Genomic DNA, 55778 nt, shown 5'->3' on the forward strand with positions numbered 1-55778 from the left:
ATCGCCAACACAATGCGATTTTGTTTCAACATGAAAATGGGAGACACCTACGCTTCTGCATATCAGGCATCATTGTAGCGGACGGATCGAACGCAGGACAGCCCCCAGTTGTTTCATTCGCTCATCACAGAGGATTGCCTCAACCGGGAGCGCATACTTACGGGTCCAGTTCGGATGGCTGTCGACCGTCCCGGGAAGATTGGTTTGCGACAGTTCGCCCAAGCCGTCCTCCAGATTCGCCAGCACGAGACAGGACTGTGTGCGAGCCAAATAGCAATGAATCGCTCGGCAGAGATCCGCCGTCATGACTGGCGCGGTGGCCAGGTCTTCCGTCACGCCCTGAGGCAGAAGGCCTTCCCGATCGAGGGCACGGAGCATGCCGACCTTATCGCGCTGCCGCTCCTCCCAAGCCAAATGGCGCGCCGCGTCATCGGCAAAGGCGCCCAACCCCGCCCGTACTCGCAGATCCTCGCCGGACCAAAATCCGGCAAGCGTCGGCAAATCATGCGTCGTGGCCACAGCCAACGACTGAGCCGGATAGTCGCCAGGCTGCTTCCAGGCTCCGTCCCAGCCACGCTCGAAGTAAAACACGCGATAGGAGAGCACGCGCGCCTTCGCCAACTGTTCCCTGACCCAATCTGGCACGGTGCCGAGGTCTTCGCCGATCACCAAAGTTTTAGATCTCACGCTCTCCAATGCCACGATCGCCAACAGGTCATCGAAGGGGTACTGCACATAGGTACCCTCCGATGCAGGCCTCCCGCGCGGAATCCAGAAGAGACGACAGAAGGCCATCACATGGTCCAGTCGAATAGCCCCGCCTAACCGAAAGTTATGGCGCAGCAACTGGATTAATAATTCATAGCCGCTGGCACGCAGTGCCTGAGGATTGATCGGAGGCAGACCCCAGTTCTGCCCCTCTGGCGCAAAGGGGTCAGGGGGCGCGCCGCAGTCCGCTCCAAAGGCCAGCACCGATTGATAGATCCAGGCCTCGGCCCCATTCCGATCGGCCCCAAGCGCCAGGTCATGATACAGCCCGATCGGCATGGCCAGCCGCTCAGCCGCCCGCTGAATATCGGCCAACTGTTCGCTCGCGACCCACTGGATATATTGAAAGAAACGAATGCGCGTCCGATGTTGCGCCGCATAATCACGAACCGGCTGGCCCAGCGTCGCAAACTCTGCTGGCCAATCGTGCCAGGTAGCCGACTTGGACTGAATCAGCCGACGGTCTTCCTCCAGGGACTGGAAGATGGCATACGACTCAAGTGGCTGCCCCTCAGCCTGGATGAACCGCTCCAACAGCCTGGCTCGTTCTATGCTCGGCTGGAGATTCGGCTCCTCGCCACTATAGGCCTCTTTCAAAAACTCGCGATAGGCCAATTCGAGCATGGCCCGTTTGGCGGTCGCGATGGCGTCGTAATCCACACGCCGACTCTCTCGTAACGCCTGGAGCGTGGCCTGAAACGCTGGAGCGAGGAACTGCCGCTGCACCTCCTCCGACCGATGGAATTCAGGCAACAACTCAAGATCGATATAGAGTTCATTCAGATAGAGCCGGCTGGAGGGCGCATAGGGGCTGATGTGATAGGGCGTGGTATTCCGCAGCGCATGGAGCGGATTCAATCCGATCACTCCTGCGCCGAGTTCCTTTCCCGCCCATTCCACAATCCGTCCAAGGTCCGTGAAGTCGCCGCAGCCCCAATTCCGATCGGAAGATAACGAATAGAGCTGCAAGGCTAGCCCCCACAACCGCTGGTTCATCTCGATCGAGGGCGGAACATAGCACTGGCGGGGTGCCACGATAATGCGCGTCGTTCCCTCCGTCCCACCGACCAACCCCTCGGCCCGTACCAGCAACCGGTAGTACCCGAGCGAAAGACCGGACGGAGCAGGAATCTCAAGACGCACATGCCTGCGGCCATCGAGAACACGGACCTCCACAGCGGAAAGCCCAGGCCCTGCCTGACCTTCCCGCACCACCCCATTCGCTTCGTCGAAGATCTGCCACTCCAGCACGACCGATTGTTCGTTCCCCTCTTCGCGCGCCAAGCAATAAGACAGAGGAGCGCCCGCCTCACCCTCACGTAAAACCAGGACAGGATCACAAAGACGGCGCCACGGAGCCTCGTCCCATGTTTGCAATGCCTCTGTTAGCGAGGTGATCGAATCGACCGTAAAGCCCATGGCAGCCAGAAGGGCTCGCCTAGTATCATCAGACGTGCAATGGAGCGTCCCTGAGATATCGTGGTAGTCAGCAACGATGCCGACACGTGCAGCGAGGGTGGCAAGAAGCGTCTGTTCGGTCTGATCCTGCATGAAAGAGAGTCTGAGCGAAGGCCTTCAGCCTGTCAAGCTATCCCGTTGTTCTTACAGATGAATTCGCGATAACCCCCTCCATGTCGCCAGCAACATGGACCTATACTGGCTCGGCATCAGCACCTACGAAGGATTCCTGTAACGATGAACCGACGATTTGGCGTATCACACGAAGAGGAAAAGAAGGGAGGGAGAAGCTACTGGATGCCGGCTTGGCGCTGGAGCCACCGGACATATTTCACGATCTGATCGACGTCTTCAGGAGTGACGCCTTCGACTTTCGGCATGTTGCCGAATTCCCAATGGTGCGCCTTCACTCCGTTGGCCGCGGCCCGTTGGAACGCGGGATCGCCATGATGGTTCGGCTCATAGATCTTATGCACCAACGGGGGGCCATGGTCGGTTCCTGCCGCCTGGTTTCCGTGGCAAGCCGCGCAGTTGGCGGTGAATTTCGTTTCACCAGCTTGGAGCTCGGCTGGCGCAGGACCGCCTCCAGCCGCTTGTTTCGGCTGTGAGGAATCGCAAGCCACGAAGAGGCCCACCACCAACAACCATATGCCGATCTGAGATCGTGAGGTCATGACAGGTACCATAGAATCACAGCCGCTGATCCGGCCCCTTCTGCTGCCCGAACTGATCGCGCAACATCTGCTGCGTACGCCGGAGTGTGGTCCGGCGATAGAGACGGGCGCCGATCGGCACAAGCACGATCAGGCCGATCGTGAGATACATGAAGAATTCTTCCGGCGACATGAGACAATCCCCTTGCTGACAGTGAACGTGTTACGTCTCACGTGTCACGGGTTATAGCGCATACGAGACAGGATCTACAACCCCGACCTTCGCAAACCCCTCCCGCCGGATCACGCAACTGTCGCAGCGCCCGCAAGCCTGCTCCTCCACGGGGTCGTAACAACTATGGGTCAGATGAAACGGCACGTGGAGTTCGATCCCTCGCCGGATGATGTCCGCTTTCGTCAACATCAGCAAGGGAGCTTTCACACGTAGCGGAATCCCTTCTGTGCCGGCTTTCGTGCCTTCCTTCACCGCTGCTTCAAAAGCACGAATGAACTCAGGCCGGCAGTCCGGATAGCCGGAATAGTCGAGCACGTTCGCGCCAAAGTAGATGAACGACGCCCCCACCACCTCCGCATGAGCCGCCGCAATCGAAAGGAAGATGAGATTCCGTCCCGGCACATAGGTGATTGGAATGCCCTGGCTCCGCTCATGGCCCGCTCGATCTTTAGGCACGGCCGCCGACCCGGTCAGCGCAGATCCGCCGATGGCGCGAAGGTCCAACTCCATCACCAGATGATTCACGACGCCGAGGGCCGCGGCAACCTGCTTGGCCCGCTCCACCTCCACAGCATGGCGCTGTCCATAGGCCATCGTGAGGAAGAAGAGCTCACAGCCCTCCTCCTTGGCAATAGCCGCCGTGACGGTGGAATCCAGTCCTCCGCTTGCCAAGATGACGGCTCGATTACTGGCTGGCTTCATCACACCCATTCCTAGAAACGACGCAGGATAGCCAGCGAGGTCGCAACACGCGAGCCTCGCCTCACAAGGATAAAGGATGGATCATGATTGACGGATACGGACCACGGAAGGCGGGAGATCACCGATCGCGAGGGACACCACTAATCGCGATCTTCTTCTCGCTCGATTTTTTCCAGCAACTCTTCTTTCGACTGGCACTCGACGCAGAGCTTCGCAAAAGGCACGGCTTCCAGCCTCCGCTCGCTGATCTCGACGCCGCATTCCGCGCAAATGCCGTAGGTGCCCTCGGTAAGCCTCGTCAACGCCTCATCGATGGCCTGCCGACGACGATTGCGCATTTCCATCAAGGAAATACCCAACTCGCGATCGAGATCCATGAGGGCTTGATCGCCGACATCGCGCGCGGATTCAAGGCGGCGCTGTTTATCCTCGATGAGGGATTGGCCCAGGCTTCCTTCGATCTCTTTGATAATTTCCTGACGCTTGCGCATCAGCATCTGCTGAAGGACTTCGCGTCGATGCTCCCGATCCTCGCGCTCTTTCGCCGACTCTTTGGGTCTGGCGGCCAAGGGAGACACGGCCATACTGATGGGCCTTTCAACCACGACGGCTGCGGCAGGCTTCGGCTTGCTCACTGGCTTAGCTGTCTTTGTTGTCTTTACGGCCTTTGCTGGCGCCTTGGCCTTCGCCACTGGTTTCTTCTTGGCGGGGGTTTTTGTTGCCATGGCGGATCCTACTCCTGTGATGAACGTCGAATAGCCGAAAAAAGTTCGGCATTCATAGCACGGCGCATGGTCTTTGACAAGAGGTTGGAACGGAGGGACCAGAAGCCCCTAGGGGTAGAAGATGGTCGAGTGAACGGGGTAGCCGGCCAGTTTGTCGCGCCCCTTCAGGCCCTGAAGTTCTACCAGGAAATCGAGTCCGACGATCTCGCCACCCACCTGGCGAACGAGGGACACAGTCGCAGCTGCCGTGCCCCCTGTAGCCAGCAAATCATCCACGATCAAGACCCGTTCCCCCTCGGCAATCGCATCGCGGTGGATGGCCAGGGAATTCGATCCATATTCAAGGCTATATTTGACTTCAAAACAGTCAGCGGGCAACTTGCCTGGCTTCCGGACCGGAACAAACCCGGCATTCAACCGGTTCGCCAGCATCCCTCCGAAAATAAACCCGCGGGATTCAATGCCGATGACTTTGGCGATCCGCTGTCCCTCATAGTAGGCGGTCAACTCATCGGCAATCGACGACAAGGCTCGGGCGTCCTTGAGCAACGTCGTGATGTCGTAGAAAAGAATACCCGGTTTGGGGAAATCGGGCACTTCGCGAATGAGGGACTGATAGTTCACGGTGGTCATCGATCAGAGCAAGTCGGACTGTTTCATGGTTCTACGTTCAATCGTATGGCGCAAGCGAGCTAAGGCGGCCATTTCAATCTGCCGGACCCGCTCACGGGTCAGCCCCATCTCCCGGCCGATCTCTTCCAACGTCTGCGACTCACTTCCATCGAGCCCAAACCGCGCCACAATAACAGTTTGTTCTTTCTCCGGCAACTCCGTGACCCAAGTCATCATCTCTTCCCGCCGCATCACCCCCTCGGCCGTATCGGCAGGAGAGATACAGGCAGGATCCTCGATCACATCGCGCAAGAAGGTATCGGCGCCATCATTAATCGGACTGTCCAGCGAACAAGTCGTCCGGACCACTTGCCTGAGATCCAAGACCTCTTCGTCCGTCGTCTTCATCTTGACCGCCACTTCCGAAGCGGTCGGCTCCCGTCCGAGTTCCTGGACCAGCTGCTCCACTTTCCCAAGATAGCGATTCAGCCGCTCCACCACATGCACCGGCAACCGCACGAGCTTGCCCTGATTGATAATCGCCCGTTCGATGTACTGCCTGATCCACCAGGAGGCGTAGGTACTGAAACGAAATCCTCGCTTATAATTGAATTTCTCAACGGCCTTGATCAGCCCGAGATTGCCCTCTTCGATGACATCGGAAAAGGGGAACCCGCGATGCATGTAGCGCTTCCCGATGCTGATCACCAGGCGGAGATTCGATTCGATCATCTCCTGGCGCGCCTGCTCGTCGCCCGCCATGATCCGCTTGCCCAGCTGCTGCTCTTGTTTAAACGTCAGCAAGGTCGAGTGACGAATCTCGCGCAAGTAGCACTTGAGGGGATCCAATCCTTCAGAGCGTTGGCTCGACTTCTCCTCGCCGGCAGACGACTCGTCCCCGCCCGACGATTCGGACGTATCCTCGTCGTCGCGGTCGACGGTCTGTCGGCGCGCTTCGCCCCGATCCTGTAACTCCTCGCCCCCTCGCGCCATGCGTGCCGTCGCTCCTGCCTTATTTGCTCAGTACCAGACTTGAAAGTTCGAATATCGCCCTGTCGCCTGGCTCCACTCTACGTCAACCGATGCCACTCGCGAGGCCGGCGGCCCGACCTGTAAATCTTCAATCAGAGTTAGAACCAGGTCTTTGAGACCTTCAACCTCAAGTTCGACCCGGCCATCATCGAGATTCCTGACTCCCCCGCAGAGGCCTCGTTGCGTAGCGACGCGAGCCGCAAAGGCTCGATACCCGACGCCCTGGACTTTCCCCGTTACCAGCAGTCTCGCGCGGACGCCTGCTTGCTCAATCGAATCGGACATACACCAGATGGACAGTCGGTTACGAAGATGCCTATCCAACGAACGAATACTCTCACACCTCCGCAAAGGCGTCACGCGTTTTGCGATTCCACGCGCGAGAACTTCGCACAACGGTTCTGAAAAGAAAAGGATGGAAACGAAACGGCGCCTCGACCGGCTCCACCAAGAGAACCGCGCAGAACATGATTGGGATGGAAAAACTAAAAGGGAAACGCCGGAGGGACTCTCCGCCAGCCGGAGGGACTCGGCTGGCGGCACGAAGAAGCTCTGTTTGGTCGGGGCGACAGGATTCGAACCTGCGACCCCTGCGTCCCGAACGCAGTGCGCTACCGGGCTGCGCTACGCCCCGACAAAATCAACAGAACCACGAAGCGAAGAGGGATTGTCTTACATCAGAGGGTCAAAACGCAAGCCATGGGCATCGGCCACCCCGCGACAGGTAATTTTGCCGCCAGCCAGATTCACCCCTTTCGCCAGCCCCGCGTCTGCGCGAACAGCCGGCTCCACCCCCTGCGAGGCCAGGAGCAGAAGATAGGGCAGCGTCGCATTGGTCAAGGCAACTGTCGAGGTGCGGGAAACAATCCCCGGCATGTTGGCCACACAATAATGCAGCACCCCGTCCACCAGATAGACCGGGTCCGAATGGGTCGTGGGCTTCGTCGTCTCGAAACAGCCCCCTTGATCGACCGCCACGTCCACCACCACAGATCCTGGCTTCATCCGCGCCACCAGTCCACGCGAGACCAGCTTGGGCGCGCGGGCTCCCGGGACAAGCACCGCCCCGATGACAAGGTCCGCGGCGATCACCGACTCCTCGATCGCAGCCTCCGTGGAGGCGCGGGTGACGATCCGTCCGCGATACAAATCGTCGAGCGACCTGAGCCGTTCAAGGTCAAGATTGACCACTGTTACCTGAGCCCCCATGCCGACGGCAATTCTCGTCGCTGCGCTCCCCACGACCCCGGCCCCCAACACCACGACCCTCCCCGGCTCGACGCCCGGCACACCGGCCAGGAGCAACCCGCGTCCCCCTTGCGTCTTTTCCAAATAACGCGCGCCAACCTGCACCGACATCCGCCCGGCGATTTCGCTCATCGGCTTGAGCATCGGCAAGGTGCCGTCTTTCGCCTCGATCGTCTCATAGGCGATCGCCGTGATCTTAGTCTCCATGAGGGCCTTGGTAAGCTCAGGCAAAGAGGCCAAATGCAGATAGGTAAAGAGGGTCTGGTCTGGACGGAAGAGGTGGCACTCGGAAAGCAGCGGCTCCTTCACCTTTACAATGAGCGTCGACTGCTGAAACACCTGCTCTTTTGATTGCGCGATGCTGGCGCCGGCGGCCCGATAGTCCTCATCTGAGTACCCGCTGCCCACCCCGGCCGATGGTTCGACCCAGACCTCATGGCCTGCTTGACGCAACGACCGCACCCCATCGGGGGTGACACTGACACGATACTCATGATCCTTGATCTCTTTCGGTACCCCGACGACCATGATTCTTCCTCCTTGCGCGATCAATCTAAAAACTCTTCGCCCATTATATACAACAGGGGTGAAAATGCACGGCGGGACCAGCGGCAACGGCCCTCTCAAGTAGACAGTGCGCGCAGGCCTGGTGTAAGATTCGCACGCTTTAGCTCACGATCGACAGAGGGAGGCTCTATGGGTTCCGTATCTGGATCCTGCAATGCCTGCGGCGCCACCGGCACCGCGCTCATGAAGTTATCGCTCGGGAAGGACTTTTTCGGCCGAACCTACGATCGGCTGTCCCCCTCGACCGATCAAAGCCCGAAATGGTACTGCGAAGGCTGCTCGATGCAGAAAAATCTCCAACGGGATTTTCGCGATATCCTGGGTGAGTTCGACAAATTCGCGGCTGGCCAAGGCTCCACCCTGTCCAGCCAGGAAGAATTTCAACGGGCCTCCTTACGGCTGCGGGAGATCGCCGCGATTCTCGCAGGAGCGGCAGGCCAGTCTTTATTCCTGACCGCAGCCGACGTCACACAACTCATAGGCCGTATGCAGACCACCACGGTACGAGCCTAGACGAACAGGAATCATTCGTGTCGACCTTTACCCGTCATATTTTCGTCTGTACCAACCAGCGAAGCCCCGATGATCCACGCGGGAGCTGCTCGAAGCTCGGATCTGAAGCGCTCCACGCCTGTTTCAAACAGGAAGCGAAACGGCTGGACTTGAAAAACGTCGTCCGCGCCAATAAAGCCGGCTGTCTCGACCATTGCGCCGAAGGGCCGAGCGTCGTCATCTACCCAGAAGGCGTGTGGTATCAAGTCAAAACCGAAGCCGACGTGACGGAAATCATGGAGCGCCATGTCGTCAAAGGCGAAGTCGTGACCCGTCTCGTCTTGCCCGGCCATCCAGCTCCCATGACCGTCCCTCCGCTTAAACCGTAGCACCGCACCACAAGGACCCTTATGGCCGTCGAAGAAAAATGGAAAGCCAACCTGGAAAAGGTGGCCTTCATGAAACAGTTTCCCGGGTTACTCGGAGACTGGACAGCCTTGGCGGGGAAAACCATCATCGACGTCATCCCCCTCAAAGGGAAACAGGGAGCCGCCGTGCTGGTCTGCGCCGATGGCACCTTTACCATCCTGCCCCCCATGGCAACGGAACCCTACGAGCTGGGCGAAGCCCTGACGGTGGCGCGGTCGCTCCTCGAACTGACGCACCAGACGGCCTACGTGGAATATGACCGGCTGGCCAAAAAAGACAAAGACGCCCTCATGGCCGCCAGAGCCGATAAGATTCTTGGAGCGATTCAGAATAACCTGGAACAGATTCCAGAGCTGAAAGATCGCTTGAAAGAACTTGTGAAGGAGTGGAAGTGAGCGACAGCCTCCCAAACAGAAACATGTTCGACATCTTTTCCCAAGGTCTCTTTGAAGGAATCAAACCTATGATGATCATTCGTGACCACCTCGTCCGCCATCCAGACCGTTGCACCCACCAAGGCATTTGCATGCCCATCTGCCCGACCGGCGCCTGGCTCTCGACTCCTCCCTACAAGTTCGATCCGTCCCGCTGCCTGGAAAGCTGTCGTCTCTGCCTGGATGCCTGCCCCTCGCAGGCAATCTATGGGGTGTTCAAGAAGGGCGAAAAGATGCTGGAGCCGCAGAAAAAGTAGCAGGGTAGCCTGGGTTAGCCCCCTTTGCTCGCAGAACGCGCACGATGAAATGGTGCTCGTTCGATGCGCGCAGTAGGGGACCAACCCAGGCCACCCCTATAATGGACGAAGAGAAAAACAAAGTTTTCTCCCCCCAGAGCAGGCTACGAACTACCCCACCAACTGCTAGATAATCTGCTTTCTTAGTCGTCCCCAATAGGCAGTCCCCACGTAACCGCAGGCGCCGGTGAAGGTCGTGAGGGCCATGATCTGGTAGACCTTGCTGCGGGGAATCTTCACTCTCACGGCAGGATTCAAGAGATCGGGCGAATTCATGACCAGCTTGAGCGATTCGCCGGCCGACAGAATCGGCCACATGCAGGACAGCCGCAACCGCATTTCACCGCGCGGGATCGACATCGTATAGAGCCAGCCTTGATCGAGATGTTCCACCGCCATACGGACCAGCTTGCGCAAGACCGGCTGAAACCTGGCGCGGTTCCGCTGGTCTAGTAAGTCCTGTGCGGTCAATCCTGCTTCGGCCAGCATGGGCGCCGGCACATAGCAGCGGCCATTGTGGAGATCATGCGCGATGTCCTTCACAATATTCGTGAGCTGGAGCCCCTTTCCGAATCTCACACCGACCTCCGACATCTCCCGCACCTTCCAGTGAGCCAAAGCCTTCCGATGCGCACACATCAAATCGGTCCAGAATTCTCCCACACAGCCGGCCACGTAATAGGTATAGCGGTCCAGCTCCTCCAGCGTCTTCAGCCCCGTGAGCTCTGCAACTGAATTGCCGGGGAACACGGCGAGGTCCATCTCCATGCCCTGCGTGAGCGTCGTCATGAGCCGCTGGATACGGCGGCGATCGTCCGGCGACAAGGCCTGCAAGAGCCTGAAGCAGTCCTCCAGCCGTTCAAGCAGGATCCGCTCGGAATGGTTCTGTTGGACCGGCCCCACCGCCTGCTGAATCTCCTGCACCTGGGTCCAGGCAATCTGATCGCTCATGAACTGAGCCTTGAGTTGGCCGAGCAAATCCAGCCGCCGCGAACGGTCGATCAATTCCGTATCCGCAATCGTGTCCGCTGCCCTGGCAAACAGATAGCCAAGACTGACTTGATCGCGCACATCCGCCGGGACCACGACCAGCGTCGTGTAAAACAGACGGGACACTTGCTTGAGAAGGTCGCGAAGTAGTTCCTGTTTGGAAATCTCTCTGTTCGTCGCCATATCTATCGTACTTCCAAGATCCCTTCCATCCCCTTGTCTCGATGGCTCGGCATGGGCCAGAGCCGTTTATCGCAATAGATGGGAAAGGTGCCGGGCTGAATCGGCGTAAATGTGATGGTGACTGTCTTGCCGGCGCTCACCTCCTGTTCGACGAACAGGCTTCCGGCTGGATCCTTGATGATAAAATTATGCGGAGTAATCGTCGTCACACTGATCAAGGTCAGTTCAACCGGCTTCCCTGCTTCGACAATCAGATGGCTTGGGCTATAGGAGTAGCTCTCCAGCGTAACCCTGGCTCGCTGCACCCCGTCTGCCGCCACAGGGATCACCAACGAAGGGCTTGACTGAGAGGGCTCTGCCGCAAGCACGACCGGCTCGCCGACAACTGTCAGCAACCACACAGTCGCCAACACAGGGGGCCATCGCCGCAGCGTCTTCATCATGAGCCACTTCTAACAGGATGGGCTTGACGGGTCAACTTACCCAAAACTTCAGCCACTTCCGGCACCTTGACCTTGGCCGATTCGGCGTTATGCTCAGTACCATCGCCGTGAATTCGTTCGATTGAGATGCATTTCAGGGAATCGGTTAGTATAATCTCTCTCACTGGTGACTCGCCCGAATGACAAGGCGGGTCGATAGTCTTGAAGGAGGATCTCGATGAAGTGGATGAAGGGTACGTTCCTACTGTTGGCCGCCAACATTCTGATCATGGTGACGCTCTCGCTCACCGTGCCGTTACTGATCAATATCGTGCTGCCGATGTTCGGGATCGATCTCAGAGGATCGGTCGATCTGAGTTCGTTAGTCTGGGCCCTTGTGCTCGGCTTTGGCGGCGCCTTTATCAGTTTGGCCTTTTCCAAACAAATGGCGCGGGCCATGTTGGATTGCCGCCAGATCACGCAACCCCAGTCCCATGCCGAACAGGTCGTGTACGGCTCCGTCCAGGAGATCGCGCAGCGGCTTCACATTACGATGCCTGAGGTTTGGGTCTACGAATCAGCTGATCCCAACGCCTTCGCAACAGGCCCCAGCAAGAACAACTCCATGGTGGCCGTCTCGACCGGCTTATTGACGCATCTGCAGGAGCAGGAAGTGCGGGCCGTCCTCGCCCACGAAATGGGCCATGTCTACAATGGGGATATGTTCGCGACGACCGTGCTGGCGGGACTGATGAATACCTTCGTGTACTACATCTCGATGTGGGTGCGCCGGTTCTTTGCGGAACGCGATCAAGCGATGCTCGGTTTCGGGCTCTCGATCGTGCTGCAGATCATCGTCAGTGTCCTGGCCTCGGTCCTGATCAGCTGGTTTTCACGGCAGCGCGAATATGGCGCGGACGCCTTTTCCGCCAAGGTCTACGGCAAGGCCTCGATGATCTCGGCCCTTCGCGCGATCGATCGCTGGGTCACCAGGTCGCAGATCGAGTACTCGTCACAGGATGCGCTGGCGACCATGAAGATCTCCGGCAACTCGTCGGGGTTCATGCATCTCTTCGCTACGCATCCGCCGATCGAAGCGCGTATTGACGCCTTGGAACGACTCTAACCGAACGCGGCAACGGGACAAGTGCCTGCTGACGCTCCTCACACCTTTCGGTAAAACGAAATATTGGCTCTATATTCCTGAATCGCGGCAGCCAAGCTCTGGCTGCCGCGAGGGATATTCGCCTCCAGGGCATCTTCAATCGCGGGATCATCGATCTCCACGTCATAGCGATCCTGCACGTTGGTCCTGACGGGGCCCTGCGTGATATCCCGCGGCATGAAAATCTCTTTCCAGACTTCCTTCTCGACCAGACAGACGTCTCTGAATCGCTCATAGAGCAACGTCAGCTTCTCTTGATCCGTAACCTTAATACGCTCTCCCATCCTGTTCCTTTTCTCTGTTGTGAATGACGCTACTTATGCGGACTCACGCCGGCAGGAGCAACCTCGACAATAGTAAACCGCATGGTGCCGACCTGATTGCCTGCATGAAAGGACTGTTGCCCAAGCGGCGTGATGAACAGTTTCACCAGATAGGTCCCGACCGCCCAGGCCTCTCCTGACCTCTTGAGTTCCAAAAATCCATACCGTTCATGCCCCGGCACTTCCAGGGTGTCCTTGCCCAGCGGCACGGACGAGAGCAGGCCCTGCTCCCCCTCCTGAAACCATTGCGCGCTGAACTGAGTCGGATCTTCCAGCGGAGCTGATTCGAACACAATATAGATCGCGGGAATATCAGCAGGGAAGACCGATCCAGGCTCGACCGGCTTCAACCGGGGATCTTGCGTATACCAGCCTTTTCGTCCGAACGTATCCCACTCAACGTCATAGCCCTTGGCCATTTTGATCCAGGTGAACAGGGATTGCGGGATGCCCTTCTTCTGTTCGTCGAACGAGGGACTTTGCGTGGGGTCGGCCTCGGTCGTCGCTTGCTCCTTCGGCGCGAAGGAATCACGCGCCTCAGCTCCCTGCCAGAAACAAAGAACGAGACTCCATCCGGCAAGCATGCTCACCAGGGCCTGCATTCCGATTCTTCCCGCCTCTCTCATGGGAGCCACCCTCGACCCTCTCTACTCATCTGGTATGGTATCGAGAGCGCAGCACGGGGTCAACAACCGACTGGCCGAACGGCTGATCTATGTACGCTCTGCCTCCGCGTCTGTGCTAGGCTCGTTCACCATTTCCGCTCAGGAAACAATCGCGTGCAGCTGACACCGTCCGAGACTACGCAAGAAACTGAACCAGCCAACCCCCAGCCAACAAGTACCGGCGAGCGAGGGCTTCGCTACGGCCTCCGGGATGGAGCCTGCCAGGCCGTCACACAGGGAAGCGGCGAACAGTACCTCTCGGCCTTCGCCCTGCTCCTGCAGGCCAGTCCGTTTCAATTAGGTGTGCTGTCGGCCTTGCCTCAACTCATCGGGACGGGAGCCCAACTCGTCTCCGTCAAGCTATTACATTGGTTCCCCAACCGCAAAACCCTCATCTCGGCCGGCACCGTCGGGCAAGCCCTGGCCTGGCTGCCTATCGTGCTGCTCCCGCTGCTGCTGCCGGAATGGGGCCCCTGGCTCCTCGTGGGTGGCGCCGCCGCGTACTTTGCTTGCGCCCACTTCACCACCCCGGCCTAGAATAGCTTGATTGTCGATTGGCTGGACCAACATGAGCGGGGCGCCTACTTCGCACGCCGCGCCCAAATCCTCGCCAGCCTCAGCTTCGTCGCGCTCTGTGGAGCCGGATGGATCCTGAGCCTCTGGCAAGACTCCACGTCCGTCTGGTGGGGGTTCGTGCTGATCTTCGCCTTGGCCGGAAGCGCCCGTCTCCTTTCGGCCTTGGCCCTCTCCTCAGTTCAGGACCTGCAGCCCACCGCCAAGCTCGAAGCGCAGCAAGGGTTCCGCCTCTTCTTTCGGCAACAGACGACGAAAGACTTCCGTTGCTTCCTGCTGTTTTCAGGCCTGATGCATGCGTCCGTGCTGATCGCCGGTCCGTTTTTCGTCCTCTACATCCTGCAGGACCTGCACCTGTCCTACTTCCCCTACGGAGCATGGCTGGCGGCAGGCCTCCTCGGGCAACTCCTCACCCTCCATGCCTGGGGTCAACTCGGCGACCGCTTCGGGAACAAGGCCCTGCTCTCCATCACCGGCTTCATGGTGCCATTTTTACCGATGCTGTATCTCGTGAGTACGAATCTCTTCTTTCTCCTGACTGTCAGTTTTCTGGGCGGCGTCATTTGGGCCGGCTTGGCCTTGGGACTACAGAACTATGTGTTCGACTCGGTCAGACCGGAAGACCGCGCAAAAGCCATCGCGCTCTACAGCACGGTCAACGCCATCGGATGGTCGGTGGGAGCCTTGACGGGAAGCTGGCTGGTGGAACATCTGCCTGCACGCATCGAGTGGGCCGGAGTCATCCTCCAGCCGGTATCGAATTTACCGTTTGTCTTTTTTCTCTCAGGCCTCTTGCGGCTCATGGTCTCGGCCAGCCTTCTCGGCACCTTCCATGAAGCGCGCCACGTCGAGCGAATCCCTCGCCGGCAACTCCTCTGGGAATTGCCCCTCGTGAAACCCGTGGCGCGGCTGGTTGGCTGGATCAGGCCCAAATCGAATCACTAACCCTCCGCCCAATCATGGCATGGGCGGCTGGGCGGCTCGCCCCCGTTCCTCTTGCTTGAGCTTCTCGAAGGCCCGATCGGCATGGCTGCGCACTTGGTCCGCTGTCGGCTCGGAAGGCCCCTTCGGCGCTTCACTGGCGCAGGCTCCGACGACCAAGACCAACACCAGGCTTATCAGACCCGCGCCCATGGTCCATAGCCAATTCGTGGCACTGACATGAATCGTCACCATAGAATCCCTCCCGCGTGAACACGTTAGCTCAAGCTCACCGCCGCATGTTACTTTACGCCCCCGACCACCGGAACACGACCCGCCTGCCTGTCGACGGATTTGCGAATACGATACTACATTGACTAGGTCCTGACGACGCGGTATTCTCAGCCATATCCCATCTCAATCTACAGCTCCTGAGGCTCCATGTCGCTACACGACCGTCTGACCGAAGATCTTAAGCTCGCCATGAAGGCCCGCGACCAACTGAGGATGGACGTGATTCGCATGGTCAAGGCTGCCGTCATGAACAAAGAACTGGAGCTCAAGAAGGATCTCGACGATGCGGAAATGAGCCGCGTCATGACGACTATGATCAAGCAACGGCGGGAATCTGTCGAGCAATTCGAAAAAGGCAACCGCGCCGAGCTCGCCGCCAAAGAACGGCAGGAAATTGTTATTCTCGAATCCTACCTCCCCCAAGCCATTTCCATTGAGCAGCTCGCCACCATCGTGGACGCCGCCATTCAGGAAACCGGCGCGCACTCGCTGAAAGAAATAGGTGCGGTCATGAAGGCGGTGATGGTCCGCGTGGCCGGGCAAACCGTCGACGGCAAACAGATCAGCGAACTCGTCCGCTCCAAGCTCCAGTAGCCCGATCGGCGTCTGCTATACTGAAGGGAGCCCGCGTGCACGGCTAAGTGCGCGCGCCCAACAGGAGTCGCTATGGGCATTCTGATCGTCGACGATTCTCCAGACCAACAGGCCATCCTCCGGACCATCCTCGGGAAAGCCGGCCATCAAGATCTCCTGAGCGCCGAATCGGCCGAGGCCGCATTCCCCTTGCTCGGCATGAACGGCCAGGCGCCCTCCGCACCGATCGACTTGATTCTGATGGATGTCCTCATGCTGGAGATGGACGGGGTCGAAGCCTGCCGCCGGATCAAGGCCTGCGCCCACCTCCGCGACATTCCGATCATCATGGTCACGGCCAAGAGCGACCACTCCGATCTCCAGGCGGCCTTTGCGGCCGGCGCCATCGATTTTATCACCAAGCCCGTGAACAGTATCGAACTCCTGGCGCGAGCCTCGTCCGCACTGGCCCTGAAAAATGAAATGGACTGCCGCAAAGCGCGCGAGGCGGAACTCCAGCGAAGCAACGAAGAACTCCAGAAAGCGCTCCGGGAGGTCAAGGTCCTCAGAGGACTCATCCCGATCTGCGCCTCCTGCAAGAAGATCCGCAATGACGGAGGATTCTGGCAGCAGTTGGAAGAATATATCGGCGAGCATTCCGAAGCCGAGTTCAGCCACGGCATCTGCAAGCCTTGCGTCAAAAAGCTTTATCCTGGAGTTTATCAAGAGTAGCTGCTACGATTTTTTTCAAGCGAATCGTTCGCCTATTTACGGGATAGACACAACCATGGCCATCTTAATCGTTGACGACTCGGCGGATGACCGCCTCCTGGTTCAATCGATTCTCTCGGCTGCCAACTACGATCATGTCCTGACCGCTGACTCGGCCGCCGACGCATTCCATCTGCTCGGACTCGACGGCGACCAGCACGAAGCCGCTCGCATCGACCTCATCCTCATGGACATCATGATGCCGGACATGAGCGGCATCGAAGCCTGCCGCCAGATCAAAGCCACCGAACGGTTCCGGGACACACCCATCATCATGGTCACCGTCAAAACCGATCCCGTCGAGCTCCAACTCGCCTTTGCCGCCGGCGCGCTCGACTACATTGCAAAGCCCGTCAACAAGGTTGAACTGCTGACGCGCGTCCGATCCGTCCTCCGGCTGGTCCATGAGATCGATCGGCGGAAGGCGCACGAACAGGAACTGCTGGAAGTCATGCGTCAGCTCCAGGAAGCCAACCAGATGCTCCTGCGGTTGTCCAGCCTGGACGGCCTCACCGGCATCACCAACCGCCGGCAATTCGACGACTTCCTGGACCAGGAATGGCGCCGCGCGGTCCGAGAGGTCGCGCCCCTCTCCCTGATCATGCTCGACATCGATCGGTTCAAATCCTACAACGATGCCCTCGGCCATACGTCGGGCGACGAATGCCTCAGGCAGGTAGCCATCGCCATCTCGGGGGCCGTCAACAGACCGGGAGACCTGGTCGCCCGGTACGGCGGTGACGAATTCGTGGTCGTCCTCCCCGGCACCCGCACGGACGGAGCGGCGCAGGTAGCGGAAACACTTCGCCAGCGCATTCAATCCCTCGACATCACCCACTCCGATGGCAAATGCCTCACGATCAGCGTCGGCTCTGCCAGCATCATCCCGAGCCGGAACAGCTCCGCCACCGAATTGGTCAAGGCCGCGGACCAAGCGCTCTATCAAGCCAAACAGGAAGGCCGCAATCGGGCCAAACAAGCCGGCATTCTCACGCTCGTCCCTCACTCCGACGAGGACTGACGATCGCTCGAACCTCCCTCTCACACATTAACCGCCTTGAGCGACAGAGCCTGCTGTCATGCCCAAAACCACAACCTCGCCCAGACCCAAGTCGCCCCCAAAAATCAGCCAGCCACACACGTCGTTGGCGGTAGTCCAATCCACGCTCAAGCGGGAGCGAACGGCCAGGAAACGCGACGCCCGCGCATGGCAGGAGACCGAGCGGGCCCTCGTCGCCGCAAAAGAAGCCGCAGAGATGGCCAGTCATACCAAGAGCGAGTTCCTCGCCAACGTGAGCCATGAGATTCGGACGCCCATGAATGCCATTATCGGCATGGCCGATCTGCTGTGGGAAACAGATCTGACCCCCGATCAGCGGAAATATCTGCGAATTTTCCGCCGCGCTGGCGGCAGCCTGTTAAGTCTGATCAACGACATTCTCGACCTCTCAAAAGTCGAAGTCGGCCATCTGGAGCTGGAATCAACCAACTTCGACTTAAACGATTTAATTGAAAAGGCGATCGAGATTCTCGCCATGCGGGCCAATGAAAAGGGCCTTGAGCTGGCCTACCACCTCTCGCCCACCCTGCCCTCTTCCTTGATCGGCGATCCCCACCGGCTCCACCAGATACTCCTCAACCTCATCAGCAACGCGATCACCTTCACCGACAGCGGGTCCGTCATCGTGAGGATCACCCAGGATCCAGAACGTCCCGCGCCTGGCGCGATCCACTTTTCCATTTCAGACACAGGGATCGGCATTCCCGCCGATAAGCTCGACGCGGTGTTTACCAGCTTTACACAAGTTCATACCTCGCCCTCCCATACCTATGGGGGAACCGGCTTGGGCCTGACCATCTCACGACAATTAGCCGAGCTCATGCAGGGACGCATCTGGATAGAAAGCACCCTTGGGAAAGGCAGCACCTTCCATTGCTGCGTACAGCTCGGCGTCCAATCCAGCCCGGCAACCACGCACCATAATCTCCCCATCAATCTTCACGGGGCCAGAACCCTCGTGGTTGACGACCATGCAACCAACCGTCTGATTCTTCGGGAGGCCCTGGCCGGTTGGGGAGCAGAGGTCACAGAGGCGGCGTCCGGGCAAGCAGCCATCGATGAATGGCGGAGAGCCGCCGCCTCGGCCAGCCCCTACCACCTCCTGTTCCTCGACTGCCGCATGCCGGGGATGGACGGGTTCCAAGTCGCCGAAGCCATCAAACTCGCTGGCCCCTCCCTCGACCTGACCATCGTCATGATGGCCTCCCACCATTGGGCCGACGACATCGCCCGCACCTATGACATGGGACTGAGCGGTTACCTAATTAAGCCGATCAGGAAATCTGATCTCCTGCAAACCATTACCATCAACCATGCGACCGGCACCCCCCAGGTTGAGGGAATCTCTCCCCCGACGCGTCTCGCCTCTCCCATCCTGGGCAAAGCGCTTCGCATCTTGCTGGTGGAGGATTCGCTAGACAGTCAGGTGCTCATCCGCTCGTACTTGCAACGGAGTCCCTATCGCTTGGACATCGCGGATCACGGAGCCCTTGCCTTGGAGCGATTCAAGAAAGGCGCCTACGACCTGATCCTCATGGACATGCAGATGCCGGTCATGGACGGCTATGAGGCCACGCGAGCGATCCGGGCCTGGGAACAGGAGCAGGATCTCCCCCCCACGCAGATCATTGCCTTAACCGCTCTGGCGCTGAAAGAAGAAGGGGTCAAGATCCTCGCAGCCGGCTGCGATGCCCACATGACCAAACCCATCAAGAAACACATTCTTCTGGAAGTCCTCCAGACCTGCACAGGACGGTGCGCGGCATGACGACGGAACCCGACACGAACAACGCGCAGACCCTCGTCGTGCACATCCACCAGGACCTCGAAGAAATCGTGCCGGGCTTTCTCGCCAATCGTCACCGCGACGTGCAACGGCTCGAAACCGCGCTGGAACAGAATGATCTGAAAACGATTGAGCTGATTGGACATCGGATGAATGGAGACGGAGGAGGCTACGGCTTCTCCGCCATCAGTGCGATGGGAGCCGCCTTGGAGCAGGCGACCGCACGAAAAGACTTCGCCGCGATCCGACGCCATACAGCCGAACTCATCGACTTTCTCGCCCGCGTGACGGTGGTCTATCAGAGATAAGAGGAACAGAAGAGAGAAAGCTCGGCACGGGAGTAGATAGCCCTAAAACTGGAGGGGTTTATCCGCGCGCAACAATAAAAGAAAAGCGCGCGGCACGAGCAAGCTTGGTTTGGTGGAGGGCACGGGAGTTGAACCCGCGACCCCTACGTTGCGAACGTAGTGCTCTCCCAACTGAGCTAGCCCCCCACACAACCGACCAACAACAAGACAGAACGCCTCGCTGTCCCTCGCATTATACACAACCACTTGCTCAGTCTCTAGCGGAAGTTCGTTCCGGGACAGATCTACGACGGACTGATCACGGCCTCGCCGGCTGGCTTCCCTTGCTCGATGAAGACGCGCCGCCCCTCCACCCGCAACCGCCCCTCGGCAAAAAGCTGGACCGCTCGCGGATAAATCTTGTGTTCTTGCACAAGAATCCTGGCTGCCAGGCTATCGGCACTATCGTCATCGAGAATCGAAACCGCCGCTTGAAGAATGATCGGGCCTTCGTCGACACCCTCCGTCACAAAATGCACCGTACAGCCGGCCAGCTTGCAGCCCCAGTCAATCGCCTTCTTCTGCACATCCAACCCGGGGAAGGAGGGCAACAGAGACGGATGGATGTTCATCATGCGATTGGCGAAGGCTTCTACCAGCACCTTGGTCACAATCTTCATATACCCGGCCAGCAACACCAGCTCCACATCGTGTTGCCGAAGCACGGAGAGGAGCTCGCGATCGTAGGATTCGCGGCTGTCTGGTTTGCCTACATGGGGCTTAGGATCAACGAAGAGGCCGGGTAATCCGTGCTGGCTGGCTCGCGCTAAAGCCGGAGAGTCTTTTTTATTGCTGATCACCGCGACAATCTTGGCCTGAACCGTCCCCGCTTCGATCGCGTCGATGACCGCCTGCAGATTCGATCCGCGCCCGGATGCCAACACGGCGACGCGCAGCACATCCGTCCGCTTAATCGACATACTCCACCAATGGGCCCTCGCCGGTCGATGCCACGATGGTTCCGATCTGATAGGCCTGATCGCCCAACGCCGTCGCGCGCGCGATGACCCTGTGGGCATCCGACGCCGGCACGACGAGAATCATGCCGATCCCCATGTTGAAAACGCGATACATCTCCTCACGCGCCACCGCTCCAAGCCTGGCAATCGCCTGGAAAATCGGCGGCACGGGCCAGGCACCTCGCCGCACCTCTGCTCGTACGCCAGCAGGAAGCACGCGCGGGAGGTTCTCGGTGATACCGCCGCCGGTGATATGGGCAATGCCTTTGATAGGACATTCCTGAATCAAGGTGAGGACCTGTTTGGCATAGATCCTAGTCGGGGTCAGCAAGACCTCCCCCAAAGGCTGATCCAGTTCAGGCAAGCGACTGGCCATGCTCAGCTGAGCTCTATCCAGCAAGACCCGGCGAGCCAGCGAATAGCCGTTGCTATGGAGACCGGTCGAGGCCAATCCGATCAGCACATCGCCCGGCACAATACTGCGGCCATCGATGATCTTGGACCGATCCACCACGCCGACGGCAAACCCGGCCAGATCATACTCGCCCTCCGCATAGAAGGAAGGCATCTCAGCCGTTTCCCCGCCGATCAAGGCGCAGCCGGCCTGGCGGCAGCCCTCGGCAATCCCCTTGAGCACCGCTTCCGCCTTGGGAACGGCCAGTTTGCCCGTCGCAAAATAATCCAAAAAGAACAGCGGCTCAGCCCCGCTGACCACGATATCGTTCACGCACATGGCCACCAGATCGATCCCGACCGTATCGTGGCGATCTGTGAGGAAGGCAATTTTCAGTTTCGTCCCGACTCCATCGGTGCCGGAGACAAGAACCGGCTCGGCATAGCGATGGGCCTGCAGCCGGAACAATCCGCCGAACCCGCCGATATCCGTCAGGACTTCAGGCCGGAACGTGGACCGCACTAACGGCGAAATGCGGTCGACGAACTCGTCGCCCGCATCCATATCAACTCCGGCATCTCGATAGGTTGTCATAAGAGGGCGCATCTTAGCGGACGACCCTTGCAGAGGTCAAACCCGCAGGCAGCAGGGCTGGGTGGGAAATGGCTTTCGCTGAACTCCGCTCTTTCCCCACACTCCATTACAGCGAGGCGAGGGGTAGGGTCTCCGCTGCGCGCATCGAGCAACTGCTAGCCATCTAATTGCCCCTTGCGTGCTCTCTCTCTTCAAGAATGGGGACTGATTATCTCCCACTGCGCGCGTCCAACGAGGGCCTTCTGAGGCCGCGCGTTGCGCGAGCACAGGAGATAATCAGTCCCCATCCCCTACGCTTCCGGTCGCATTTCCACTTCCAGCAGCTTGATCTTCCGATGAAGATGACTCCGTTCAATCTGCAAATCTTCCGCCGTGCGGGAAATGTTCCAATGATGTTCCCGTAGCTTGCGCGCAATGTACTCCTTTTCAAACGCGTTGCGCGCATCCCGGAGCGAGTCATAGGACTGCGTGAAGAGCGGGCTGGGAGCAGGCGCTGCGGACGGAGACGCCGCCCCGCCAGGACGAGCCTGCAACGAGAGACCCGCTTGCGCCCCCTCGATAACTGGTCCCGGCACCATGATCATCAATCGCTCGATCAAATTCCGCAGTTCACGGATATTCCCCGGCCAGTCATATTGCTGAAACACCGCCATCGCCCCAGGCGAGACCTCTTTCATCCGCAACCCCTGCTCATCCGCATGCACCTTCATGAAGTGGCGCACGAGCAACGGAATGTCGTCCCGGCGCTCCCTGAGGGGAGGCACGACGATCGGCACCACGTTGAGGCGGTAAAACAAATCTTCGCGAAACGCGCCTTTCTCGATTTCCTTGAGCAAATCCTTGTTGGAGGCGGCCAAGACCCGGACGTCCACCTTCAGCAGCTTCGTCCCACCGACACGAGTAAACTGCTGCTCTTGCAGTACCCGGAGCACTTTGGCCTGGGTATTCAAACTCATGTCGGCGATTTCGTCCAAAAACAGCGTGCCCCCGTCCGCCTGTTCGAACTGTCCTCTCTTCATCGAGGTGGCGCCGGTAAAGGAGCCCTTTTCATGGCCGAACAACTCACTCTCGATCAAGGTCTCCGGGATGGCCGCACAGTTCACCGCCACAAACGGCCGGCTGGCTCTGGCGCTCCGCAGATGAATCGCCCGCGCAACGAGTTCTTTCCCCGTCCCGTTCTCCCCCCCGATCAGCACACGGCTATTGGTCGGCCCGGCTGTCTCGATCAACTGCCGTAACTGTTGCATCGCAGACGACTGCCCCACCAGCTCAAATTTCCGTTGTACGGTGGTCCGGAGCGTTCGATTCTCTTGCTCCAGCCTGTGTTGATCCAACGCATGTTTGACGCGCAGGATGATGTTCTCAAGCGACAAGGGCTTCTCAATATAATCATAGGCTCCCAGCTTGATCGCCTTGACCGCCGTTTCAATCGAGCCGTGCCCCGACATCATCATCACTTGCGCCGTCGGCACCAATTCACGGACCCGGCGCAAAGTTTCCATGCCGTCCATTTCCGGCATCCAGATATCGAGGATCATGAGGTCCGGCGGATCCGTCATATAGGCCCGTACGGCCTCCATGCCGTTCTTCGCCACCGCAACCTCGTAGCCCTCATCCCGCAGAATGCTGCTCAAGGAAGTAAGAATCGACTCTTCGTCATCTACAATTAAAATCGATGCGGACATGAATCCCCCGTACAACGTGATCGGTCAGGCTGCTCCGACCTCTCAGCACTCAACGCTCAGTACTTCTGCTCACACCGGCAATTCGAACGTAAATACAGCCCCTTTCGGCTGATTCTGGCTGGCCTGAATCTGTCCATCGTGATCGGTAATGATGCGCCGCACGATGGCCAACCCCAGCCCGGTCCCCGTCTTCTTCCTCGTGAAGTATGGCACGAACAATTTTTCCTGGTCTTCCGGCGCAATGCCCGTGCCCTCATCCGCCACACTCACCACGGCCCTCCGCCGTTTCATATCGTACTTGGTCGTGAGCCAGACACGCCCCTTCTGCTGCATCGCCTGCATCGCGTTGTCGAGCAAGTTGACCATCACCCGCTTAAGTTGCTCACGGTCGAAATTAAGCGACGGAAGGTCTTCGTCCAACGAAACAATCAGCTCGACATCCTTGTGGGCGCCCCGATAGAGGGCCGTGACCTCATTGATCACATCATGGAGCGACTGCTGTGCCATCTGCGGAACCGGCAATCGGGCAAACTTCGAAAATTCATCGACCATATGCTTGAGGCTCGTCACTTCGTTGACGATCACGTTGGTCGCCTCGTCGAAAATCGCATCGAAATCCGGCGACTTCTCGAAGTACTTCTTCCGCAACCGCTGCGCGGACAATTGGATGGGCGTCAACGGATTCTTAATCTCGTGGGCCACCCGCCGCGCCACTTCCTGCCAAGCCGCCACTTTCTGCGCCTTGATCAACTCTGTCAGGTCTTCGAACACCAGCACGATCCCGAGGTCCCTATTCGCTTCATCCTTCATCCGCGACCCATGCAGCCCGATGGTCAAGAATCGGCCCTCGATCTCCATCGGTCCCTCCAGCGCCAGCGTATCGCGCTGATCGGCCAGCATCCGGTCATAGACCGTCTGGAACAGATCGAGTCGAAACTCTTTGAACACCTCATTAGCTTGTCGGCCACGGAACCGATCCGCTGCAAGCCCAAGGATCCGCTCACCGGACGGATTGAAATTCGTGATCAGCCCGTTCTTATCGATCGAGAGCAGGCCTGCGGCAATCGTCTCGACCACCGTTTCGATGTAGGCGCGACGGCGATCCAGCTCCAGATTACTCTGACGCAGTGAGATATTGGCTTCTTCGATCTTGGACTTACTCCCCTGGAGGTCGGCCGTCATCCGGTTGAACGACTCGATCAAGGTACCGATTTCATCGGTCGCCTTGGCATCGATCCGGACGGAAAGATTTCCCTGGGCAATGGCCTCCGTCGCTTCAGCCAGCCGTTGAATCGGCACCGTGATGCTCCGCGCGACATAGAACCCGAACCAGGTAGCCCCGAACAAAATGAGCACCGTAATGACGGCAACGAAAAGATAGGCGCCGGCTTTGATCGGATTTTTCATGGCCTTGATCTGCTTGTATTCATCGTACTGATGGCCGATCCCTTCCATCTTCGCCAGCAACGATTCTGGCACAAAGGCCTCCACCACCACCACGCCGCCGATCTCGCCGCGGCGCCCGCTCGCTGCGATGGGGGCCGCCGCCCGCACCAGACGCCCGGTCTGAGCCTCCTGCACCGCATTCATTTCCTGTTTCCCGTTAATCACCTGGAGCACCAGTTGCCCGATCGGCAGATCCAGCGCCGAGGAGGGCACCTCGGGATCCAGCGCCTTCGTGAGCGTTTCCATTTTGGCCGAGAAGACCTCAATCCCAGCCACGCCGAACTCCGCCCGCTTGCGAGCCATGGCCGCAACCAGCAGATCCCGCTGCTCCGCCAGCAACATATCCTCCCGATAGATTTCATGGCTGATGGCTCTGGCGCTGTTCACTGCGAGGGTAATGTGGCCGGCATGTTGCATCCGCGCCACGTCATAGGAATCCCGCATCACCTGTTCAATTTGATCGCTGAACCAGACATCCACCGCCTTATTCACCAGGCCGCTCGCAACCAGCGCCAGGAGCACCGTCGGAATCAGCGAAAATCCAATGAAGGCCGCCACCAGCTTCGTACGAAACCCGGCGCCAAAGAGCCGATGCCGCCGTTCAAAATAGGCTTTGATCAGGTTGCGGGAGAGCAAGAGCAACAGGACGACAAATCCGATCAGGTCGAGGTTGAGCAGAAGGAGCACAAAGGCATAACTGGTCGTGGGTAGAAAGGAATCCGTTTCCTCGCCGCCGGGAATCACGATCTGGGAATAGTAGAGAGTCAGCGCCAGGCAGGGCAGGAGAAAAATCAGGACGATCCAGACCGGCCGCAAATGCATCTTCCGCCGTTCCGGCTCCGGGGTAGGCCCGGATCCCACGGATGACCGGCTTGCTCCGGCAGTCAGCGTCGCAACCCCGCTCACGGAACCACGATTCGTCTTTACTGGGGGAAGGGACCCTGTGTCTTTCTTGCCGTCACTCACATCCGATATCCCCGATTGCCAACGACTCGACGCATAGCAGACAGCTTATCATGGTGCTTGAATCAGGAGAGCGTCTCACCACATCGCATGAACCAGGGTGGCGGACAGATACGTCCGGGGTCGACAGGCGGGGGCGGGGCTACGATTTCGCGGTTAAACTCACGTACTTCATCCGAAGGGCGTAGAGCATATCCCGCAGCACCGCTTGTTCTTCCGTCGTGAGATTGCCTGTGGTCTTCTGTTCCAGGACCGACAGCAAGTCGATAATGTCTTTCGCTTGCGGCAGGTTCGCCGGCATTGGAGGCTGATGGGGATCGATCTGTTCCCCCATCAACATCATCGAAGAGCTGCCCAGAGAAATAACAAAGGATGAAAAGGTGACGGGGATTCCCGAGCCCTGGTGTGGATCAGAGGGTGCTGCCTGCTGATGGGGCTGTGCCTCTGGCGCCGCAGGCGAAGGGGTGGATGCACGGTCGGACCCAGTCCCGCCCCGCCGATCCCGAACGACAAATCCTTCTTCTTGTTCTGCGCTCATAGGCCTTTCCCCCGCTCCAGATGCAGCGTCGGTACCCTACCATAGGCCTCTAAACGGCGCAAGACGCGCCAGTCAACGCGCGACCGATTGAAGCAAGCCGAGAACCGGGTATAATGCAGGCCCAACTCTGCACCACAAAAAGGAACAGGATGTCTGAACGATTTCATAAACTGGTAGACTTGATGGCCTCGTTGCGCGCGCCGAACGGATGTCCGTGGGACCGCAAACAAACGCACGAATCGTTGAAGCCCTATCTGCTTGAAGAAACCTATGAAGTGCTCGAAATCCTGGACCGGCAGGACCGGGCGAAACTGCCGGAGGAACTCGGCGACGTATTGCTCCAAGTGCTCTTCCACAGCCAGATCGCGGCAGAAGCCGGCAGCTTTACCATCGAAGATGTGCTGGAACAATTGGCCGACAAACTGATCAGGCGCCACCCCCACGTCTTTGGCAACGGATCGACCGACACCACCCCGACGAATGCCGACCAGGTCGTTGCGAAATGGGAAGACATCAAGCGCACCGAACGCCAGGCGTCCGGCCGGCCAGACTCGGTGCTGGACGGGGTGCCGCAAGCATTGCCGGCCCTCCTAAGGGCCTACCAGATTCAAGCGCGTGCCGCTCGCGTCGGGTTCGATTGGAGCCACGATACGAAAGGCTTCGAGCAGATCCTGGGCAAGATCGAGGAGGAAATCCAGGAGCTCCGCGACGCCATCCGCCCCCTCGCATCGAACCAGACAGAACCGGACGCAAGGGCCGCAGCCCTGCGGCAGGAACAGATTGCCTCGGAACTCGGCGACGTACTGTTCTCCCTCGTGAATCTCGCCCGCTTCATCAAAGTGAACCCGGAAGACGCCTTGCGCCAATCCGCCAACCGCTTCACCCAACGGTTTCAATTCATCGAAGCCCAGGCAACCAAATCTGGCCGGTCGGTTGAAGAACTCTCGTTTGCAGAAATGGATCGCCTCTGGGACGAAGCCAAAAAGCAGAATCCCGCCACCCTTACCAAGGACACACCGTCATGAGCGATGAGCCGCATCCCTACGAAGAAGGCAAACGTGCCGGAGTCCATCCCCTGATCGTCATCTTCGGCATCTTGTTCGGGCTCTGGCTGTTTGTGGCCCTCATCGTGCCCAGCTCTAAGAACAAACAAGCAGCGGGAACGGAAGGACCGGCAGGACCGGTCATCGAAGATCCCGAAGCGGCGCCAGTCCTATTCAAAGTCCACACCACCGTCCCGGATATGAACGCGATCAGCCTCACCGTCCCGCCGGAAGCGACCGAGAGCCAAGTGGCCGGACTCTTGAAACGGTTCAAAAAAGACCGGCTCGCCGGCACCTTGACCGAGCTCCTGCCAGCCACGACAGCCGGCCATACGCTCGGGGACCATGCCGTCGCCGACATCTACATTGTGTCAGACGCTCAATATGCGCAGGCCGACGTAATCCGCACCCTGACCCGCGGCGCCCATGCGCCGGGCGACCTCTATCCTCAAGCTGTTCCCTTTGAAGTCGCGATGGAGCAAATCCGCGGGCACTATCGGATCGATCTCAACAACACCAGCAATCCCGATAGCGCCTCCCTCGGCTTTGCGGACGAGTCGGGAGTGCATTCGAAGCAATATCGAAAAGTCTTTTAGCAGGCTGCTGAAAAATGCCGCCAGCTTCGTTCTCGACTCATCGAAATCCTCAACGTACCCATGAGGGTACGCCTCCGGTTTCGACTCGCCTGCGGCCTTGCTGACAGCCTTTTTGAGCAGCCTGCAACAGCCCCCGCTACAGGCCAACCAGCTTTGTAATTTCCGCCCGCAACATGGATTGCTGTTCAGTCGCCCAGCTGTCGAGTCGTGGGAACAAATAGGCCATGGGCCCTATGAAGGGAGCCACGACGGTGTCGCGGCGCTCCGACAACATGCCGTCTGCCTCGGCGATACGGATTTTTTCATCCGAGATCTGGCGCGACAAAAACTTTGAAATCATCAATTGCTGACCAGGCGTCCCGACGACGTCCCCCAGCACCTTAGCCCGCACGACATCCAGCTCCTCCGGAATCGAGACCTTTACGCGAATGGCCTGGGCCGTCGGCCACGAGGCCCGCTGGATCGAATAGTCGAAGGAGAACACCTGCTCCCGAGGCTCTCGGAATGGTCCTGTCACATTGGCAATTTGCATCCGGGCATCCATGGTGACCCTCGTTTCTTCTTACGATCGTTCTCCGGACAGATAGCGCACGACCCGATCGGCCGCAACAGCCCCGTCACGAATACAGTCCGGAATTCCGACGCCACGATAGCCTGCGCCTGTAAGCACCAGGCCCCCATAGCGGCTGAGCGCCGCTTCGATTTGATTCAACCGTTCGAGATGTCCCAACGTATATTGCGGCATCGCCTTCATCCAGCGATTGACTTCCACATAGTTTGGTTCCGCTGTCACGCCGCACATGCTGGCAAGCTCTTCCCTCACCCGCGACACCAAAGCCCGGTCATCCAATTGCAAAATGGCCTCGCGCCCGACTCCTCCGACATAACAACGGACGAGTAACTGATCAGCCGGAGCCCGATGGGGCCACTTGAGCGAGGTCCAGGTCGCGGCAATGAGGTCGCGGCCTTCCGCCCGCGGCACGACAAAGCCGAATCCTTCTGCCGCCCCTGCGACCGCGGCGCGAGGATAGGCCATCGCGATCGTCGCCGTGGAGGCATAGGGAATCAGGTCCATCAAGCCTCCGGCAATCGGCGTAAGCGGACGCACCAGCTCAGCCGACACATAAGCCGGCGTGGCCAACACGAGGCTGTCCACGGACAGGGCCGAGCCGTCATTGAGGATGACATCATACATCCAGCGGCCTGGCTGATGAGAGCGCACGCGGAGGGCATCGACAACCGTGCCGCTCCTGAGCGTCACGCCTTGGTCCGTCAATCGACGGACCAAGGCATCGACCAGATCCGACAAGCCATTCTTGAGACTCACGAACATCGTGCGCTTCGGACCGGTAGACGCGGCGGGTGGGCCAGCCTTCCTGGCCGTCATCATCCCGCGAATCACACTGCCGTACTGTTGCTCCAACTCGACAAATCTCGGGAAGGTCGCCTGCACGCTCATCTGCTCCGCATCCCCCGCATAGATGCCGGCCATCAAGGGCTCGAGCATCCGTTCGAAGGCCTGGCGGCCCATGCGTCGCCGAAAAAAGCAGGCCAGAGACTCGTCGCTGGACGACCGTTTCACCGGCATCGCCAGATCCAGCCCCATCCTTGCAAGGCCGGACCAGCTCAAGAGTCCGCTCCGGAGAAAGGGTCCCAGCTGATTGGGAGAGATGACGACTAATCCCTCAGGAAGTTCACGCAGACGGCCCTGCGAGAAGACACAGGCCCTCTTGCTAGTCTCGTTGGTGTTAATGAGCTGATCGGTCAGCCCCAGCTTGGCACAGAGTTCGATGGCGGCCGTTTTCTGAGACAGGAAGGAATCGGGACCTGCCTCCGTAACCAGATCGCCGACCCGATGGGTAACGATCTTGCCTCCCCAAGAGGGCGAGGCATCAACGACCGTGCAACGGATCGGGATGCCGGCAGCCGCAGCCCTTTCCTGAAGGGCATAGGCAGTCGAGAGACCAGAGATCCCTCCACCGATAACAGCCACTGTACGAAGATTGTTCACGAGGTACTGCAGAGCGATGATTCGTGGGCCTTGAGTACAGAGACCAGGGTATCGACGAGCGCAGCCGAATCATTCAACATGGGGATACGTTCAAGCTGGAGGCCTAACCCAGCCGCAAGCCGTTTCAATTCGATATCGATATCGTAGAGCGTTTCCACATGGTCGCAGAGAAACCCGATCGGCGCCACCAGTACATATTGATGGCCTTCACGAGCCAGCTCTTCCACCGCCGACTCCACCGTCGGCCCCAGCCATTTCTCTCCCGACCGGCCCTGGCTTTGATAGGCGAACCGCGTAGGCCTGTCACCCAGCAACGCGGTCACCGCCTCAACCGTGCCCTGCACCTCGGCGGGATAGGGATCCTTCATCGCCACGATCCGCTCCGGCAAACTATGCGCGGTAAAGAGCACAGGCACCGTCGCCCGCACAGCGGCAGGAAACTTCAGCAGGGCCTGTTGGATATTTTCGACAATAGCCGCGACGAGTCCTGGATGCTTGTGCCAACTGCCGACGTAACTGACCGGACAGGCACTCTGCAGCGCCGCCTGGGCTTCTTCAACTTTTTTCCGGTACGCGCCAGTGCTCAGAGAGGATTGTTGCGGGGCCAGACAGAGACCGATAATCTGTTCAGGCTCGTCGCCCAGCAATTCAGCATAGGTCTCTTTGATGAAGGGATGCCAATGCCGCAACCCGACGTAGACCCGATACCGTTCATCGCCTGACTCGTTCAACCGCTGTTCGAGCTTCTTCGCGACATCCTTGGAGATCCCGACCGCCGGGGACTTTCCGCCCGTAGCCCGATACCGTTCCCGAATCTCTTCGACCAGTTCCGGCGGTGTGGGACGGCCTCCCCGCACATCCAGCAGGAACGGCTCCACATTCTCCAAACTATCCGGCCCACCCATCGCCATGAGGAGCACGGCAGTCGGGCGTTTTGATTCCGGCATCGCTCTTACTCCAAGGCAAAAGTACAAATGTAAAAGTAAAAAAGGTTCGGTCCAATCGCCGCACCCACTTTGGCCTTTTTACTTTTTACTTAACCGGTGCACCATATCAATGGCCGCCGCCACATGCTCGATCGGCGTCGTCGGCAAAATCCCATGGCCCAAGTTGAAAATATGCCCAGGGCGACCGCCGGCTCTGCACAAAATATCTTCGACGCGCCGTTCGATTTCAGGCAACGGGGCATAGAGGGTCAAGGGATCGAGATTGCCTTGCACCGCCACGTCATGGCCCACGATCGCCCAAGCCTCATCCAGAGGAATGCGCCAGTCGACTCCGATGACATCGCCCCCCGCCTGCCGCATCTGGCGCAGCATGGCCGAGGTCCCCGTGCCGAAATGAATCATCGGCACGCCTTCCCGTTTCAACCCCTCGAAAATCAATTGGACATGCGGCAGCACATATTCAACATAATCGCCGACCGAGAGACAGCCCACCCAACTATCAAACAGCTGAATTGCCTGCGCCCCGGCCTTGATTTGCTGACGCAGATAGCCGGTGATGACCCGCGCGAACTTGTCCATGAGCAGGTGCCAGGTCTTCGGCTCGCAATACATCATCTGTTTGGTGAGGAGATAGTTCCGTGAACTCCCGCCCTCGATCGCATAGCTGGCGAGGGTGAAGGGCGCCCCGGCAAATCCAATCAGCGGCACCCGCCCATTCAGGGCGCGGCGCGCCTGACGGATGGCTTCGGCCACATAATCAAGCTCGCCCCCATCGATGACGTTGAGCCGTTCAACCGCCGCATGGTCCCGCACCGGATTATGGATGACCGGCCCCTCGCCCTCCGCAAACTCCAGGTTGAGCCCCATCGGCTCAAGCGGCAGCAGGATGTCGGCGAAGATAATGGCGGCATCGAGCGGAAAACGATCGATCGGCTGCAGCGTGACTTGCGCCGCCAATTCCGGCGTCTTGCACAACTCCAGCATCGAATGTTTCGCCCGAAGAGCCCGATATTCGGCCATATAACGGCCAGCCTGGCGCATGAACCAGACCGGCGTACAGTCAACCGGCTCACGTCGGCACGCTTTAAGGAAACGATCATTTATCATGTTGGGCATTCTAGAGATCAGGGGACGGGGGTGTCAATTCAGAATGGGCCAGGAACTATCACCGGATCGTCATCGAATGGGGCCGGCCCAAACAGCGGGAACCCCTATGATTTCGCGAGAGTAGAAAAGATCCAGGCTTCGGGAGCGCCCTGTTTCAATTCTCGCAAGGTTACGTGTATAATGACGAGTCATTGCACCGCTGGGTTGCCAGAGCATTGTCTTTGCGATCCAGCATCTGCGGCCTACCAAACACGTGACTTCCCAAGCGCCGCAATATCACTCAGCCTAACCGGAACGCCGGAGCTTGGTACCACGCCCCAGTGAACCACCGCTCCCTGACCTTGGAGGTAAGCGAATGTCCCAAGTACCTGCTCAACAGACCACCAAAGCCCAGGTCATCTGGTTGACGGTTCTCCGCTGGTTCGACTCCTGGGCCGGGATTGACACCATGAAAGTCGAGGGTCCGCCCAAGATGGACTGGATCCGTTGTTTCCCCCTGATCGCCGTCCACATCATGTGTCTCGGCATTATCTGGGTGGGATGGAGCTGGATCGCCGTCGCCGTCGCCACAGCCTTTTATTTCGTGCGAATGTTCGCCATCACCGGCTGGTACCACCGTTATTTTTCGCACCGGACCTTTAAAACCTCCCGCGCCTGCCAATTTGCCTTTGCGGTCTTGGCCGGCTCCTGCGCCCAGCGCGGCCCCCTCTGGTGGGCCGGGCACCATCGCCATCACCACATCGCATCGGACACACCGGATGACGTCCATTCCCCGCTGCACGGAGGATTTCTCTGGTCCCACATGGGCTGGTTCACGTCGCAAACGCACTTTGCCCCCCGGCTGAAGAACATCGCGGACTTTGCGAAGTTCCCTGAACTCCGGTTCCTGGACCGTTTCGACATCCTCGTCCCCACCATCGCCGGGTTCGGGATGTTCGGGCTGGGCATGTTGCTGGAAGCCTACGCGCCGGGCCTCGGCACCAACGGCCCGCAGATGTTGATTTGGGGCTTCTTCGTGTCGACGGTGGCGCTGGTCCACGGGACCTGCACCATCAACTCCCTGTCGCATGTCTATGGTTCGCAGCGCTACGAAACAGGTGATACCAGCCGCAATAACTTCTTGCTGGCGCTGATTACAATGGGCGAAGGATGGCACAACAACCACCACTACTATCCCGCCTCCACCCGGCAGGGATTCTACTGGTGGGAAATCGACATGACCTACTATTGCCTGAGGATGATGGAAATGGTGGGACTGGTCTGGGATATCAAGGATGTGCCGATCTACGTCCGCGAAGGAAAGAGCAAGCAGGACGCCATCGCGGTCTAACGTGTGAGCCGGCGTTCGTGGTTCGCCACGAACGCCGGCTCCGCTACACCCACTCTGTCGGCTCTCGAGTCGACGGTTCAGGACTCCGCCCGGCAAGCGTCTCACGAATCGTTCGACTCACCTGATCGATCTCTCTCAAATCTGAAGCGGACACGATCCAGGCATCTGCCGGTTCGAGCTCAATCCGATAGTGATTCTTCTTCGCCGAAAACCATTCGATATAGGGATGAGGCACGAGGTTCGGATGGGGGTCGAACGAGATCAGGTTCACTGCCCCGATCTGCGGGCTTTCCATATCACCGATCATCTGGCCCGCAAGATCTTCGTCCTCAAACCGGGGATTCCGGAACTGGATGACCTGCCCCACAATATCGGCCTTAAAGTTGCCCTGCAAATACACATCGATCGGCCCGATCACCGCGAATACAATCCGCCCGACGATCGTACCTTCGATGCGATTATCCAGAAACCCTTCTTGCACCCAGCGACCATTGGCGAATTTTTGTGCCATCTGACTCCTTGTACCGCGCTATGCCGGTTGAACCACCCTGACCGGCGACTCAGGCGACGTGGAGCCGCTGCCCCATGAACCCACCAGTACCGCGACGAGAATAAGGGCACTGCCAACCCAGCCCTGCAGATCCAAGGTTTCCCCTAAAAAGTACCAGGACAGCCAAGCGGCATAGGCCGGCTCTGAGGCAAAGATCAAGGCGACTTGCTGCGCGGGCAAAATACGCTGCACCCACATTTGAACCGCAAAGGCTCCGGTCGCAAGTCCTCCGGTTATCCCAAGCCCGATGAGCAGCATCGACGTCGGAGCAAAGGCCTCAGCCGGCGCCCGTTCAATCAACAGGATGGGCAGCAGCAAGACGACCATCGCCATCATCTGCCAGGCAAACAGGGACGGCGCATCGACTTCGCGGGTAAACCGTTCGAGACAGGCAATGTGCGCGGCAAACGCCAGCGCACAGCCGAGCGTCAACAGATCGCCGAGATTTCCTGATGCACTGGGCTTCACCAGCAGCCAAAGCCCCACCGTCGCAATCCCGGTGGCCACCCACACCCGCCGGTCGAATCGGCGCAGGACCAACGGCACGATGACGACATAGAGCGCCGTGATGAACGCGGAGTTCGATGCCGTGGTGTAGTGGAGTCCGACCGTTTGGAGGACGTAGCCGAGAAAGAGCCAGCAGGTGGCAATCGCGCCAGCCCGCAAGACAGCCGGCTCGCGATGCAAGCGCCGCCGCCACAGCACAAACACGGCTCCGACCAGGATGGTGCCCAGGAGAAATCGAAGGAAGAGAAACGAGAGCGGGGGAATTTGCTCCAGCGCCGCTTTCGTCGCGGGAAACGTCGCGCCCCAAATGAGCGTTGTCAGGAGGAGCGCAAATCGTGGCATGGGATTAAAGAAGTGCTGGGAGTTGAGTGCTGAGTGCTGAGCTTGAATCCAGCGAATTACGCAGTCCTGAGTACTCAGGACTCAGCACTGACCTGCTAAGCCTTGCACAGAGCACAACGCCGTTGATCCGACGTCCCCGCCTGCTCCATCGCGGCTAAGGCTCGCTCCTTATCCGGATAGTCGAACCATCCGCCCTCCCAGAAATCGCTGGAAGACCCGATCGTCGACGACGGCACCTCCGCGCAACGATCCTTGTGGAGCGTGACCCGATCGATCGACCGCGCGATGTGAATCCAATAGGTCATAGCAACCACGCCTTTCAGACGAAATGCGGCCCAGCCCTCGTCTCACCGCTCAGGGCTTGACCGCATTCACGGCCACAATCGAATTCCGATGCACGCTACAAGGAGATTTTGCCGCCGATTGAGAGAATTTACGGCAGGAGCTGCCACTCATCCTTCTCGATGAAGACCTTCACGCCGGTCTCGAGCTTCTTGATATCGTCCTTGTCGAAGAGCTTCATATAGCGCGCGATCCGATCCTCATCGTCGATTCGCTCTTCTTGCATCATTCCACTGACACTCTTGTACTTCCGAATCAACAGGGGCATCGAAATCCTCCTCTTCAGCCACTAGAACTCATGTCCGCAAGATGTGTACAATAAGGCAAAGCTCAACGGCTGGTCAAGAGCACTTTCTCTCTTTGTCCGGCTTTTATCCCGCGTGAAGGATAGGAACCATGCCGATCTACGAATATCGTTGTGGCAAATGCGAGAAGCAGTTCGACGCCACCCAATCAGTCCATGTCAGAGTAGAAGACACCGTCTGCCCCCATTGTAGCGCCCAGGACGCCACGCGGCTCATGTCCGCCAGCACAACATTGGTCAAAGGCACCCACAAGACCGGCTTTGCCGAACAAAAAGCCTACAACATGCTGGACGAGCGGATGGACAAGTTCGCCAAATTGCCGCCGTTGATGGGGAAACGCGCCGCCCCCGAGACTGCCGCACCGCCAGACGCTTCCACCGGCGGCGTCACGGAGCACTGAGCCAGACCGTGGAATGGCAGGCACTCGCACAGCCGCCCCTTCCCAATATCCACCCCAACCATGTGGAGCACCCATGATCGCGAGACTCGCCCTCTCGCTAAGCCTCAGCCTTCTCCTTAGCTGGGGTATAGCCCCTTTCGTCCTGGCGGAAGTCGCCGGGAACCTCATCATCGCCGGCAACGGACCGGAACTAACGACCATCGAACCCCTCGCCCGCGCCTTTGAAAAAGCCAACCCGCGCGCCTATCTCGATGTCGTCTGGGACGGCAATTCGAGGCCAGTTGAGATGGTCAAGTCCGGCCAGGCCCACATTGCCATCACGGGAACGGCAGCCCAGGATCTCTCGGCAACGCCCATCGCGTGGGATGGCATCGGCATTCTCGTGCACCTCTCCAACCTCACGAAAGAGCTTACGAAACAACAAGCTGCCGACATTTTCTCCGGCAAAATCACGATGTGGTCAGAACTCGGCGGGCTGGATACGAAAATATTGGTCATCGACCGGCCTCGCAACCAAAACGTCCGCGAGGCCTTTGAATCGCAGCTCGGCATTACCGGCAAGATCACCAGCAGCGCGAAGGTCATCGGCCCAGATGAGCAGGTCATCAAGACCGTCGTGGGGACATTACCCCCCTTGTCTGCGGTCGCCTACCTGTCCCTCAGCCAAGGCTTGTCCGTCGTCGCAAGCGGCGTCGCGGTCAAACTCGTGCCCATCGACAAGATCGAACCGGAGGGCCCCACCGTCAAGGACGGCCGCTATCCGCTCCGGCGCCCGGTCCTTCTTCTGGCTAAGAAGGAGCCCCATCCCCTGGCTGAGGCCTTCATCCAGTTCGCCCTGTCCCAGGCAGGCCAACAACTCATTGCCGAAACGTACATTCCCATCAACGAGAAATAGTCAGACATCGTTGTTTTTGAAGGAGGTACCTATGCAGATGTGGCGATCATCGTGGTTCATGCTCCTGGGACTCATCGGATCCATCACGTTAGCCATCCCCCTCGCCTCTGCGGAGGAGCCAGGCGCGATGGTGGACGGTGCAGGCTTCACCCTCTACGGGACTGAATCCATCAAGGGGTCCGATGCGGCGAAAGTCGAGCGGGACCCGGTCTGCGACCGGAGCAAACGGCCCAAAATCTTCAAGGTCGAGCCGGACGAAGCCAAACCTGGCCAGAAAGTGACCATCAAAGGCGAGAATTTCGGGACCAAAGAATGTTTCCACGGAGTGGCCTTTAGCGCGGCTGGGCCAGCCAAAATCGACCATACCTTTCTCAACGACAGCACCATCGAAGCCACGGTTCCTGACGTCCGGCCCGGCATGTCGTTCATCGATGTAGTCGCCGGCGGCGGCAATGCCCGCTCAAAGGGATTCCTCGTCCAAGCCAAGTAACGGAACCCGACAATCTCCGCCAGAGGCGCGGCACGATGCCGCGCCTCTGGCCTCCTCAATCAGCCCCATTTTCATCCTCGCTCCCTCGACAAGACTCTTGATCCTATGCTAGCTTACGCGCTCATTTTCACCTGAGAACGCTCGCAAAAATCAGCAACGATCCGAGGAAACAGGGACCGGCATGTTCAAGAAAATCCTGGTGGCCAATCGCGGCGAAATCGCCATGCGGATTATCCGCGCCTGCCGCGAATTGAACATCGCCACCGCCGCCATCTACTCCGAAGCCGACTCGACCGGCATCTACGTCAAAAAGGCGGACGAGGCCTATATGGTCGGGCCTGGACCGGTCAAAGGCTTCCTGGACAGCCAGCAGATCGTCGACCTGGCCCTACGGATCGGCGCCGACGCTATCCATCCAGGCTATGGATTTCTCTCGGAAAATGCCCAATTCGCGCAACTCTGCCAAACCTCCGGCGTGACCTTCATCGGCCCCTCGCCCCATGCCATCGATTTGATGGGCAGCAAAGTCAAAGCGCGCGAGTTAGCCAAGCGGGTCGGCGTCCCGATCGTCCCCGGCACCGAAGGCGGCGTCACCGACGTCAACGAAGCCTTGGCCTTTGCGAAAGACACCGGCTACCCGGTCATGATCAAAGCCAGCGCAGGCGGGGGCGGACGCGGCCTTCGAGTCGTGCGGTCCGATGCCGAACTCCGCGAGAACATGGCGGTCGCCTCCCGGGAGGCTCAAGCCTCCTTCGGCGACGGCAGCATCTTTCTTGAAAAGTATATCGAACGGCCGCACCACATCGAATTCCAGATTCTGGCCGACCGGCATGGCAACATCATCCACCTGGGTGAGCGGGATTGCTCGATCCAACGCCGGCACCAGAAGCTCATCGAAATCGCCCCCTCGCTGATTCTGACGCCGCAGCTGCGCGCCGAGATGGGCGACGCGGCCATCACCATCGCCAAAGCCGTCGACTACGACAATGCCGGCACCGTCGAGTTCCTCCTCGATCAGGACGGACGCTATTACTTCATCGAGATGAACCCGCGCCTCCAGGTCGAGCACACCGTCACGGAGCAGATCACGGCGATCGACATCGTGCGCAATCAGATCGCCATTGCCGCGGGCAAGCCGCTCGACATTACGCAACAGCAAGTCACGCTCCAAGGCCATTCCATCCAATGCCGCATCAACGCCGAAGACCCCAAGAATAACTTCCGCCCTTGCGCCGGCACGATCACCGCCTATCTCTCGCCGGGCGGGATCGGAGTGCGCATCGACGGAGCGGTCTACAAGGACTATACGGTGCCGCCCTACTATGACGCCCTCTTGGCCAAACTCACCGTGCGCGGCCGCACCTGGGAAGAAACCGTCAGCCGCATGAGACGCTCGCTGGAAGAATATGTCTTGCGCGGGGTCAAGACGACGATCCCCTTCATGAAGGAGATCATGCAGGAGGAGGACTTCATGGCAGGACGGTTCGACACCTCTTACTTAGAGACGCATCCGGCTCTCTTCAACTACCATGAATTCGAGCAACCAGAGGATCTGGTGCTGGCGCTCTCCGCCGCCATCGCTGCCTACGAAGGGCTGTAGCGACAGAACCGTCTATCAATTCCGATGACAGGATAACGAGAAGACCAGGACATCATGGCGACACGACGACCCTCGAAAAAACAGGCTCCCAAGAAGCGGACAGCCGGACCAGCAGCCCGGACATCGAAGGCCCGCGCCAAAGTCAGCCCTGAGCTGACCATCCAACCGGCGCCCGGCAAGCCCATTCTGATTACTGAGGTCGCCTTGCGCGACGGCCATCAGTCGCTCCTGGCCACGCGCATGCGGACAGAAGACATGCTGCCGATCGCCATGAAACTTGACGCCGTCGGCTACTGGTCGCTGGAGGTCTGGGGTGGCGCCACCTTCGATACCTGCCTGCGTTTCCTCAAAGAAGATCCCTGGGAACGGCTCCGCGCGTTACGCGCCGCCATGCCCAACACCAAGCTCCAAATGCTGCTCCGCGGACAGAACCTGGTCGGCTATCGGCACTATGCCGACGATGTGCTGGAACGGTTCATCGAACGGTCCGCCGCCAATGGCATCGACGTCTTCCGCATTTTCGACGCGCTGAACGATATCCGCAACCTCGAACGGGCCATGCGGGAAGTGAAGGCCTGCGGAAAACATGTCGAAGCCGCCATCAGCTATACCATCAGTCCCGTCCACAGCATCGACCGGTTTGTGGACATGGCAAAAAAGCTGGAAGACTTGGGGACCAACACGCTCTGCATCAAAGACATGGCCGGACTCCTGGCGCCGCTCGACGCCTATCACCTCGTCCGCCGTATCAAAGCCGCGGTGAAGGTCCCGGTCCATTTACACTCGCACTACACTTCGGGTATGGCCTCGATGACCTCCCTGATGGCGATCCTGGGCGGTCTGGACATGCTGGATACCTCCATCTCGCCCCTGGCTGGCGGCACCTCGCACCCGGCGACGGAAACCATGGTCGCCTCGCTGCGCAACACGCCGTACGATACAGGCCTGGACCTCGCCTCGTTCCTCCCGATCACCGAACATTTCCGCACCGTGCGCCGAAAGTATCGGCAGTTCGAAAGCGAGTTCACCGGAGTCGATGCCGAGATCCTCACCTCGCAGATTCCCGGCGGCATGCTCTCGAATCTCGCGGCGCAACTGACCGAGCAAAATGCGCTCGATCGGATCAAAGAAGTCCTGGATGAAGTGCCGCGCGTCCGCAAGGACATGGGCTATCCCCCGCTCGTCACTCCGACCAGTCAGATCGTGGGCACCCAAGCCACACTCAACGTCCTGACGGGCGAGCGATACAAAGTCATTACCACGGAAACGAAGAACTACTTCCTCGGACTCTACGGGCGGGCGCCTGGACCGGTCGATCTCGACATCATGGCCCGCGCGATCGGGAATGAACAGCCGATTAAAACAAGGCCGGCCGATCGGCTGGAGCCTGAACTTGAAGCCATCAAAAAAGACCTGCCAGCCTCGGCGACCACAGTGGAAGATCAGCTGTCCTTCACCCTCTTCCCTGCCATCGCGCGAGACTTTTTCGAAGCGCGAGAAAAGGGAGATCTGGCGCTGGCGCCGCTCGAGAGTTTCTCGCCCAGCGGGCCGGCCACGGCGACAGAACTCCATTTGGCCCCCGCAGAATTCAACGTCACGGTCCACGGGGAAACCTACCATGTGAAGGTCTCAGGATCCGGGCGGAAGGTCGACGGGCGCAAACCCTACTACATCCGGGTCAACGACAAACTCGAAGAGGTCTCGCTGGAACCGATCCAGGAGATTCTGGCCGGCGTGCCTGAAGCCCCCAACGCTGACACCAATGCCAAACGCAAACGGCCCAGGCCCTCCAAACCGGGCGACGTGGCCCCCCCGATGCCGGGGCGAGTCGTCAAAGTGCTGGTCGCGGTCGGCGCCGTAGTGAAGACCGGAACGCCCCTCCTGATCATCGAAGCCATGAAGATGGAAAGCCAGGTCCCGGCGCCGATCGACGGGACAGTCACCGCCATCCTGGTCGCCGAAGGAGACAACGTAAAGACGGATGAAACAGTCATCCAACTGGACTAGTTCTCGCTCCGACAGCCCGGCGCTGCCACCTCGTTGCTCTCGCGCCCGGCTCCTCACCTCGCTCATAGGCCTGTCGCTCATGCTGACTGCTTGCACGTCGACTCCTCCCCTGCCTCCGTGGTTCGACGCCCTCGGACGACTCCCGATCAAGACTGTCACGGTCCTCGATCAACGCATCGCCTACCTCGACCAGGGACAGGGACCGCCCGTCATCCTCCTCCATGGATTCGGGGGCTCGATGTGGCAATGGGAACATCAGCAAGCGGCCCTCTCCGCCCATTTCCGCGTCATCACGCCAGACCTGGTCGGGGCAGGGCTCTCCGACAAACCGGCCATCGAATACCGCCCGGATCAATTACTGGAATATCTCGTGGACTTCATGGACGCACTCCAGATTCCCCAGGCCAGCATCGTAGGCAACAGCATGGGAGGAGGACTCGCCATCGGGCTCGCCCTCGACCACCCGACCAGGGTCTCACAGCTCATCCTCATCGACGGACTCCCGGCGCACGTGATGGAGCACCTGGTCAGTCCCTCGATTCGCCGCGCCTTGACGACCAGCGCCCCCTCCTGGCTGGTCTCCTTCGGCAATTGGCTCTTCGGAAGTTTCATGCTGGAGTCCACCATGCGTGAATTCGTCTACGACCCGGCCCTCTTGACCCCGGCGGTATTGGACCGGTCCAACCGCAACCGCCAACAGCCAGGACTCTTCCGGGCTTTGCTGACCGTCGGCGCCAATCTCCCGCTCTGGGAAGAACGATTCGCGCCGCGCATCGGAACAATCACGCACCGCACGATGATTATCTGGGGCGAGGAAGACCGCGTATTCCCCATCCAGGCTGGCGATCAGCTCCATCGCACCATTGCCGGCTCGATCTTCGTCATCATCCCCAAGGCAGGACATATTCCACAATGGGAACAACCGGAGTTGGTCAACCAGGCACTGATCACATTTTTACAACCGTAGCCCACACGCGCAAACGACCCTATATCTTGCTAAAATGGTCGCCGTCGCCTCACTAAGGAACATATTATGAGAGCAGCACATCGCACCCTCCTCGGCGCCACAGTCTGCCTGACGCTCGGACTCACCGGATGCGGAAGCACCGGTAGCTTCAGCGAAACCAGCTTCCTCTACAAGAACTTCACGATCGCCGATGGCAGCACCATGGCTGGCGAAGGCCATACGGTCCTCTTCAAGGGAGCTCCCCTATCCCTCTCAGGAACCGGCATCAAAGTTGGCGACCCCATCCGGGAGGTGAAACTGACACAGACGGACCTCACGCTCATCAACATCATCGACACGAAGGGCAAGGGCAAGGTCCGGATCATCAGCGTCGTGCCATCGCTCGACACCAAAGTCTGCGAACAACAGACCCATTATTTGAGCGAGAGGAACAAAGGCCTCGACAAGATGATCGAGCTGATCACCATCAGCATCGATACACCGTTTGCCCAAAAACGGTTCGCAGAGGAAGCCCATATCACCAATGTGACCTTCCTCTCGGACTACCGAGGCGCCGACTTTGGGAAAACCTATGGTCTCTTCTTGAAGGATCCCCATATCCTGGCGCGCACCGTCATGGTCATCGATGCCCACAACAACGTGCGTCATCTGCAAATCACGCCAGAGCTGGCCCAACTGCCGGACCTGGACGAGGCCTTCGCTGTGGCCAAATCGTTGATCACGGCAAACTAACCGTCGCCAGGTCGAACGAGGGAGAAATATCCGCATGTCGTTCTCTGACCATCTCCGCAAGCTGGTGCAATCCACCTGGGACGAACAACTCACCCATCCCTTCGTCGTTGCGCTCGGCAAGGGCACCTTGCCCGAGCGCAAATTCAAATATTACATTCTTCAAGATGCGAGGTTCCTCGGCGACCTCTCCCGCGTCTTCGCGGCCGGAGCCCTCAGAGCGCCAGACTCCGATAGCGCGCTGCGCTTCGCCAAACTCGCAGAGGAAACCATTACTGTCGAGCGAAGCCTCCACGAGAACTATGGGAAGCGCTGGAAAATGACGGCGAAAGAAGTGTCCTCCGTGCCCATGGCACCGACGAACTATGCCTACACCAGGCACATGCTCACCGTCGCTCATACTGGCTCGGCGGCAGAAATCACGGTCGTCGCCCTCCCCTGCGCCTGGATCTATTACGTCGTAGGGCAGCATTTACTAAAGAACGGACCGCCGTCCAAGAAACATCCCTATCGCGACTGGCTCATGCTCTATGCCTCGCCGGAGTTCGCCGAGGTGCAGGAATGGATGCGAGCGAAAGTGGACCAGTGGGCCAAGACCGCGGGCAAGGAAGAGAAACGGCGGATGGAAGAATCGTTCGTGATCAGCTCGAGATATGAGTGGATGTTTTGGGAGATGGCCTGGAAGGAAGAAGAGTGGCCGGTGTGAAGAGAGAGCGGGCCGTGGCCGGGAAGCTCTCTCCGCTCGCAGCCACAGAGCGCCGTTGGCCGCTCGATGCTACGCTGCGCTTGGCGCCGAAAACTAGCGACACCGTCGCGCCGGTGTCGCGTCGAACATTCGTCGCCACTGCCTGCGGCAGACGCGACAGCCAGCATGAGCGGTCACCCAACGGCGCTCTGATCACGCTCCGTGAGCCTCCCAGCCCTGGCCCTAAATAAACACCGGCCGAGAGAAAGAGAACGTGAAGAAAAGGGAGCAGTCAAAAACAGGCAGCAAGGCCGTGGTTGCTAGGCTCGTCCTGCTGGACAGGCTTGGCCTGCTGAGTATAATGTGCGCTAGTGATGAATCGATTGTCTGCCTCAAAGGATAGCTCCACCGGAATGAATCGTTTCCTGATCACGATCCTGCTTGCCATCGCTATGCTCTGGGCATTTCCAGCGCGGGCTGCCTCGCCTTACGAGGAGAGTCTGAAGCAACTGGCGGAGGGGGTGGTGGCCGAGGCCTTAAAAGCGAAAAAAGAACGGCTGGCGGTGCTGGACTTTATGGACGCCAAAGGCACAGTCACGCCGATTGGGCAATTTCTGGCAGAGGAGTTGAGCACGCAGATTCTGCTCGCAGGCGAGAGGAAAGTCGTAGATCGAACGCTGTCGAGCGCCACGCTGAAGAAATTGAACATCACGCAACTCGACCCGGCTCAAGTCAAAGTGATCGAACGGGCGGCCAAGATGTTGCATGCCGATGTCTTTGTGACCGGCTCGTACTCTGAGTCGCCGGGCGAATTTCGAGTGGTCATGAAACTGCTCAACCCCAGCACCCTCCAGTCGCTGGGCGCCGCACGCGGCACGGTTCCCAAAGCCGGCCCGCTGGCTGAACTGGTCAGAGAGGTGAACAAACCCCCTGTCGTGAAGATCGATCCGTTCGCCAAATTGGCCCCGCCTCCCGGTCTGGGCTTCCACCGCAACAACCAGTATCAGCTGGTCGTGACAGCCCTGCACAAGCGGGACAAACAAGTCACAATCGATCTCACGATCGAGAATACATCCTCCCGCGACATCAAGGTGGTCTGCCTGTTGCAAGACACCCGGCTCGAAGATGCCCAGGGCGCGCAATGGAATCTGGAAGTGGAACACAACCGCGAAGGCCTCTGCATACGTGGCATCGAACTCGCTCCCAGAAAAAAAGACCGGGCCGTGCTGACATTCTCGGCCCCGCCGGATGCAGACGGGAGCCAGCTTATCTTTCATTACGCAAACGGACACCCGTTCATCTTTCATTATCACGAAAAATCGCCCAGGCTGGATGCCCAGTTCTCCATCGAAGGCCTCACCGTCGAACCGGCTGAAGCCCCTCCAGCCGCACCCAATACGACACCACCACCGTCCAATTGATAGGCCCATGAACACATCATCGATCAAACAAGTCTTGACCATTGCCGGCTCCGATTCCGGTGGAGGCGCGGGCATCCAAGCCGATATCAAAGCCATGTCAGCCAACGGCGTCTTTGCCATGTCGGTGATTACCGCCGTCACCGCGCAGAATACGGAAGAGGTCACCGACGTCTTCGAGTTGCCGACCTCGATCATCGCGGCGCAAATCGACGCAGTCTTTGACGATTTCGACGTCGCCGCGGTGAAAACAGGCATGCTCTCCTCGACCGCCATCGTCGAGATCGTCGCGAAACTCCTGAAGCCCCAGAATGTCACAAATCTCGTCGTGGACCCGGTGATGATTTCGAAGACCGGCCGGGCGCTGCTCAAACCGGAAGCGATCGACGCCATGAAAAAGCAGCTCTTCCCCTTGGCGCTGCTCGTCACGCCGAACATCCATGAGGCGCAGCAACTGTCCGGCATCGAGATCAAGACGCTCGCGGACGCGCGCCGCGCCGCCAAAATCATCCACGGGTTCGGCTGCAAACAGGTGTTGATCAAGGGCGGCCATTTACTGGCGGAACGGGCCACCGACCTGCTCTATGACGGCCGGTTCTTCAATGTGTTCAAGGGAGAATTCATCGACACTCCTCACACGCATGGCACCGGCTGCACGCTTGCCTCGGCCATCGCCGCCCATCTCGCGCGAGGCAAATCCGTGAACGATGCGGTTCAATCGGCCAAGACCTATCTCACCGAGGCCATCCGCCATAGTTTGGCGATCGGCCACGGAACGGGGCCGACAAATCATTTCTACTTCCTCCAGACATAGCAGGATGCTGAAAAAGTCCGCCAGCGTCGTTCTCGCATCGTTCAGACCCTCAACGTACCCTAAAGGGTACGCCTCGGGCCTTCACTCGCTGCGGCCTTGCTGGACGGCCTTTTTGAGCATCCTGCGAGAATGTTTTCCAGTCGTGCCTCACATGCAAACCATCAAAATTTTCGCATACCACCATAGCTTTCAGCATTCTGCTAGGAGGACTCCATGAGCCGTTTCAGTTGTCGCCCACTAGGCTTTCTGGTCACAGGATTTAGCTGGCTCCTGCTTGCCGCTCTGATGGGATTCGCCATCCTGATTGGATTAGTCCATGGCACGCCACTGCCCTCCTGGCTAAAACTGGTCCATGTGCATGCCACCCTCATCGGCGGCATCCTCCAACTGATGGTCGGCGGATTGCTCGCCTCCCAGTCCCATAGTGCCCAAGGCGACCGAACCCCGTCCGGCTCGCATCTACTGCTCTTCATAACCCTGAACGCCGCAACGGCAGCGTTGCTCGTGGGATTCGGACTCGGGGACATGAGGATCGTCGGCCTGGCAGGGATCGTGGTGACTGGGGCAATCCTCTCCCTCGCCTCGACCGCCTGGCAATACACACGGCAACGCCGCACTGAGCCAGCCAGTCCCTCCTGGCTCTATCGATTCTCACTCCTCGCCTTGCTCGCAGGATTAGCGCTGGGCGCCGCGATGGCCTTCCGCTTCATGCCGGAATTCTATGCCCATGCGCGTCTGCTGCACCTGCATATCATTCTGTTGGGATTCGTCACACTGGCCATCATCGGCCTCACGCATCGCCTCCTGCCGATCATCCTGCATGCCGAGCTCTACAGCCCACGACTGGCCACACTCGTCATGAGACTGCTGCCAGTCGGCTTTGCCGTCTTGATCGGTGGGTTTATCACCTCGTCCCTCCAGCTTGAACTCGCGGTCGGGGGGCTGCTCGTCATCAGCATCGGCCTCTATGCCTATAACCTCCTACGCACCTGGATCGGCTCAGGCCAGCCGGGAAATGCCGCCTCCGACCACCTCCTGGTCGCGACATTTTTCCTGGTCCTCACCATGATCATGGGGGTCCTCGTCGGGACCAACGCATTCCCCCAGTTGCCGATACTGCCGTTTGGGTCCTTGCACCTCGCGGCCTATACCCACATGGCCTTGATCGGATTTATCCTGCAGACCGTCGTGGGGGCCTTGTCCTATGGCATTCCTGAAATGCTGGTGACCAGCCGAGTCTCCAGCAAGAAGAAACAGGGGCCCTATCGGACTCAACTCACCGACATCATGAACCGGTGGCGAACCGTTCAACTGACGGGATTGAGTTTGGGGACGATGGGCTTCGGCCTGCTGGCTGCGATGACCTGGAACTTCTCTCTCACTTCACTCTCCATTCAGATCGCGACGTGGGTCACCGTTGGCCTGCTCCTGGGCAGCTTGACCCTCTTTACGGCCAAACTCGCCTGGGCTTTGGGAGCCAGGCCTTCCGACTAATCGCCCCGCCCATGGAAGAAGCCCTAACCTTTCGCGATCCTCAAGGTCACAGCGTTGCTGCAATCCTAAGCAGGCCTGAGAAACCAACAACAAGTCTCGCCCTCCTGTGCCACGGCTTTCTCTCCGGCAAAAACAGCACGACGAACAAGACCTTGACCCGCCTCCTAAACGAACAGGGCCTGGCAATCTTTCGATTCGATTTTTTCGGTCAAGGAGAGAGCGAGGGACCGTTCGAAGCCATCACGACAACGCTGGCGATACAGCAAACCCTGGCGGCCCTAGATCTGATGATCGCCAGGGGCTATGACAAGATCGGGCTCGTAGGCTCAAGCTTTGGAGGACTCGTCGCCATCCTCACGGCAGCCCAGCGTCGCGACATCGCCTGCCTGGCCCTCAAATGTCCCGTGGTAGATTTCGCGGAAGAACTGCTCATCACGTTCGGCCCTGAAGAGCTGGCTCGCTGGCAAGCCACGGACACGATCCCGAATATCATGGGAGGCACTGAGCGGATCAGACTGCGGTACGGTTTCTACGAAGACTGTCTCAACCACATTGCCTATGGACCGGCCGAACGGATCACCGTACCCACATTGATCGTGCAGGGCGAGCAGGACGAATGTGTCCCCCTCCATCAAAGTCGGCGATTGCACGACGTACTGAGAGGCCCGAAACGGCTGGATCTCCTGCCAGGCGCCGATCACCAGTTCACGCGCGGGGAAGATTTCCGCCAGATGACCACATCGATCGGCGAGTGGCTCGTGAGCCATCTCTCGACCGAGACCTAGCGGCATGATGACCGAAAACCGCCAACAAGTCCTGACGACTCTGTACCCTCTCTACAAAAAAGAAGTCTACGCACGCCGTGGACAGATGATCTGGCTCACTGCCTTCGGTTCACTCGGCTCGATCGCGATGTTATGCGCGCTCATTTTGAGCCCAGAAAAAGATCAGCTGACCTCCCTCGAAACCCTGCTCATCGGACTCGCAAGCTTGCTCTGGTGTGGACTGATTTGTTCACTGATCCTCCAGCAACAATACCGCCACCGGCAGGCCAAGCAAATCCTGATTCAACTCGAACAGACGCTGCGATTATACGAAGAAGGATTATTTCTGGAACATCAGGCTCTCTATCCAGAAGGGTGGAAGACCGCCTGGCTACGCGACCGAACGGGACGACTCTACTTCACGACACTTGGCCTGCTGACAGCGTTATTCCTCCTCGCCCTCCTCTTCCCCTGACAGGCTAAGGGGAAACGCTGAACGATGAACAAGGAAACGACTGTCACATCAGCGTCCCCGCTCCGCGTTCATCGTGCAGAGTTCAGTTATTCACTACCACAGGCTGATCAAAACGGTCATCCAACAAGGCCGCAGCCGATGGCAACACCGGAGGCGTAGCCTCTGGGCTACGTTGAGGATGTTGCCGAGGCGAGAACGAAGTTGGGGACCGTTTTCATCAGCCGCTCTCGCACAGGATGCTCAAATAGACGATCCGACTAGGCCGCAAGGAGCCTGGCGACTGAGGCATACCCTCTGGGTACGTCGCAGGGAGACAGACGACTGAGAACGACGTTGGGCGTCTATTTCAGCATCCTGCTAGGATTTGGCGCAGCGAAAGCCCGTATAACTATTGCGCGTCTCTGGCGGGAGCTTGAATCGTCCATAGGCGAGTAAATACTTGGGCAAGTCGGACCAAGACCCGCCTCGTAGCACTTTGAATGGTCCCTGCTCCGGTCCCTGAGGATTTCGTTCCGGCGCGTTGTCGTAATAGCTCGCGTCGTACCAATCCTGCACCCATTCCCATACATTGCCGGCCATTTGGTACAGACCGAAGGCGCTCTTGCCTGACTCGTAGGACAGCGCTGGCATCAAGACCTGGCTGTAGCTGAACCGCGCGCCCAACGCGAAATTTGCCCGCTCCTTGGTTGGCAGCTGATTACCCCAGGGATAGAGACGGCCATCCGTTCCTCTGGCCGACTTCTCCCATTCCGCTTCGGTGGGCAGCCGCTTCCCCTTCCATCGGCAATAGGCATCCGCGTCGGCCCAATCCACGCCAATCACCGGACGATCGCCATGCTGCGACAGATCGACCATGTTCCATTGCCACGGCGCGACACGATGTGTGGCGGCAAGGAACGAGGCGTACTGTTCCGTCGTCACCTCGTGGAGATCCATAAAAAACGCAGGAAGCCAGACCTGATGTTTGGGCCGCTCATCCTCTAACGCCTGCCCTCCGTCCGATCCCATGGCGAACGTCCCTTCAGGAATCTCGGCCATGGGAGTCTCCACTACTGCCGCCTGTTCAGCTGGTCTATTTTTCCGCAGGCGTTCAAGCTGAGCCTGCGCACAGTCCGCACTTGCGAGCATGACAATCAAAAGAGGGATGAGAGAGGAAAATCCAAGCGAGAACCGCATGCGCGGTAGCATACACAAGCCTGCGCCATCGTGCGAGGGGCATGCGAGATCGGCTAGAAGATCGAGCCGGGATATATTGCGGAATAGGCAGGATCGTCAAAGCGGTCATCCAATGAGGCGAGAACAACGTTGGTGGCGGTTTTCACCAGCCGCTCGCGCGCAGGATGCTCAAATAGACGATCCAACTAGGCCGCAAGGAGTCTGGCGACTGAGGCGTACCCTCTGGGTACGTCGCAGGGAGACAGACGACTGAGAACGACGTTGGGCGTCTATTTCAGCATCCTGCTAGACAAGCCCGCCGACGACCCAATGCCGGTCATCCGGCACATCAATCATCAACCGGCTCAAATTCATTTCCGCTAACTGCGCCGCCACCTCATCTTCCGTGAAGGCCGCGAGCAGCGAGTTATAAAAATCTCTCCTCAGAATGTCCGGCGCCCCGGAGGCATACAAATCGACGATGGCCTGCGCCGCTTCCGGCGACTCAGGCCTCAAGAGATCCATCACCAGCACCGGCGAGCCGGGCTTCACCGCTAATCGCAGATTATGCCAAAACTGAAGGGGGTTCGGCACATGGTGCAACAAACTATTGGAGATCGCGGCATCGGCCAGCTCACCCAGCGCAACGGTCTGGAAACGCTCACAGAGGAAAGTGATACGACCGGACAGGCCCGCCTGCCGCACCGCCTCCGCCGCCAACTGCACCATCGGGGCCGACGCATCGACGCCGGTCATCCGACAGCCAGGCATTGCGCGCGCAAAACGAATAGGTATATCGCCGGGGCCACAACCAAGATCGAGCACATGGCCCTCGGAGAAATCGGGGAAGTATGTGCGAAAGCGATCGACGAAGCCCTGGTTCTCTTGCGAGAAATCCGCCGCCGCATACGCCTGGGCCTGCGCGTCATTCTCCATCAGTTCCGGTTCGAGTATTCGGTTCACAGATCCCCCATCAGTCTTCTGTCTTGCTATTCCGCGATCAACTCTTGCCGCTGCAGCATCGTCCGCCCCTACGGATCCGACACTCAGCCCTAGAGCCTCGCAGGCTTCGTTGCTTGACCAAGTCAGAACGGCTTGCTATAAAAGTACGCACAGGGTTTCCCTGTCACTTTCCTTCCACTAGAGAAAAGGGAATCACGTGAATAAAACTGAACTCATTGAAGCGATCGCCAAACATGCCAGCCTCTCAAAGGCCTCGGCAGGCAGAGCATTGGAAGGGGCATTGTCCGCGATCAAAGCCACGCTCAAGAAAAAGCAGACTGTTGCTCTGGTCGGATTTGGCACGTTCAGAGTGAGCCACCGGGCCGCTCGCATAGGCCGCAATCCTCGTACGGGCAAGGCCCTCAAAATCAAAGCAGCCAAAGTTCCAAAATTCAAGCCGGGCAAAGCACTGAAGGATGCATTGAACTAAACCCTTCCTGAATCTCGTTTCCTGGCAATGTGTGTGCGGCCCCCTCCCGGAACCACCGGGCATGCAGATCGCAGGGGGCCGAACCACTCATCTAGCCAACCGTACCATACGAAACCTCACCCTCCGCTATCAGCTCTTTACCTCTACGGCGTCGCCAGGCCTCGCCACTCCTCCGCGCAACACCTTCGCATAGACCCGGCTCCAGCCAGGATTCTTTTTCTGAGAGATCCGGTGATAGTCCCCATCCTGAAACCACTGAGCATTGTGGCGGCAAGGAACCGTATAGCTCGTCACTTCCAGCTGCACGTCCGGCCCGATCGATAACCGCACGCCAGGTTTCATGAGGCTCCACTCCAAGCCAGCGAGCGTCAAATTCTCTCCCGATGACCCGGCCTCGATCGGATGACCTTCTGCTTGCAGCCGTTCGAGCAGTTCACGCGAAAAGAGGCAGACGGCCCGATCCGGCCCTCCATGCACTTTGAGATTTCGTTGCCGATCGCCCTCGACGCCGGCTTTGGCGATCATAGCTTCCGGCACCGGACGTTTTGGCACACCCCCATCTGACACATTAATCTGGCACAGACAGGGATGGGATGGTCGCTCTGTTTCAGTCACGCAACGCCCCTTCGCAGGATTCAGCTCTCAGCAACTCCAACGCCACCCACCCATCCTGTTCCCGCCGTCGAGAGAAGCAGGCGCCGGCCTTGGAAAAGGCCGCAAGCACTTCTGCTTCTTGATCGAGCAGCACGCCGGACAGCAAAAGCCGCGCGCCATGATTCACATAGGGCGCGAGTTCATCGCACAACACGAGCAACGTCTGCCGATCGAGATTCGCCAACACCAGGTCCGGCTTGATCCGCCCCGCCAGATCGCTCAACGTCCCGCAGACCAATTCCAATTCCTGTCCAAAACCATTCTCGCTTGCATAGTCCCTCGCGCAATCCACCGCGACAGGATCGCATTCCACTCCCACAGCCGAGACAGCCCCCAGCCGCAGGGCCACCATCGCCAGAATGCCGCTCCCAGACCCCACATCCAGCACGGACTCGCCGCCGTGAATAAGCTCTTCCAGCCATTCGAGCAACATCCTGGTCGTCGCATGATGCCCAGTCCCGAAGGCCTGTTTTGGGTCGAGCACAATCTCAATGTCCCCCGCCTGCAACTCCGCCGCCTCCCAGCTCGGCCTGATCACAATCCGCCGGCCGATCCTGATCGGCCTGACCGACTGAGCCCATTGCCTGTTCCAGTCCTGGTCCGGCACCTGTTGCACCAACAGTTCGGCCGCGGCATCACCGAATTGTTGCAACAGAGCCCGAAGAGCCACCACATGATCGGCGCTCCACCGGTCGCTCGGCCAATAGAGATGAATCGTCTGACCATCCTGCCAGGCCCCCTGCGCGAAGGGGTCAGCCAGAGCGCCCAGCAGTTCGCCCGCATCGATATCGGTATGAATCGTGACCTCAATCCAATCCTGTGCCATGAAACCATGCCCTCTTCATTATTGACGGAGCCAGGCCCATCCAGTAAGGTCGAAGCGACCATGCAGGACAACCAACGCCCCCCAGAAACTTCTTCGCGAGAACAGACGCTACAGCGGCTGCTGAGTCGAACGGCGCGATTGCTCGTGAAGGGTCATCGGGCCAGCGCCACCCTGACGCGCTGGCGATTGATCCTTTTCGTGACCGCGCTGCTCTGCACGATCACCCTCTACAGACTCGGCTGGTACCAAGCCGGCAATCTATCGCTCGGCAGCTTCCTCGCCTTCTTCCTGCTCGTCGCGAGTTATCATACCAGGCTGGAACAGCGGATTCATCGGATCCGCCTCTGGCAACATATCAAGCAGACACATCTGGCCCGCCTCCGCCTCGACTGGGACCGGCTCCCCGAACGGGCCTATCCAACGCCCGACAGCCATCTCTACGCCAAGGATCTGGATCTCGTCGGCCCCCATTCATTGTTCCAACTGCTCGACACCACAGTCTCTTCGCACGGTCGCGAGCGCTTAGCCTCCTGGCTTCTCACGCAGCCTCCGGCCCCTGACGAATGGGCGGAGCGCCAGACATTGATCCGCGAACTTGCGGCACGTTCACTCTTTCGAGATCGTTTCACGCTGGAAGCCCGTTTGCTCGGCGAGCAGGAAATCGACGGCCATCGATTGACCGCAGTCCTGCAACATCGCCTGGAGATTCCGCGGCTACACATCATCCTGCCCCTGCAAGCCATCCTCGCAGCGACGACTCTTGGGCTCGGGCTCGCCGCGCTCCTGAATTGGTTGCCCAGCTACTGGATGTTCTCCTTCGGCCTCTACGCCCTGCTCTATTTCTTCACGGACCAGGGAGAGGAGTTACTCGAACAGGCTGTGGGCCTGCACCATGAAGTGGAAAAACTCGGCAAGGTCCTCGGATACATCGACCGCCACGCGAGACGATCTCCCTCAGCCCTCGCTCGCACCTGGGCTCCGCTCGCCAGCAGCGACCAGGCACCAGTTCGCCTGATCCGGCAGGCCGCGCGGATACTCCATGCCGTCAGCATCAAAGCCCATCCGCTCGTGCACCTTGTCGCGAATGCCCTCTGCCCCTGGGACCTCTGGTACGTCAGGAAGCTGGGCCAGATTCAGGATCAGATCCGTGATCACCTGCCCCTCTGGCTGGATCGGCTGGCCGAGGTCGAAGCGGCGGCAGCCTTGGGCACCTTCGCTCATCTGCACCCCACCTATATCTGGCCGTCATCACTCCAAGCCAACAACCAGGAAAGCGGGGCCACAGCTCTCTGTTCCGCCCGCAATCTCGCCCATCCTCTGATCCCGGCTGCATCGCGCGTGGCCAACGACTTCTCGCTCCGGGGCCTCGGTCAAATTCTGCTCGTGACCGGCTCCAACATGTCCGGCAAGAGCACCTTCCTCCGTACCATCGGAATGAATCTGTGCCTCGCGCAAGCAGGCGCGCCGGTCTGCGCCAGTCAATTCGAATGGACCTGGCTGCGAATCGCCTGCTGCATCCGCGTGGACGACTCGCTCGACGCAGGCCTCTCGTTTTTCTATGCGGAAGTGAAACGGCTGAAATCGCTGCTCGACGCGACGACGGACCGGAGCCAACCACCGGTGCTCTTCTTGATCGACGAAATTTTCAAGGGAACCAACAATCGTGAACGGTTGATCGGGAGCCGCTCCTTCATCACCGCCTTGGCCAAGAGCCACGGCTTCGGCCTCGTCACCACCCACGATTTAGAATTGACGGAGCTGGAGCACAGCGTACCGAGCGTGACCAATGCCCACTTCCAGGAAACGGTGGCAGCAGGCGAACTGCTCTTCGACTACCAGCTCAGGCCAGGCCCCTGTCCCACGACCAACGCGCTGCGGATCATGCAGCTGGAAGGGCTGCCGGTCCCAGGAACCTCACCGGACCACACCGTCTAAGGCATAGTGTGACGACACCCATCAGCACAGGACCTTCCGCGACATCCCATCCGCTCCGCGGCCTTCTCATCGCCCAGTTCATCGGCGCTTTCAACGACAATGCCTGGAAGCTGATGGTGGCCTTGCTCGCCATCCGGCAACTCGCCAGCACCATTGCGCCAGGACCGGAATTTGAAACCGCCGCGCAAACCCAGACAGCCCTGGCCTTTATCGTCTTTACCCTTCCACTGGCCCTGGTCTCCATCGTCGCCGGTGTCCTGGCCGATCGCGTCAGTAAACGCACCATCATCATCATGATGAAGTTGGTGGAGGTGCTCTTGATGGCTGCGGCCGCCGCAGCCCTCTGGAGCAATCCAGCCGGAGGCATCCTGCCGTTGATCGTGCTGGGCTGTATGGGCATCCACAGCGCGCTGTTCAGCCCGGCCAAGTACGGCATTCTGGCCGAACTCCTGCCGCACGAGAAACTGGCGGCGGGCAACGGGCAACTTGAAATGTGGACCTTCCTGGCCATCCTCACCGGAACCGCCGCGCCAGGTATTCTATTGTCCCTTTCCGGCTCCTCGCTCTGGTTGGCTCCGCTGTTCCTCGCGCTCCTCTCGCTCGGCGGATTGGCTGCAGCCTGGACCATTCCCCCCGTTCCAGCGGCGCGATCAGCAGGCGGCCTCTGCAATACCCTCCAGGGAGCCTGGTCGGCGCTGGCAATGGATCGGATGCTCCGCCTCGCAGTGATCGGCGCGGTGTTCTTCTGGACCATCGCCAGCCTCTTCGCCCAAAACATTCTGATCTATGCGAAGGCGGTCCTGGGCCTGTCGGACTGGCAATCGGGCCTTCCACTCATGACGCTCTCCATCGGAATCGGTCTCGGCGCCAAATTGGTAGGACGACTGTCACAGGCCCGCGTAGAATATGGGTTGATCCCGCTGGGCGCGGCCGGAGTCGCTATCATATTGTCCGCCGTGGGATTTTTCGCGCCAGACCTGCCAGCAACGCTCGTACTCATGGGCCTCCTGGGTCTCGCGAGCGCGCTGATCTTTGTGCCGCTCAACGCCCTCATCCAATGGCGCGCGCCGAACGAGCGCCGGGGCTCGGTCATCGCCTTCGAAAACACCTGCGTCTTCACCGGCATTCTGCTCGGATCGCTTGGTGCAGGAGCCCTGGCTCAGAGTGGAGTCTCCACGACCGGAATCTTCCTCGTGACTGCCTCGTTCACCGTCATCGGCACTGGTTGGGCCCTCTGGCTCCTCCCGGACGCGCTACTCCGAGCGGTCTTGGTCGTCCTCACCAATAGTCTCTACCGTCTGCGGATTGTCGGACATGAGCATGTCCCCCTCCAGGGTGGCGCGTTGCTGGTCCCCAACCATGTATCGTTCATCGACGGCTTCCTGCTGATCGCCAGCCTCGACCGGCCGATCCGCTTCGTCGTCGATTCTCACTATGCCGACCTGCCGATCCTCAAACCCTTCATGAAGCTGCTCGGCGTGATTCCGATCTCGTCGCAGGGCGGACTCCGCCTCGTCCTGCGCGCGCTGCGCGAGGCAGGAGCGGCGCTCGACAAGGGCGAGATCGTCTGTCTCTTTCCGGAAGGCCAGATCACGCGAACCGGGACCCTGCTCCCCTTTCGCCGGGGATTCGAACGGATCATGAAAGGCCAACGC

Annotated in this window: 64 protein-coding genes and 2 tRNA genes (2 of these 66 cut by a window edge); 32 read left to right on the forward strand and 34 right to left on the reverse strand. The window is 59.1% G+C overall.

Annotation, left to right across the window (positions count from 1 at the left end):
- The 11 genes from NT179_04445 to ald all read right to left on the reverse strand — a co-directional run.
- Window positions 1–32: the 5' portion of an ATP-binding protein gene (locus tag NT179_04445; GenBank protein MCX5721265.1), read on the reverse strand. Its footprint begins 1132 nt before the window's first position; 32 of the gene's 1164 nt are visible here — the first part of the coding sequence; the start codon lies at window positions 30–32; the stop codon falls past the left edge of the window.
- A 37-nt stretch (window positions 33–69) separates the two neighbouring features.
- Entirely contained in the window at window positions 70–2319 is a 2250-nt protein-coding gene (gene malQ / locus NT179_04450; GenBank protein MCX5721266.1) for a 4-alpha-glucanotransferase, read from the reverse strand.
- 197 nt (window positions 2320–2516) lie between these two features.
- Complete coding sequence (locus tag NT179_04455; protein ID MCX5721267.1) at window positions 2517–2900, reverse strand: cytochrome c; 384 nt, start codon at window positions 2898–2900, stop codon at window positions 2517–2519.
- Between the two features lie 16 nt (window positions 2901–2916).
- Entirely contained in the window at window positions 2917–3072 is a 156-nt protein-coding gene (locus tag NT179_04460; protein MCX5721268.1) for a hypothetical protein, read from the reverse strand.
- 51 nt (window positions 3073–3123) lie between these two features.
- Window positions 3124–3816 (reverse strand): 7-cyano-7-deazaguanine synthase QueC, encoded by a 693-nt coding sequence (gene queC, locus NT179_04465; GenBank protein ID MCX5721269.1) that lies wholly within the window; start codon window positions 3814–3816, stop codon window positions 3124–3126.
- 140 nt (window positions 3817–3956) lie between these two features.
- A complete protein-coding gene (locus NT179_04470) occupies window positions 3957–4541 on the reverse strand; it encodes a TraR/DksA family transcriptional regulator (GenBank protein MCX5721270.1) in 585 nt (194 codons plus the stop codon).
- Window positions 4542–4649: 108 nt separating this feature from the next.
- On the reverse strand, window positions 4650–5174 hold the full coding sequence (locus tag NT179_04475; protein ID MCX5721271.1) for an adenine phosphoribosyltransferase: 525 nt from the start codon (window positions 5172–5174) through the stop codon (window positions 4650–4652).
- A gap of 3 nt (window positions 5175–5177) precedes the next feature.
- Window positions 5178–6146 (reverse strand): sigma-70 family RNA polymerase sigma factor, encoded by a 969-nt coding sequence (locus NT179_04480; protein MCX5721272.1) that lies wholly within the window; start codon window positions 6144–6146, stop codon window positions 5178–5180.
- Window positions 6147–6173: 27 nt separating this feature from the next.
- Window positions 6174–6470, reverse strand: a complete 297-nt coding sequence (locus NT179_04485; GenBank protein MCX5721273.1) for an acylphosphatase — start codon at window positions 6468–6470, stop codon at window positions 6174–6176.
- Window positions 6471–6742: 272 nt separating this feature from the next.
- A tRNA-Pro gene (locus tag NT179_04490) sits at window positions 6743–6819 on the reverse strand.
- A 38-nt stretch (window positions 6820–6857) separates the two neighbouring features.
- The gene (gene ald, locus NT179_04495; GenBank protein ID MCX5721274.1) at window positions 6858–7961 is read right to left on the reverse strand and encodes an alanine dehydrogenase; all 1104 of its coding nucleotides are present in this window, start codon (window positions 7959–7961) and stop codon (window positions 6858–6860) included.
- Between the two features lie 168 nt (window positions 7962–8129).
- Between ald and NT179_04500 the strand changes: the two genes are divergently transcribed.
- The 4 genes from NT179_04500 to NT179_04515 all read left to right on the forward strand — a co-directional run bounded on the left by NT179_04500 (window position 8130) and on the right by NT179_04515 (window position 9612).
- Entirely contained in the window at window positions 8130–8513 is a 384-nt protein-coding gene (locus NT179_04500; protein MCX5721275.1) for a hypothetical protein, read from the forward strand.
- A 17-nt stretch (window positions 8514–8530) separates the two neighbouring features.
- On the forward strand, window positions 8531–8881 hold the full coding sequence (locus NT179_04505; protein ID MCX5721276.1) for a (2Fe-2S) ferredoxin domain-containing protein: 351 nt from the start codon (window positions 8531–8533) through the stop codon (window positions 8879–8881).
- A 21-nt stretch (window positions 8882–8902) separates the two neighbouring features.
- Entirely contained in the window at window positions 8903–9316 is a 414-nt protein-coding gene (locus tag NT179_04510; protein MCX5721277.1) for a hypothetical protein, read from the forward strand.
- A gap of 68 nt (window positions 9317–9384) precedes the next feature.
- The gene (locus tag NT179_04515; GenBank protein MCX5721278.1) at window positions 9385–9612 is read left to right on the forward strand and encodes a hypothetical protein; all 228 of its coding nucleotides are present in this window, start codon (window positions 9385–9387) and stop codon (window positions 9610–9612) included.
- A gap of 165 nt (window positions 9613–9777) precedes the next feature.
- Here NT179_04515 and NT179_04520 read toward each other — a convergent pair whose 3' ends face one another.
- Both NT179_04520 and NT179_04525 read right to left on the reverse strand, forming a co-directional pair.
- On the reverse strand, window positions 9778–10824 hold the full coding sequence (locus NT179_04520) for a squalene/phytoene synthase family protein (GenBank protein ID MCX5721279.1): 1047 nt from the start codon (window positions 10822–10824) through the stop codon (window positions 9778–9780).
- A gap of 2 nt (window positions 10825–10826) precedes the next feature.
- Window positions 10827–11267: a cupredoxin domain-containing protein gene (locus NT179_04525; GenBank protein ID MCX5721280.1), complete on the reverse strand. Its 441-nt coding sequence runs from the start codon at window positions 11265–11267 to the stop codon at window positions 10827–10829.
- 217 nt (window positions 11268–11484) lie between these two features.
- On the opposite strand from NT179_04525, the gene htpX reads away from it, so the two are divergent.
- Window positions 11485–12372, forward strand: coding sequence for a protease HtpX (gene htpX / locus NT179_04530; GenBank protein MCX5721281.1), 888 nt, complete (start codon window positions 11485–11487; stop codon window positions 12370–12372).
- A gap of 38 nt (window positions 12373–12410) precedes the next feature.
- Here htpX and NT179_04535 read toward each other — a convergent pair whose 3' ends face one another.
- Both NT179_04535 and NT179_04540 read right to left on the reverse strand, forming a co-directional pair.
- The gene (locus tag NT179_04535; protein ID MCX5721282.1) at window positions 12411–12695 is read right to left on the reverse strand and encodes a hypothetical protein; all 285 of its coding nucleotides are present in this window, start codon (window positions 12693–12695) and stop codon (window positions 12411–12413) included.
- Between the two features lie 29 nt (window positions 12696–12724).
- Window positions 12725–13360: a hypothetical protein gene (locus tag NT179_04540; protein MCX5721283.1), complete on the reverse strand. Its 636-nt coding sequence runs from the start codon at window positions 13358–13360 to the stop codon at window positions 12725–12727.
- Window positions 13361–13513: 153 nt separating this feature from the next.
- Between NT179_04540 and NT179_04545 the strand changes: the two genes are divergently transcribed.
- Both NT179_04545 and NT179_04550 read left to right on the forward strand, forming a co-directional pair.
- On the forward strand, window positions 13514–13936 hold the full coding sequence (locus NT179_04545; GenBank protein MCX5721284.1) for a hypothetical protein: 423 nt from the start codon (window positions 13514–13516) through the stop codon (window positions 13934–13936).
- A gap of 6 nt (window positions 13937–13942) precedes the next feature.
- Window positions 13943–14917 carry an MFS transporter gene (locus tag NT179_04550; protein ID MCX5721285.1) on the forward strand — a complete coding sequence of 325 codons (975 nt, stop codon included), beginning with the start codon at window positions 13943–13945 and terminating at the stop codon, window positions 14915–14917.
- A gap of 12 nt (window positions 14918–14929) precedes the next feature.
- Here the strand turns inward: NT179_04550 and NT179_04555 are convergent, their stop codons facing one another.
- On the reverse strand, window positions 14930–15148 hold the full coding sequence (locus NT179_04555) for a hypothetical protein (protein ID MCX5721286.1): 219 nt from the start codon (window positions 15146–15148) through the stop codon (window positions 14930–14932).
- A gap of 186 nt (window positions 15149–15334) precedes the next feature.
- Between NT179_04555 and NT179_04560 the strand changes: the two genes are divergently transcribed.
- The 5 genes from NT179_04560 to NT179_04580 all read left to right on the forward strand — a co-directional run bounded on the left by NT179_04560 (window position 15335) and on the right by NT179_04580 (window position 19685).
- Complete coding sequence (locus NT179_04560; GenBank protein MCX5721287.1) at window positions 15335–15781, forward strand: GatB/YqeY domain-containing protein; 447 nt, start codon at window positions 15335–15337, stop codon at window positions 15779–15781.
- Between the two features lie 72 nt (window positions 15782–15853).
- Window positions 15854–16492: a response regulator gene (locus NT179_04565; GenBank protein ID MCX5721288.1), complete on the forward strand. Its 639-nt coding sequence runs from the start codon at window positions 15854–15856 to the stop codon at window positions 16490–16492.
- Window positions 16493–16547: 55 nt separating this feature from the next.
- Window positions 16548–17552, forward strand: a complete 1005-nt coding sequence (locus NT179_04570; protein ID MCX5721289.1) for a diguanylate cyclase — start codon at window positions 16548–16550, stop codon at window positions 17550–17552.
- Window positions 17553–17610: 58 nt separating this feature from the next.
- Entirely contained in the window at window positions 17611–19359 is a 1749-nt protein-coding gene (locus NT179_04575) for a response regulator (GenBank protein ID MCX5721290.1), read from the forward strand.
- A complete protein-coding gene (locus NT179_04580) occupies window positions 19356–19685 on the forward strand; it encodes an Hpt domain-containing protein (protein MCX5721291.1) in 330 nt (109 codons plus the stop codon). Before NT179_04575 ends, NT179_04580 begins: the two co-directional genes overlap by 4 nt.
- Window positions 19686–19795: 110 nt before the next feature.
- Here NT179_04580 and NT179_04585 read toward each other — a convergent pair.
- From NT179_04585 to NT179_04610, 6 genes are all read right to left on the reverse strand, one after another.
- Window positions 19796–19871 (reverse strand) — tRNA-Ala (locus NT179_04585).
- Window positions 19872–19969: 98 nt separating this feature from the next.
- On the reverse strand, window positions 19970–20644 hold the full coding sequence (purN, locus tag NT179_04590) for a phosphoribosylglycinamide formyltransferase (GenBank protein ID MCX5721292.1): 675 nt from the start codon (window positions 20642–20644) through the stop codon (window positions 19970–19972).
- Window positions 20634–21671 carry a phosphoribosylformylglycinamidine cyclo-ligase gene (purM, locus tag NT179_04595; protein MCX5721293.1) on the reverse strand — a complete coding sequence of 346 codons (1038 nt, stop codon included), beginning with the start codon at window positions 21669–21671 and terminating at the stop codon, window positions 20634–20636. The genes purN and purM overlap by 11 nt, the downstream gene beginning before the upstream one ends.
- A 290-nt stretch (window positions 21672–21961) precedes the next feature.
- Window positions 21962–23356: a sigma-54 dependent transcriptional regulator gene (locus NT179_04600; protein MCX5721294.1), complete on the reverse strand. Its 1395-nt coding sequence runs from the start codon at window positions 23354–23356 to the stop codon at window positions 21962–21964.
- Between the two features lie 69 nt (window positions 23357–23425).
- Window positions 23426–25768 carry an ATP-binding protein gene (locus NT179_04605; protein MCX5721295.1) on the reverse strand — a complete coding sequence of 781 codons (2343 nt, stop codon included), beginning with the start codon at window positions 25766–25768 and terminating at the stop codon, window positions 23426–23428.
- 139 nt (window positions 25769–25907) lie between these two features.
- Complete coding sequence (locus NT179_04610) at window positions 25908–26303, reverse strand: DUF1844 domain-containing protein (GenBank protein ID MCX5721296.1); 396 nt, start codon at window positions 26301–26303, stop codon at window positions 25908–25910.
- Between the two features lie 149 nt (window positions 26304–26452).
- On the opposite strand from NT179_04610, the gene mazG reads away from it, so the two are divergent.
- Together mazG and NT179_04620 are read left to right on the forward strand one after the other, a co-directional pair.
- Entirely contained in the window at window positions 26453–27328 is an 876-nt protein-coding gene (mazG, locus tag NT179_04615) for a nucleoside triphosphate pyrophosphohydrolase (protein ID MCX5721297.1), read from the forward strand.
- The gene (locus NT179_04620; GenBank protein ID MCX5721298.1) at window positions 27325–27942 is read left to right on the forward strand and encodes a hypothetical protein; all 618 of its coding nucleotides are present in this window, start codon (window positions 27325–27327) and stop codon (window positions 27940–27942) included. Before mazG ends, NT179_04620 begins: the two co-directional genes overlap by 4 nt.
- Window positions 27943–28078: 136 nt before the next feature.
- Here the strand turns inward: NT179_04620 and NT179_04625 are convergent, their stop codons facing one another.
- The 4 genes from NT179_04625 to hemE form a co-directional block, all read right to left on the reverse strand.
- Window positions 28079–28474, reverse strand: a complete 396-nt coding sequence (locus tag NT179_04625; protein ID MCX5721299.1) for a hypothetical protein — start codon at window positions 28472–28474, stop codon at window positions 28079–28081.
- A 30-nt stretch (window positions 28475–28504) separates the two neighbouring features.
- The gene (gene hemG, locus NT179_04630) at window positions 28505–29953 is read right to left on the reverse strand and encodes a protoporphyrinogen oxidase (protein MCX5721300.1); all 1449 of its coding nucleotides are present in this window, start codon (window positions 29951–29953) and stop codon (window positions 28505–28507) included.
- Window positions 29950–30900, reverse strand: coding sequence for a ferrochelatase (hemH, locus tag NT179_04635; GenBank protein MCX5721301.1), 951 nt, complete (start codon window positions 30898–30900; stop codon window positions 29950–29952). Before hemH ends, hemG begins: the two co-directional genes overlap by 4 nt.
- 78 nt (window positions 30901–30978) lie before the next feature.
- Window positions 30979–32007 (reverse strand): uroporphyrinogen decarboxylase, encoded by a 1029-nt coding sequence (gene hemE, locus NT179_04640; GenBank protein ID MCX5721302.1) that lies wholly within the window; start codon window positions 32005–32007, stop codon window positions 30979–30981.
- A 355-nt stretch (window positions 32008–32362) separates the two neighbouring features.
- Here hemE and NT179_04645 point away from each other — a divergent pair, with 355 nt between their 5' ends.
- Complete coding sequence (locus NT179_04645) at window positions 32363–33337, forward strand: acyl-CoA desaturase (GenBank protein MCX5721303.1); 975 nt, start codon at window positions 32363–32365, stop codon at window positions 33335–33337.
- Between the two features lie 43 nt (window positions 33338–33380).
- On the opposite strand, the gene NT179_04650 is transcribed toward NT179_04645, so the two are convergent.
- The 4 genes from NT179_04650 to NT179_04665 all read right to left on the reverse strand — a co-directional run bounded on the left by NT179_04650 (window position 33381) and on the right by NT179_04665 (window position 35346).
- On the reverse strand, window positions 33381–33848 hold the full coding sequence (locus NT179_04650; protein MCX5721304.1) for a hypothetical protein: 468 nt from the start codon (window positions 33846–33848) through the stop codon (window positions 33381–33383).
- Between the two features lie 18 nt (window positions 33849–33866).
- Window positions 33867–34736 carry a DMT family transporter gene (locus tag NT179_04655; GenBank protein MCX5721305.1) on the reverse strand — a complete coding sequence of 290 codons (870 nt, stop codon included), beginning with the start codon at window positions 34734–34736 and terminating at the stop codon, window positions 33867–33869.
- Between the two features lie 95 nt (window positions 34737–34831).
- Window positions 34832–35041, reverse strand: coding sequence for a hypothetical protein (locus NT179_04660; protein MCX5721306.1), 210 nt, complete (start codon window positions 35039–35041; stop codon window positions 34832–34834).
- Window positions 35042–35169: 128 nt separating this feature from the next.
- A complete protein-coding gene (locus NT179_04665; GenBank protein ID MCX5721307.1) occupies window positions 35170–35346 on the reverse strand; it encodes a hypothetical protein in 177 nt (58 codons plus the stop codon).
- Between the two features lie 128 nt (window positions 35347–35474).
- On the opposite strand from NT179_04665, the gene NT179_04670 reads away from it, so the two are divergent.
- The 14 genes from NT179_04670 (at window position 35475) to NT179_04735 (ending at window position 48121) form a co-directional block, all read left to right on the forward strand.
- Window positions 35475–35783, forward strand: a complete 309-nt coding sequence (locus NT179_04670) for a zinc ribbon domain-containing protein (protein MCX5721308.1) — start codon at window positions 35475–35477, stop codon at window positions 35781–35783.
- A 73-nt stretch (window positions 35784–35856) separates the two neighbouring features.
- Window positions 35857–36678 (forward strand): substrate-binding domain-containing protein, encoded by an 822-nt coding sequence (locus NT179_04675; GenBank protein ID MCX5721309.1) that lies wholly within the window; start codon window positions 35857–35859, stop codon window positions 36676–36678.
- A 37-nt stretch (window positions 36679–36715) separates the two neighbouring features.
- The gene (locus NT179_04680) at window positions 36716–37168 is read left to right on the forward strand and encodes an IPT/TIG domain-containing protein (protein MCX5721310.1); all 453 of its coding nucleotides are present in this window, start codon (window positions 36716–36718) and stop codon (window positions 37166–37168) included.
- 181 nt (window positions 37169–37349) lie between these two features.
- Entirely contained in the window at window positions 37350–38768 is a 1419-nt protein-coding gene (accC, locus tag NT179_04685) for an acetyl-CoA carboxylase biotin carboxylase subunit (protein MCX5721311.1), read from the forward strand.
- A gap of 54 nt (window positions 38769–38822) precedes the next feature.
- Window positions 38823–40775, forward strand: coding sequence for a sodium-extruding oxaloacetate decarboxylase subunit alpha (gene oadA, locus NT179_04690; GenBank protein MCX5721312.1), 1953 nt, complete (start codon window positions 38823–38825; stop codon window positions 40773–40775).
- 79 nt (window positions 40776–40854) lie between these two features.
- A complete protein-coding gene (locus NT179_04695; protein ID MCX5721313.1) occupies window positions 40855–41742 on the forward strand; it encodes an alpha/beta fold hydrolase in 888 nt (295 codons plus the stop codon).
- Between the two features lie 66 nt (window positions 41743–41808).
- On the forward strand, window positions 41809–42474 hold the full coding sequence (tpx, locus tag NT179_04700) for a thiol peroxidase (protein MCX5721314.1): 666 nt from the start codon (window positions 41809–41811) through the stop codon (window positions 42472–42474).
- 34 nt (window positions 42475–42508) lie between these two features.
- Window positions 42509–43177, forward strand: coding sequence for a thiaminase II (gene tenA, locus NT179_04705; protein ID MCX5721315.1), 669 nt, complete (start codon window positions 42509–42511; stop codon window positions 43175–43177).
- Window positions 43165–43407: a hypothetical protein gene (locus NT179_04710; protein ID MCX5721316.1), complete on the forward strand. Its 243-nt coding sequence runs from the start codon at window positions 43165–43167 to the stop codon at window positions 43405–43407. The genes tenA and NT179_04710 overlap by 13 nt, the downstream gene beginning before the upstream one ends.
- Before the next feature lie 162 nt (window positions 43408–43569).
- Window positions 43570–44577 (forward strand): hypothetical protein, encoded by a 1008-nt coding sequence (locus tag NT179_04715; GenBank protein ID MCX5721317.1) that lies wholly within the window; start codon window positions 43570–43572, stop codon window positions 44575–44577.
- Between the two features lie 22 nt (window positions 44578–44599).
- Window positions 44600–45388 (forward strand): bifunctional hydroxymethylpyrimidine kinase/phosphomethylpyrimidine kinase, encoded by a 789-nt coding sequence (gene thiD, locus NT179_04720; protein ID MCX5721318.1) that lies wholly within the window; start codon window positions 44600–44602, stop codon window positions 45386–45388.
- Window positions 45389–45601: 213 nt separating this feature from the next.
- Window positions 45602–46882 carry a hypothetical protein gene (locus NT179_04725; GenBank protein ID MCX5721319.1) on the forward strand — a complete coding sequence of 427 codons (1281 nt, stop codon included), beginning with the start codon at window positions 45602–45604 and terminating at the stop codon, window positions 46880–46882.
- 11 nt (window positions 46883–46893) lie between these two features.
- A complete protein-coding gene (locus NT179_04730; GenBank protein ID MCX5721320.1) occupies window positions 46894–47667 on the forward strand; it encodes an alpha/beta fold hydrolase in 774 nt (257 codons plus the stop codon).
- A 4-nt stretch (window positions 47668–47671) separates the two neighbouring features.
- Window positions 47672–48121, forward strand: a complete 450-nt coding sequence (locus NT179_04735) for a hypothetical protein (GenBank protein ID MCX5721321.1) — start codon at window positions 47672–47674, stop codon at window positions 48119–48121.
- Window positions 48122–48478: 357 nt separating this feature from the next.
- Here the strand turns inward: NT179_04735 and NT179_04740 are convergent, their stop codons facing one another.
- Both NT179_04740 and NT179_04745 read right to left on the reverse strand, forming a co-directional pair.
- Entirely contained in the window at window positions 48479–49159 is a 681-nt protein-coding gene (locus NT179_04740) for an SUMF1/EgtB/PvdO family nonheme iron enzyme (GenBank protein ID MCX5721322.1), read from the reverse strand.
- Between the two features lie 423 nt (window positions 49160–49582).
- Window positions 49583–50239: a class I SAM-dependent methyltransferase gene (locus tag NT179_04745; protein MCX5721323.1), complete on the reverse strand. Its 657-nt coding sequence runs from the start codon at window positions 50237–50239 to the stop codon at window positions 49583–49585.
- A 196-nt stretch (window positions 50240–50435) separates the two neighbouring features.
- On the opposite strand from NT179_04745, the gene NT179_04750 reads away from it, so the two are divergent.
- Window positions 50436–50708: an HU family DNA-binding protein gene (locus NT179_04750; GenBank protein ID MCX5721324.1), complete on the forward strand. Its 273-nt coding sequence runs from the start codon at window positions 50436–50438 to the stop codon at window positions 50706–50708.
- 129 nt (window positions 50709–50837) lie between these two features.
- On the opposite strand, the gene NT179_04755 is transcribed toward NT179_04750, so the two are convergent.
- Both NT179_04755 and NT179_04760 read right to left on the reverse strand, forming a co-directional pair.
- Window positions 50838–51260: an MOSC domain-containing protein gene (locus NT179_04755; GenBank protein ID MCX5721325.1), complete on the reverse strand. Its 423-nt coding sequence runs from the start codon at window positions 51258–51260 to the stop codon at window positions 50838–50840.
- 55 nt (window positions 51261–51315) lie between these two features.
- On the reverse strand, window positions 51316–52188 hold the full coding sequence (locus tag NT179_04760; protein ID MCX5721326.1) for a 50S ribosomal protein L11 methyltransferase: 873 nt from the start codon (window positions 52186–52188) through the stop codon (window positions 51316–51318).
- 6 nt (window positions 52189–52194) lie between these two features.
- Here NT179_04760 and NT179_04765 point away from each other — a divergent pair, with 6 nt between their 5' ends.
- Together NT179_04765 and NT179_04770 are read left to right on the forward strand one after the other, a co-directional pair.
- Window positions 52195–54123 (forward strand): MutS family DNA mismatch repair protein, encoded by a 1929-nt coding sequence (locus NT179_04765; GenBank protein MCX5721327.1) that lies wholly within the window; start codon window positions 52195–52197, stop codon window positions 54121–54123.
- A gap of 8 nt (window positions 54124–54131) precedes the next feature.
- Window positions 54132–55778, forward strand: the start of a protein-coding gene (locus tag NT179_04770; GenBank protein MCX5721328.1) for an acyl-[ACP]--phospholipid O-acyltransferase. It continues 1794 nt past the right edge of the window; 1647 of the gene's 3441 nt are visible here — the first part of the coding sequence; its start codon is at window positions 54132–54134; the stop codon falls past the right edge of the window.

The organism is Nitrospirota bacterium (assembly GCA_026387665.1).
GTDB lineage: Bacteria > Nitrospirota > Nitrospiria > Nitrospirales > Nitrospiraceae > Palsa-1315.

Excerpts from the sequence above, each read along its gene's own strand:
- malQ (MCX5721266.1), bottom strand. The coding sequence starts at position 2,319 with ATGCAGGATCAGACCGAACAGACGCTTCTTGCCACCCTCGCTGCACGT.
- NT179_04455 (MCX5721267.1), bottom strand. The coding sequence starts at position 2,900 with ATGACCTCACGATCTCAGATCGGCATATGGTTGTTGGTGGTGGGCCTC.
- NT179_04460 (MCX5721268.1), bottom strand. The coding sequence starts at position 3,072 with ATGTCGCCGGAAGAATTCTTCATGTATCTCACGATCGGCCTGATCGTG.
- queC (MCX5721269.1), bottom strand. The coding sequence starts at position 3,816 with ATGAAGCCAGCCAGTAATCGAGCCGTCATCTTGGCAAGCGGAGGACTG.
- NT179_04470 (MCX5721270.1), bottom strand. The coding sequence starts at position 4,541 with ATGGCAACAAAAACCCCCGCCAAGAAGAAACCAGTGGCGAAGGCCAAG.
- NT179_04475 (MCX5721271.1), bottom strand. The coding sequence starts at position 5,174 with ATGACCACCGTGAACTATCAGTCCCTCATTCGCGAAGTGCCCGATTTC.
- NT179_04480 (MCX5721272.1), bottom strand. The coding sequence starts at position 6,146 with ATGGCGCGAGGGGGCGAGGAGTTACAGGATCGGGGCGAAGCGCGCCGA.
- NT179_04485 (MCX5721273.1), bottom strand. The coding sequence starts at position 6,470 with ATGTCCGATTCGATTGAGCAAGCAGGCGTCCGCGCGAGACTGCTGGTA.
- ald (MCX5721274.1), bottom strand. The coding sequence starts at position 7,961 with ATGGTCGTCGGGGTACCGAAAGAGATCAAGGATCATGAGTATCGTGTC.
- NT179_04500 (MCX5721275.1), top strand. The coding sequence starts at position 8,130 with ATGGGTTCCGTATCTGGATCCTGCAATGCCTGCGGCGCCACCGGCACC.
- NT179_04510 (MCX5721277.1), top strand. The coding sequence starts at position 8,903 with ATGGCCGTCGAAGAAAAATGGAAAGCCAACCTGGAAAAGGTGGCCTTC.
- NT179_04515 (MCX5721278.1), top strand. The coding sequence starts at position 9,385 with ATGATGATCATTCGTGACCACCTCGTCCGCCATCCAGACCGTTGCACC.
- NT179_04520 (MCX5721279.1), bottom strand. The coding sequence starts at position 10,824 with ATGGCGACGAACAGAGAGATTTCCAAACAGGAACTACTTCGCGACCTT.
- NT179_04525 (MCX5721280.1), bottom strand. The coding sequence starts at position 11,267 with ATGATGAAGACGCTGCGGCGATGGCCCCCTGTGTTGGCGACTGTGTGG.
- htpX (MCX5721281.1), top strand. The coding sequence starts at position 11,485 with ATGAAGTGGATGAAGGGTACGTTCCTACTGTTGGCCGCCAACATTCTG.
- NT179_04535 (MCX5721282.1), bottom strand. The coding sequence starts at position 12,695 with ATGGGAGAGCGTATTAAGGTTACGGATCAAGAGAAGCTGACGTTGCTC.
- NT179_04540 (MCX5721283.1), bottom strand. The coding sequence starts at position 13,360 with ATGAGAGAGGCGGGAAGAATCGGAATGCAGGCCCTGGTGAGCATGCTT.
- NT179_04555 (MCX5721286.1), bottom strand. The coding sequence starts at position 15,148 with ATGGTGACGATTCATGTCAGTGCCACGAATTGGCTATGGACCATGGGC.
- NT179_04560 (MCX5721287.1), top strand. The coding sequence starts at position 15,335 with ATGTCGCTACACGACCGTCTGACCGAAGATCTTAAGCTCGCCATGAAG.
- NT179_04565 (MCX5721288.1), top strand. The coding sequence starts at position 15,854 with ATGGGCATTCTGATCGTCGACGATTCTCCAGACCAACAGGCCATCCTC.
- NT179_04570 (MCX5721289.1), top strand. The coding sequence starts at position 16,548 with ATGGCCATCTTAATCGTTGACGACTCGGCGGATGACCGCCTCCTGGTT.
- NT179_04575 (MCX5721290.1), top strand. The coding sequence starts at position 17,611 with ATGCCCAAAACCACAACCTCGCCCAGACCCAAGTCGCCCCCAAAAATC.
- NT179_04580 (MCX5721291.1), top strand. The coding sequence starts at position 19,356 with ATGACGACGGAACCCGACACGAACAACGCGCAGACCCTCGTCGTGCAC.
- purN (MCX5721292.1), bottom strand. The coding sequence starts at position 20,644 with ATGTCGATTAAGCGGACGGATGTGCTGCGCGTCGCCGTGTTGGCATCC.
- purM (MCX5721293.1), bottom strand. The coding sequence starts at position 21,671 with ATGACAACCTATCGAGATGCCGGAGTTGATATGGATGCGGGCGACGAG.
- NT179_04600 (MCX5721294.1), bottom strand. The coding sequence starts at position 23,356 with ATGTCCGCATCGATTTTAATTGTAGATGACGAAGAGTCGATTCTTACT.
- NT179_04610 (MCX5721296.1), bottom strand. The coding sequence starts at position 26,303 with ATGAGCGCAGAACAAGAAGAAGGATTTGTCGTTCGGGATCGGCGGGGC.
- mazG (MCX5721297.1), top strand. The coding sequence starts at position 26,453 with ATGTCTGAACGATTTCATAAACTGGTAGACTTGATGGCCTCGTTGCGC.
- NT179_04620 (MCX5721298.1), top strand. The coding sequence starts at position 27,325 with ATGAGCGATGAGCCGCATCCCTACGAAGAAGGCAAACGTGCCGGAGTC.
- NT179_04625 (MCX5721299.1), bottom strand. The coding sequence starts at position 28,474 with ATGCAAATTGCCAATGTGACAGGACCATTCCGAGAGCCTCGGGAGCAG.
- hemH (MCX5721301.1), bottom strand. The coding sequence starts at position 30,900 with ATGCCGGAATCAAAACGCCCGACTGCCGTGCTCCTCATGGCGATGGGT.
- hemE (MCX5721302.1), bottom strand. The coding sequence starts at position 32,007 with ATGATAAATGATCGTTTCCTTAAAGCGTGCCGACGTGAGCCGGTTGAC.
- NT179_04645 (MCX5721303.1), top strand. The coding sequence starts at position 32,363 with ATGTCCCAAGTACCTGCTCAACAGACCACCAAAGCCCAGGTCATCTGG.
- NT179_04650 (MCX5721304.1), bottom strand. The coding sequence starts at position 33,848 with ATGGCACAAAAATTCGCCAATGGTCGCTGGGTGCAAGAAGGGTTTCTG.
- NT179_04655 (MCX5721305.1), bottom strand. The coding sequence starts at position 34,736 with ATGCCACGATTTGCGCTCCTCCTGACAACGCTCATTTGGGGCGCGACG.
- NT179_04660 (MCX5721306.1), bottom strand. The coding sequence starts at position 35,041 with ATGACCTATTGGATTCACATCGCGCGGTCGATCGATCGGGTCACGCTC.
- NT179_04665 (MCX5721307.1), bottom strand. The coding sequence starts at position 35,346 with ATGCCCCTGTTGATTCGGAAGTACAAGAGTGTCAGTGGAATGATGCAA.
- NT179_04670 (MCX5721308.1), top strand. The coding sequence starts at position 35,475 with ATGCCGATCTACGAATATCGTTGTGGCAAATGCGAGAAGCAGTTCGAC.
- NT179_04675 (MCX5721309.1), top strand. The coding sequence starts at position 35,857 with ATGATCGCGAGACTCGCCCTCTCGCTAAGCCTCAGCCTTCTCCTTAGC.
- NT179_04680 (MCX5721310.1), top strand. The coding sequence starts at position 36,716 with ATGTGGCGATCATCGTGGTTCATGCTCCTGGGACTCATCGGATCCATC.
- accC (MCX5721311.1), top strand. The coding sequence starts at position 37,350 with ATGTTCAAGAAAATCCTGGTGGCCAATCGCGGCGAAATCGCCATGCGG.
- oadA (MCX5721312.1), top strand. The coding sequence starts at position 38,823 with ATGGCGACACGACGACCCTCGAAAAAACAGGCTCCCAAGAAGCGGACA.
- NT179_04695 (MCX5721313.1), top strand. The coding sequence starts at position 40,855 with ATGCTGACTGCTTGCACGTCGACTCCTCCCCTGCCTCCGTGGTTCGAC.
- tpx (MCX5721314.1), top strand. The coding sequence starts at position 41,809 with ATGAGAGCAGCACATCGCACCCTCCTCGGCGCCACAGTCTGCCTGACG.
- tenA (MCX5721315.1), top strand. The coding sequence starts at position 42,509 with ATGTCGTTCTCTGACCATCTCCGCAAGCTGGTGCAATCCACCTGGGAC.
- NT179_04715 (MCX5721317.1), top strand. The coding sequence starts at position 43,570 with ATGAATCGTTTCCTGATCACGATCCTGCTTGCCATCGCTATGCTCTGG.
- NT179_04725 (MCX5721319.1), top strand. The coding sequence starts at position 45,602 with ATGAGCCGTTTCAGTTGTCGCCCACTAGGCTTTCTGGTCACAGGATTT.
- NT179_04730 (MCX5721320.1), top strand. The coding sequence starts at position 46,894 with ATGGAAGAAGCCCTAACCTTTCGCGATCCTCAAGGTCACAGCGTTGCT.
- NT179_04735 (MCX5721321.1), top strand. The coding sequence starts at position 47,672 with ATGATGACCGAAAACCGCCAACAAGTCCTGACGACTCTGTACCCTCTC.
- NT179_04740 (MCX5721322.1), bottom strand. The coding sequence starts at position 49,159 with ATGGCCGAGATTCCTGAAGGGACGTTCGCCATGGGATCGGACGGAGGG.
- NT179_04760 (MCX5721326.1), bottom strand. The coding sequence starts at position 52,188 with ATGGCACAGGATTGGATTGAGGTCACGATTCATACCGATATCGATGCG.
- NT179_04765 (MCX5721327.1), top strand. The coding sequence starts at position 52,195 with ATGCCCTCTTCATTATTGACGGAGCCAGGCCCATCCAGTAAGGTCGAA.